Source organism: Frigoribacterium sp. Leaf186, assembly GCF_001423905.1.
Taxonomy (GTDB): Bacteria; Actinomycetota; Actinomycetes; order Actinomycetales; family Microbacteriaceae; genus Frigoribacterium.
In genome coordinates this window covers 213281-270951 of sequence record NZ_LMPQ01000010.1, presented here as the reverse complement: position 1 = coordinate 270951, position 57671 = coordinate 213281, and the positions used below count along the sequence as shown (strand labels likewise).

Genomic DNA, 57671 nt, shown 5'->3' with positions numbered 1-57671 from the left:
GCCGGCCAGCTCGGTCTCGGCCCGAAGGTGACCGGCGCGATCACCGGCCTGGCGAAGCTGCTCGACGACGTCCAGGCGACGGCTGCGACGGCACCCGTCCACGAGATCTTGACCACCCTGATCGAGGGCAGCGGCCTGGTCGAGGTGCTGCGAGCGTCGCGTGACCCGCAAGACGAGGCCCGTGCCGAGAACATCGACGAGCTCGTCGCGGTGACGAAAGAGTTCCAGAAGAACAACCCCGACGGCACGCTGCTCGACTTCCTCACCGAGGTCACGCTCGTCGCGGCCGCCGACGACCTCGACGACACGAGCGGCACCGTCTCGCTGATGACGCTGCACACCGCGAAGGGGCTCGAGTACGAGGCGGTCTTCCTCACCGGGGTCGAAGAAGACCTGCTGCCGCACCGCATGTCGGCCAGCGAGCCGGGCGGTCCGTCCGAAGAGCGTCGGTTGTTCTACGTGGGCATCACCCGCGCCCGCCAGCGGCTCTTCCTGTCGCTCGCGATGACGCGTGCGCAGTTCGGCGAGGTGAACGTGGCGATGCCGTCGCGCTACCTGCAAGAGATCCCGGTCGAGCTGATCGACTGGAAGCAGTCGCCCGGCATGGCCACGAGTCGCGGGGGCACGCAGCCGCGCGCCCTCAACGCGCGTCGTGAGGGTGGCGACGGCAACCGGGGTGCGACCCCGCGGGCCTCGGGCGGTTACGGCTCGGGCAGCTACGACCGGGCCACGGCGGCGGCGAAGACGAAGCCGAAGACCGAGTGGGCCAACCGGGTCACGGGCACCGTGCGCGACAACGGCGACATGGAGCTCGAGGCCGGCGACCGCATCTCACACGTCGACTTCGGCGAGGGTCGCGTCATGGCCGTCACCGGCATCGGAGCCCGCCGCATCGCCGAGGTGCTGTTCGACGGGGCCGGCCGCAAGAAGCTGCTGATCAAGGTCGCGCCGATCGAGAAGATCTAGCGCAGGCGGCTCGGCAGCCGCCCGGGCGCCCGTCAGCTCGGGCGCATCGGCGCGGCCGACGCCGCAGACCAGGGGCGGAGCCCGGGGTGGTGCCTGCCGTCACCTGTCGGGCCGTCGGCTCACGCCTCGCCGTGAGTCGGGGTGTCCGGTCGGCGACGGACGACGGTCACCGCGTGGTCGCCGATCGACAACAGCGATCCGACCCTCACGCGCACGGGGGAGTGCGCCTCGAGTTCGGTGACCTCACCCGTCGTCGACACCAGGGTCGTGCCGTTGCCCGAGCCCAGGTCGGTCACCCAGACGCCCCCGTCGGCACCGATCACGACCGAGACGTGGTGGCGCGACAGCGACCGTCCCGGGTCGTCGAGCGCCACGACGACGGCGCCGGCGGGCGGGGGCGGCGGCTGGTCCGTCCGGCGACCGACGACGACCGCCCGCGCCGTCACGGGCACGACGCTCTGGTCGGGGAGTCGCAGGCCGTAGTGCCTCGGGCGCAGCGCCGTGGCCTCGAGATCGGGTCCTCCCGGTGGCCTCTCGTCATGCGGCCTCTCGGCGCAGGGTGACGCCGGTGGTCGCGGAGGCGGTGGAGGCGGTGTCGCGCCTTCGACGGTCGGTGTGTGTCGCGCGGCAGCGGTCGAGGGCTCGACGGGCACCGTGCCGCGCGTCACAGGGGTCGTGTCGACCGGAACGCCCGTGTCGATCGTCGGCCAGGCGGACGGGACGAATCCCGAGGAGGCGCGGGGCGGGGGAGGAGCCGACGTCACGATGGTCGCGGGCGGCTGGAGGGGCAGGGTGGTGATGCGCGAGAGCAGCCCTGCGGCCCGCTGCTCACGAACCGTCTGGGCGGTGACCACCGGGGGCTCCGTCGGGCGTTGCTCGCGCCTCCTGCGCTCGTTCTTCTTTCGCCTCATGTCGACTCCGATCTGTGGACAACCGCCACGCAAACTATCAGGCATGACATATTGGGTTGTGATCGACCGACCGGTCGACGTCACGAACGAGAGGGAGCACCTCATGGCCAATGTCACCGTCACCTACGACGACCTGCGCACGCAGGCCACGCAACTGCGCAACGGGCAGCGCGCGATCGAAGACCAACTCGGGCAGATGAAGTCGCAGATCGACAACCTCGTCGGCTCGGGCTACGTCACCGACAAGTCGTCGAAGGCGTTCGACTCGACGTACACCGAGTTCACGACCGGGGCCTCGAAGACCGTCTCGGCGGTCGAGAGCATGGCGGCGTTCCTCGAGAACGCGGCCAGCACCCTCGAGGGGGCCGACCAGCAGCTCGCCAGCAGCCTGGGCTGACCGACCGGGGGGTCGAGGCGGGTCGTGCTGAGGCACGACGCGTCTCGGCCTCCCGACACGAGGGGAGGAACCTCATGGCTCGATCGAGCCTGAACATCGACGGGGCCGGTCTCGACGCGTTGCTCGGCGACCTCGACCGGGTCCGCACCGACTTCGAGACCGCCGACTCGTCGGCACAGCTCACGGCCGAGGCCTGCGGGCACGCGCGGCTCGCCGCGAAGGTCACCTCGTTCGCGACGAACTGGAACGACCGGCGGGCGCAGCTCGCAGGGCAGATCACCGAGCTCGGCGAGGCACTCTCGACGATCGACCGGACCTTCGCCGAGGTCGACGGCGAACTCGAGGGCACCCTCGTGGGTGGCGACCGGTGACGGCCGGCGTGCTCGCCGCGGTGGCGGCCGATTCGCTCGTGGGGGTCTCGGGTGATCCGGGGGTGGTGAACTCCATGGCTGACCACTACGAGTCGGTGGCGGCGTCGATCCGCGGTGCGGCCACCAGGCTGAGGTCGCTCGATGCGGGGTCGTCGTCGAGCGACGCCCTCGACGCGTTCCTGGCCAAGGCCCAGCAGGTGTCGGCGAGTCTGGGCAAGGCCGAGGGGCGTTACGGCGAGACGGGTTCGGCGCTGAAGACGTATGCGTCCGAGCTCTCACTCGCACAGGAGGCCGCCGCACCGGCCCTCGCGAACCACCGAGACGCCGTCGACGACCTCGCCGCAGCGGAGAGGCTGGTGGAGCGGTACGAACAGCTGGCGCTGGTGGCGACCGACGAGGTGACGAAGCAGGATCACCTCGACCAGGCCGCAGCCCAGCGGGCCAAGGCCGACGACGCTCGGGGCCGCGTCACCCTCTACGCGAGACGACTCGCCGACGCGCACGCATCCGTCGAGACCGCCGCGACGGCCGCCATCGCCAAGATCGACGACGCCACCGACGACGGCCTCGACGACACCGTCTGGGACGACCTCGGCGGCGCCTGGGACGCAGGCTTCGCCGCCTTCCAGACCTGGATGGAGGAGAACGACTCGTGGATCAGCGAGGTCCTGAATGCGCTGACGATCGTGGGTGGTGCACTGGCCGTGCTGGCGTTCCTCGTCCCTGGGCTTAACGTCGTCGCTGTCATCGTCACCGTCCTCGCATTCGCCATTACAGCTGCTCAAACGAGCGCGGGCACTGCCAGCGTCGGAGATCTCGTCATGGCCGCACTGTCTCTGGTCACTATGGGCATAGGTGGTGCGGCCGTCGCCTCTGCTCGAGCGGGTATCAAGGGCATCGCTGCAGGAAGGGCTGCAGGTCTCGTTGCTCGAGGTGGAATTGCGAAGGGCCCGGCCCACGCATGGGTCAGCCGGAGTTGGAACAGGGCGAAACCAGGGCTGGGTGACTGGACGCTCGTCAGGGCGCTTGGAGACAGTGACGTGGCGCAGATGTTGCATTTCATCCGATCCAGCAGACCGGGAGCCTTCGCGGATGACGCCGAGGCGGTAGCCCACGTCATGAGGCGACTGAACGTGGCCCGCGGCATCCAGGCCCTCGATCACGTCCTGACGGCCCAAGGTCTCGCAGAGGTGGGAATGCCCCGCTTCGCCGTCCGGCAGACGAGTGGTGCGACCTGGCGGACGCATGCAGGAGCACCCGTATGAGCTCCGGCCGCCGTGCCGCCCACCTCTCGCGTAAATCGCTGGCCTTGAGAGGCCTTCCGCTTTTTGCAGGCATTGCGGGAATCGCATCTCCCCTCTACATGCAGTTGTCCCGACTGGTTCTCGGAGCATTGGCGCTGCCCCGGGGAGGGGGGTTCAGAACGAATCCTGAGGGAGGCCTTCTCTTTCAAGCCGCCGACGGCTGGCCTCCGTTCATCTTGCCGTCCGGTGTCTTCTGGTTGGTGGCCGCGGCGATGCTGACTCTGATCGTCATCGTGCATCGACACAGGGATACGTCGCTCGACTTCGCCCTCCAGCCCTTCGTGCTGACGTTCTGGTGCGGGCTCGGGGCGTTCTACGCATGGCTCCATTCACACTTCTTCATCGAGGTCAGCGCATGGCCACGTGACGCTTTAGAGGCAGCCCTTGTGTTGTCGTGCGAATGTCTCGCTTTCTTTGTCCTGGGAGTCTTGCGATCTGTCAGATGGGCCGTTAAAAGGCGCCGACGGAAAGTTGCTTCCCAAGACGGCGGCCCTAGCCCGGCCGTGGCCGGCTCATCTCTGAGGGGGCGAATGTGAGAGCGCTCGAAGATTTTCAACGGGCAACAGGCAACGGCCTTCGGTCTGCGAGGGGAACGTTCGTGGTGAGGTCGGACACCCTCCTAGGGGTCGCGAGCAAGACTGACGCGACACTTCTCAATGGGTTCCGAGTGGCGGGGCTCGCACCCGCAGGGCTGGCCGTGATCTTGGTCCTCCTCGCGGCGTGGGACTCATTGACGAACAGGCCCGGTGTCACGGCGCCTACCCGCCTGTTCATCGAGAACAACGGCTTCGGCGTCGCCGTCGCTGTTGCCGTTCCGATGATGTTCGGGTTGTGCGGCGTGGTCTCCGTTCTCGTCACGTTCACCTGGGTGCGTCGTTGGCCAGTCCACGTCTTCTTCTTCAGCCCCTGGTTCGTGGCCATGATGTGGGTCTTCACGGCTGCATGGCCCATGTTCGCCTCGTCCGTCATCGACGGGGCTCCGTTCGTACCCTGGTCGGTCAGATTCTGGAGTCTGATCTACCTCTTCAGCGCTGGCTTGGCGATCGGGCTGGGCATCCGGCGGCGCGGTCGATCCGAGTCTTTCGGCTCGATCGCCGGAGGCATCCGCGACGACCCGAATCGAGGAAGAGCGGAGGTCTGGGATGGACGAGCGTGAGCCCCTGATGGCGTCCAGTTATGTCGCAGACGTGTGCGGAGCTGCCTTCGTCGGCTCTTACCCATCGACCATGACACCCGGCGTCCAGCACATCGACCAGACGAAGGAGTGGGGGAGAGGCTCGTGAGCGCGGGTCGTCGAGCCGCAGTCGGTTCGCCATGGTCATTCATGCTCACGGGGTTGCCTCTCTTTGCGGGAATCGCGGGTATTGCCGCGCCGCTGTATGTGCAGCTGTTGCGATTGACCTTGGGCCTGTTGTCGCTATCCGCCGGAGGTCACATGCGGACCAGACCAGGCGGTGGCTCGGTCTTCCAAGCAGGACCGAACTGGCCTCCGATAGTTCTGCCGTCAGCTGTCTTCTGGCTGCAGGCGGCGGCAATGCTCGTGCTCTTCTTTATCGTTAGGCGACGAATGACGGAGCCCCTAGATTTCGCCCTGCAGCCCTTTGTCTTGACTTTCTGGTGCGGGCTCGCGGCGTTTTACAGCTGGCTGTACTCACTGTGTTTCATCGAGTTCGCGGGATGGCCACGTGATTCGTTCGTAGTGGCACTTGTCTTGGCGGCGGAATGCCTCGCGTTCTTTGCGCTCGGTGTCTGGCGAGCCATCCTGTCGGTCATCGTGAAGCGTGAAAGCAAGAACCGATCACGTATCGCGGCTCCTAACTCGAGCATCCTCATTCGGCAGCCCGAGGACGTGTCATGACCGCCACGGTCTGGCGGACGGTCGTCGGTTCGCGAGGCACGTTTTGACGGCGCGCAGTCGTGCCAGAGAACAAAGGGGGGCTCGACGCGGATCGAACGACATGATCCTGGGCGCGCTTCTCTTGCTGTCCGCCCTGATCCCGTTCTGCACGGTCCAGGGGACTCGCATCACGCTGCAAGTGCAGGGCGGAGGGCGCGGTGACGCGCGTCGCTTGAACCCCGACGGTGGCCCCCTTTTCCACACGACGCACGATTGGCCGCCCTTTGTCGGTTCGTCTTTGCCCTTCTGGGTAGCGGCGGCATGTCTTGTCACGGCGGTGATCATCCTCTGGCGATCCCCGCGGGATGATGGCGTGCATCCGCTCGACGTTCCACTCGTGGCGTACATGGGGTTCGTCGGAGGCGTGTGGAGCATCTTGTTCGCGCTCCCGTTCCAGGGACTCGATGCCTGGCCGAGGGACTCGGCAGTGGCGGGCGCCATCGAGATCGTCTGCAGCATGCGGGTGGTCGTCGAGATGGTCCGTGGCCGACATCGGCGCCGGAAGGAACGGCGGATGCGCGAGGCGGCGCAGATCACCGACGGCATCATCGGTGAGGGGCCGGGCTGCGCTCAGTCGGCTGAGGCGGCATCTTTCCGGAGGGACGAGTCGTGAGTGCCGCGGGGTACGTGGGGCGGACGGCTGGGACGGTGGCGGCGTCGTATTCGATCGTCGTGCCTCCAGGGTTCGTCCGGGTGCCTGGGGGTCTCGACGCCCAAGAGGCAGCCGCGGTCGTCGCCGCCCAGCTCGGTGAGCCGCCGGCCTCCGAGACGGGGGCGGCGTCGCAGGACTGGCGGCTGCGGTTCGGGTCGGCGCTCGGTCGTGCGCTCGCCGCCGATGTGCATGGTCGGGTGCTCGACTCGTACCTCACCACGGGACCGCTGCCCGGCACCGACGTCGTCTGTTCCATCGTCGTCGCCACGATGCCCGTCACCCGGTCAGGACATGCCGATCTCGACCGGCTGTTGCTGCGGAGGGTCGCCACTCACGGTGCAGACCCGTTCGTTCTCGCGGGTGACCCGGCCGTCGTGTGGAACGACTCCGGCGTCGACACCGCGTCGGGCGGCGAGCGCGACGGACGGGACGGAGTCGGCGGCCTGGCCCCACTGCGGTGCCGAACCGTGCTGGCGCGGATCGCGGGCCACGACGACCGGCTGATCAGCCTCGTCCTCACCGTCGGGGTGGCAGCCCGTGCCGAGGCTGCTCCTGGCGACGTCGACGTCGACGTCGACGCGAGGGGCCGCATCGCCGACGCCCTCGTCGACGTCTTCGACGCCATGGTCAGCACCTTCCGCTGGCGCGACGCCGAGAGCCGCCTGGTCACCGACCGACCTCTCGCCTGAACTCCTTCCACCGCGACAGAGAAAGCAACCTCGCACCATGACCGACCGCGACTGCGACCAAGACCTCGACCTCCTCATCGGGCACGATCCCGACGTCTGGGTACCCCTGCCGGCCACCTGGCCACACGACGGGCACCGAGCGCCGCGCTCGTGGATCAAGGCCACCGTGCGCGCCGTGGCCGAGCGGTCCGAGGGGGCGACCCGCGCCTCCCGGTCCTGGCTCACCGAAGTGCTCTCGGCCCTGGCGCGCTGGTCGCCGGCCGACGAACGCCGGTACCTCTACCTGCCCGACATCGCCACGCCGCCGAGTCTGCTGCGGGTGCAGTACGGCTTCGCCCAGGGCGACCGCGACACCGCCCTGCGAGCCATGGTCCTCGAGAGCGATCTCGCCCCGATCGAGCCTCCCGTCGTCGAGGAGGTCGAGACGACCGACCTCGGTCGAGGCCCGCGGGGCGTCCGGTACTCGGCCGTGGAGGGCGACGACGGCCTCTTGGCCACCCTCGTCTACGCCTTCCGTGCCGAACCGTACGACGTCCGCATCAGCTGTCAGGTCGGCGGCCCCGAGGGCGTGCCCGCCATGCTCGCCGAGGTCGACCACTTCGTCAACGGCATCAGCGTGGTGCCTGCCGAATGAGACTCGCGCTCACCGTCCTGCACGTCCCCACGGGGCGCCGGGCCGATCGCTCCGTCGTCGTCGACCCCGAGACCACCGTCGGCGAGGTCGCGGCACACCTCGCCTCGACCCTCGGGTCGGCGTCCGACACCCCCGGCCCGACCCCGGGCAGCCTCTCGGTCGACGGCGTCCCGGTGGAGCCCGGTGCCCGCCTCCGTTCGGGCGTCCTGCTCGACGGTGCCGTGCTCGCACTCGGCGGCCCCGCACCCCACCACCGCCTCCCCGACGACCTGCCCACGATCCGCGTCATCGGGGGCCGAGGTGCCGGCACGATCCACGTCGTCGACGTCGGCATCGTTCACGTGGGCACCGGACCCGACGCGGGCGTCCGCCTGGACGACGACCGCGTGCCCCCGATCGTCGCGTCGATCGAGCTCGACGGTGCCGGACGCTTCTCGCTGACCCCGACCGCTTCGGCATTCGCGGAGCCCGACGACGACGCCCGCGGGCCGCTCGTCCTCGTCGATCGAGTGCCGGTCCGCGGCACCGCCGCCGTCGACGAGCACTGCGTGATCACCATCGGCGACACCCTCCTCGCCGTCGCCCCGGCGGGGCACCCGTCCGCGGCGATCACCGTGAGCGACGGGGGAGGCACCCTCGACCACGCGCGTCCCCCGCGCCTCCTGCCGGAGCCCCCGACCACGTCGTTCCGCTACCCCGCCGAGCCCCAGCAGGGCACGAAGCGGCCCCTGCCGATCGTGGCGGCCCTCGCGCCGATGCTGATGGCGGTGGTGATGGTCAGCGTGTTCGGGAACGTGGCATTCCTCGCCTTCGGGCTCATGTCGCCCGTCGTCATGATCGGCAACCACCTCTACGACAAACGCAACGGCAAGGTGTCCCACCGCCGGCGGCTCGCGGACCACCAGGCCACCAAGGAGGCGGTGGCGGCGGACGCCGAGAACGCCGTACGACAGCTGCAGCGTGAGTTGCGACACCTGAGCCCCGACGCCGCGACCGTGCTCGACATCGCCGTCCGGCGTCGATCGCGGCTGTGGGAGCGCCGCCGCGACGACCCCGACCACCTGCGCGTCAGGATCGGCACCGCTGACCTGCCCTCGGGCGTCACCATCGAGGACCCCGCCGAACTCGAGCACCGTCGGACGGTGGCCCGCCCTGCCGTCGACGTCCCCGTGACCGTCGACCTGGGTGACCACGGGGTCGTCGGCGTCGCCGGCAGGCCCGAGCACGCCCGCCCCCTGGTCGCCTGGATGCTCGCCCAACTCGCCGTCGCCCAGAGCCCCCGCGACGTGCGCTTCGTCGTCCTGACCGAACAGGCTGCGGCCGACCACTGGTCCTGGCTGGCCCATGTGCCCCACGCCCGACCCGACGACGGACGACCGGCTGCCGTGTGGTTGGGCACCGACGCCGAGACCGTCGCCCGGCGGATCGCCGAGCTCGGAGCCGAGATCGACGGCCGTCAGCGAGCGGCCCGTGAATCGGCGGGAGCGCTCCGCACGGCGACCGACGTCGTGCTCGTGGTCGACGGGGCGAGGCGACTGCGCACCCTGCCGGGGCTCGTCCGCGTCCTCCGGGACGGACCCTCCGTCGGCGTGCACGCCGTGTGCATCGACTCCGAACGTCGCTCGCTCCCCGAGGAGTGCGTCGCCGTCGTCACCTGTGGCACCACCCGGCACTCGCTCGAGGTGCACCGGACCGCCGACGTGCGCGAGGTCAAGGCCGACCTGCTGCCCGACGGCTGGTTCGAGGCCGTCGGACGAGCCGTGGCCCCGGTGGTCGACGTCGACGACGGTGGCGGTGCGGCCGGGCTCCCGACACGATCGCGCCTCCTCGACGTCCTGCAGCTCGAACCTCCCACGCCCGAGGCCGTCCTCGAGCGCTGGTCGCACACCGCCCCCACGACCGAGGTGGTGATCGGCGAGAGCCTCGACGGCCCGTTCTCGTTCGACCTGCGGCGGGACGGCCCGCACGGTCTCGTCGCCGGCACGACCGGGTCGGGCAAGTCGGAGCTGTTGCAGAGCATGGTCGCGTCGCTCGCCGCCGCGAACACGCCCGAGTCGATGACCTTCGTCCTCGTCGACTACAAGGGTGGGGCCGCCTTCCGGGACTTCGAGCCCCTGCCCCACACCGTCGGGATGGTCACCGACCTCGACACGCACCTGGTCGAGCGCGCCCTGCACTCGCTCGGGGCCGAGTTGCGTCGCCGGGAGCACCTGCTGGCCGACGTCGGCGCCAAGGACCTCGAGCACTACGTCGAGGGAGCACGCGGGCCGGCTGCGCGACCGCCGCTGCCGCGCCTCCTGATCGTCATCGACGAGTTCGCGAGCATGGTCCGCGAGCTGCCGGACTTCGTGACGGGCCTGGTGAACATCGCCCAACGGGGACGATCCCTCGGCATCCACCTCGTGCTCGCGACCCAGCGACCGACCGGCGTCGTGACCGGCGACATCCGGGCCAACACCAACCTGCGGATCGCCTTGCGGGTGACCGACGCGGGGGAGAGCACCGACGTCATCGACGCGGGGGACGCGGCCGGCATCGCCAAGTCGACGCCGGGGCGGGCCTTCGTGCGCCTGGGGGCCCGTGCGCTCGTGCCGTTCCAGGCAGGGCGCGTCGGCGGACGGCGTCCCGGCGTGGTCGCCGAGGTCGTGCCCGAGGTGTGGTCCGGTCCGCTCGCCTGGGAGGACCTCGGACGGGTCGCCGCCGAGCCGCCCCCGCGCACGTCGACCGAGTCGGTCGAACGCACCGACCTGGTCGAGCTCGTCGCCGCGCTCGCCGCGGCCAGCGACCGTCTCGGCATCGCCCGTCCGCATCGTCCCTGGCTCGACGCGTTGCCCGAACGGGTCGTCCTCGAGGACCTCGACGCGGCCGGGCTCGGCGACGACGAGGTCGCCCCCGACGGAGACCTGCCCGTCCTGCCCTTCGGACGCCAGGACTTCCCGGCGGAACAGCGTCAGGCCGCGGCCGTCCTCGACCTGCAGACCCTCGGGCACCTCTTCGTGGTGGGAGCCCCGCGCACCGGACGGTCGCAGGTGCTGCGGACCGTCGCGGCGGCGATAGCCGACCGGACGAGCTGCGCCGACGTCCACCTCTTCGGCATCGACTGCGGCGGCGGGGCCCTGCTGCCGCTCGAGACCATGCCCCACGTCGGAGCCGTCGCGCAACGGACCCAGCTCGACCGCGTGCGCCGCCTGCTGACCAAGCTCGTCGACGAGACCCACCGTCGACAGCAGGTGCTCGCCACGGGGGGCTACGCCGGCGTCGTCGAACAGCGCCGGGCCGTGCCCGAGGCCGACCGGCTGCCGCACCTCGTCGTCATGATCGACCGGTGGGAGGGCTTCACCGGAACCTTCGCCGAGATCGAGCACGGCGCACTGGTCGACCAGGTGGGGCTGGTGCTGCGGGAGGGCGCCGCGGCGGGGGTGCACGTGATCGTCACGGGTGACCGCCAGCTCGTCGCCGGACGGCTCGCCGCCCTCGTCGACGACAAGCTGCTGCTGCGGTTGACGGACCGGGCCGACTACGCCCTCGCCGGGTTGACCCCCCGGGCCCTGCCCGACGTCGTGCCCCCGGGGAGGGGGTTCACCGCCGAGAGCGCGGTCGAGACGCAGGTCGCGCTGATCGCGGACGACCCCACCGGGCAGGCCCAGGCCGAGTCCCTGCGCCGACGCGGGGTCGCGGCGGCCCACCGTGACCGCCACGTCCCCTCGGGGCGCAAGCCCTTCAGAGTCGACCAGCTGGCCGGTCCGATCACCTTCGACCAGGCCTGGTCCCGCCGCGTCGACGGGCACCCGTCCGGCCTCTTCGCCCTCGTCGGCGTCGGCGGTGACGACCTCGTGCCGATGGGCCCCGACCTCGCCGAGGGGCCGGGCAGCTTCGTCGTCACCGGGCCGCCGAAGAGCGGACGCAGCAGCGTCCTGGTCGCCATGGTGCGGTCGATCACCGCACAGGGCGTCGGGGTCGTCGTCGTGGCACCACGTCGCTCGCCGCTGCGTGAACTCGAGGGCGCACCGGGCGTCGTGGCGACGATCACGACCAGGGCCGTCGAGGCCTCGAGCCTCGCAGCGCTCTTCTCCGGAGAGGACGGGCAGGGCGGTCCCCGCGTGCTGGTCGTCGACGACGGCGAACAGCTCAAGGACTGCCCCGCCGCCGAGTGGCTGGTGGAGTTCGTGCGGTCGTGCCCCGACACCGGTCGTGCCCTCGTCGTGGCGGGCACGACCGGCGAGGTGTTGGCGGGGTGGGCCGGGTGGCAGGTCGACGTGCGGAACAACCGCTGCGGTGCCGTGCTGAGCCCGCAACTGCCGAACGAGGGAGAGCAGGTCGGCATCCGACTGACGAAGGCCGACCTCACGGATCGGGCGACGCCGGGGGTCGCGGTCGTGGACGACGGGACCGGGCAGGCGGTGAGGGTGCAGGTGCCGTTCGACCCGGTCGGTCGACCGCCGACCGCGTCGTGACGCCCGCACCCGGCGGCTCATCGCGCGTCACCGACCCCGAGGGCGGACGGACGGTCGCCCGGCCGTGCGATCGACGCGGCGTCGGAGGCGACGCCCGAGCGTCGGCGCCTCCTGACGTGGAGCACGCCCGCCGACGCCACCAGGACGACCCCGGTGCCGACGATGCCGAGGGCGACCAGCAACGCCTGCCCCCCGCCGTCGGACCCGGTGAAGGCGAGGCGCGCCGGGACGACGGGTGCTTCGGTCGGGGCCGACTGTCGGACGGTCGTCATCTCGCTCCAGTGCACCGTGGTGTCGGCGAAGGCCGGGACGACCTGACTGCCGTCTTCCGCGGCCGGTGATCCGGCGGACGAGAACACGAACACGTACGTTCCCGGCCGGTCGAGCGTGATGCACGGCGTGTCGTACGTGCCGTCGTCGCCGACGACCACGGCCTCGCGGGCCACGACGAGGCTCGGGTCGATCCGGTTTATCGGCCCGAGATCGCTTCCCGCCTCGGGGGCGTCGTCGAACGGCCCGACGAGCACCGACTCGACCTCGACGCCCCCGGGGACGTCGGGGTGGAGGTCGGCGACCGTGAGGGAATCGCTGACGCAGGTACCGGGGTCGACCTCGGCCTCCGACACCGTCGTCGAGACGGACGGAGCCCAGGGGACGAACGTGGTCTCGGTCGCCGTTCCGAAGGGTGATCGCCACGAACCGACCCGGTCACGGCCCGCCTCGACCGGGGTGTCGGCCGGGTCGACGGTCTCGACCCAGGTGTAGTACCCGCCGGACGGCAGGTCGCAACCGGGCGTCGAGTACGTCCCGGGGCCGTCGAGCACCTCGAGGGCGACCTCGCAGACGACCGGAGCGTCTCGGGGCCAGTCGTCGGATTCGACCACGGGAGCGAGGAAGGGCCCGAGCAGGCGACTGCGGACGGTCACCGGCACGGCCCGCCACGTGCCCGCGTCGTCGTAGCGACCCCACTCGGAGAGGAGCCCCTCGCCGGGGCGGACGTCGAGGGTGACCTGATCCGTCACCGTCGTGCCGGTCTCGGCGACCGTGTCGCTCGTCTGGGTCACCACCCTCGGCTGGAAGGGCAGGGGTGACAGCTGCTCGACGCTGGCAGCCTCGGAGGCCGAGGCCGCCACCCCGCCCGAGAACAGGATCATCTGCGACCCGGCAGGGCTGTTGCCCACGGTCGTGACCCTCCCGTAGGGCAGGTCGTCGAACCGGACCGTCGCCCTCACGGTCAGGCGCGCCTGGTCGCCGGTGGCCGTCACGGGCACCGATTCGGCGTTTCGGACGGAGGTCGTCGTGGACCCGTCCGCGAAGACGGCGCCGTCGAGCGTGACGGTGCCCTCGTGCGACGGTTCGAGCAGAGTGGGGCCGCCCGTCACCCGGTCGACCGTGAGGTCAGGGCGGACGAGCCCCGTTCCGTCGGCGGCGAGCTCGACGGTGATCGAGGCCACGACCGACTTCGACGCGGCGGACGACGCCTCGGCGAGCATCTGGTTCGCCCGTTCGAGCACGATCGGCCAGCGCTCGTTGGCGCGGCCCGCGTAGTAACGCTGCGTGTGGCCGTTCAGCCCGGTGATGGTCCAGACGGCGAGCTGACCCGCGGCCGCCGTGTCGGCGTCGGTCGTGCCGCCCCAGGTGCGGGCGATGTAGGCGAGGCGGGCGTGGTCGTCGGTCGAGACGCCGATGACGTCGCCGCCGGTGGTCGTGTCGTAGTGGTTGCCCACGGGCGAGGTCTTGCCGGCTTCGAGGCAGAACGCCTGGGTGCCGTCGTCGAGCCGGTAGGTGCCGAGCCACGAGACGCCGTCACCCCGCCACAGGTGCCCGACGCCGTGCCCGGTGCCGGTCACGGCGGCGGCCGGGGCTTGGTCGAGGAAGCCGGCGGCGACGGAGAACAAGAGGACGAGGGCGAGCGCGAGGCGTCGTCTGGGGGGCCGGAGGGCGTTCGTTGGTGATGTCATGCACCGACGATCGGGCAGCGGCCCCGGCTGCCGAGTCCGGCACCGCGCCTCCTGTGCACGGTTCTCGGCACGGCCGACCGGGGGAGGAGCCGTGACACGACGACGCCCCCGCCGCGAGGTGCGGCGGGGGCGTCGTCAGACGGTGGTGACCGAGGTCACTCGGTCTCGTCGAGGTCGATCTCGTCGCCCTCGAGGTCGTTCGAGGCGTACTCGGGCGAACCCTCGCGGGGTGCGCCGCCGGTGGGGCCGTCGTTGCCCTCGCCGACGCCGGGGAAGACCGTCTCGCCCGCGACCGCGTCGTTCGTCGCGATCTGCTCGGACTCGGCGAACCCGTCGGCCTGGTCGTACGGCTGGTCACCCGACGAGGCGGGGGTGTTGGTGTCGCTCATGGTGCGTCCTCTCGAAGGCGGTGCGGGGTGGTGGGTGGGCGGCTCAGGCCAGGCCGAGCTGCTGCTTCAGGCCGGCCTCGTCGGTGGCGCCCCAGCGCTCGACGAGCAGTCCGTCGTCGTCGAACCGACCCACCTGGATGCCGCGCACGGTGAACGACTTGCCGGTCGCCTCGGCACCCTGGAACGTGCCGGTGTGCGTGCCCGAGATCGTGAAGACCGCGGTGACGTTCTCGTCGTCGGCGACGAGCGTCTCGACCTGGAGGTCGGCGTCGGGGAAGGCCTCGAAGAACTCGGTCCAGAAGGCCTGGATGCCGGCGAGGCCGGCGGGTGCGTCGGGGGCCGGGTCGTGGTCGACGACGTCGGCGTGGAAGCCCTCGCCCAGGCGGTCGATCTCACGGGCGGTCAGGATCTCGCCGATGCGCTGCTGGGTGGCGACGTTCTGCTCTTTCGACATGCGTGTCTCCGTTTCTCGTTCTGTCGGGATGCCTCTCGTCTACTCCCCAGCCGCGGGCGAGCCCTCGATGCTCACAGCAGACGCGACGCTCGGCGTACCCCTCGGGTCGCCCGCTAGGCTGACCGCTGGCCCATTGTCTTCATGTCGAGATGGCTCGATGTCGAGACGGATCATGGTGAGACGACGCAGAGATGCGGATTGGAAGAACAGCGTGGATCTTTTCGAGTACCAGGCCAGAGACCTGTTCGAGCAGTACGGCGTGCCCGTGCTGCCGGGCATCGTGGCCGACACCCCCGAGGAGGCGCGGGCAGCGTCCGAGAAGTTGGGTGGCGTCACCGTCGTCAAGGCCCAGGTCAAGGTCGGCGGCCGCGGCAAGGCCGGCGGCGTCAAGGTGGCGAAGACCCCCGACGACGCCGAGGCCGCAGCGAAGGACATCCTCGGGCGCGACATCAAGGGTCACGTCGTCAAGCGCGTGATGATCGCGGGCGGTGCCCAGATCGCGCAGGAGTTCTACTTCTCCGTGCTGCTCGACCGGGCCAACCGCTCGTACCTGTCGCTCTGCAGCGTCGAGGGCGGCATGGAGATCGAGCAGCTCGCCGTCGAGAAGCCCGACGCCCTCGCGCGCGTCGAGGTCGACCCCCGCTCGGGCATCGACCTGGCCAAGGCCACCGAGATCGCGAAGGCCGGTGGGTTCCCCGACGAGCTGATCGAGAAGGTCGCCCCCGTGCTGGTCAAGCTCTACGCGGTGTACGAGGGCGAGGACGCCACGCTCGTCGAGGTCAACCCGCTCGTGCTCACCGAGCAGGGCGACATCGTCGCCCTCGACGGCAAGGTGTCGATCGACGAGAACGCCGAGTTCCGTCACCCCGGCCACGCCGAGCTCGAGGACGCCGACGCGGCCGACCCGCTCGAGGCCAAGGCCAAGGCTGCCGGGCTCAACTACGTGAAGCTCGACGGCGAGGTCGGCATCATCGGCAACGGCGCCGGGCTCGTCATGTCGACGCTCGACGTCGTCGCCTACGCCGGCGAGGCACACGGCGGCGTCAAGCCCGCGAACTTCCTCGACATCGGCGGCGGAGCGAGCGCCGAGGTCATGGCGGCCGGGCTCGACGTCATCTTGGGCGACGCCCAGGTCAAGAGCGTGTTCGTCAACGTCTTCGGTGGCATCACCGCCTGTGACGCGGTCGCCAACGGCATCGTCGCCGCCCTGGGCATCCTCGGCGACGCGGCCACCAAGCCGCTCGTCGTGCGCCTCGACGGCAACAACGTCGACGAGGGTCGACGCATCCTGGCGGAGGCGGCGCACCCGCTCGTCACCGTCGTCGCGACCATGGACGAGGCTGCCGACAAGGCCGCCGAGCTGGCTTCGAAGTAAGGACTGCACAGAACAATGTCGATCTTCCTCAACAAGGACAGCAAGGTCATCGTCCAGGGCATCACCGGCGGCGAGGGCACCAAGCACACCGCCCTGATGCTCAAGGCCGGCACGCAGGTCGTGGGTGGCGTCAACGCCCGCAAGGCCGGCACGACCGTCACCCACGGTGACGTCGAACTGCCCGTCTTCGGCACCGTCACCGAGGCCGTCGCCGAGACCGGCGCCGACGTCTCGATCGTCTTCGTGCCGCCGGCGTTCGCGAAGGACGCCGTCGTCGAGGCCATCGAGGCCGAGGTCCCCCTCGTCGTCGTCATCACCGAAGGCATCCCCGTGCAAGACAGCGCCGAGTTCTGGGCGCTCGCCAAGGCCAAGGGCGGCACGACGCGCATCATCGGCCCGAACTGCCCCGGCATCATCACGCCGGGCGAATCGCTGGTCGGCATCACGCCCGCCTCGATCTCGGGCTCCGGCCCCATCGGCCTCGTGTCGAAGTCGGGCACGCTGACCTACCAGATGATGTTCGAGCTGCGCGACCTCGGGTTCTCGACCGCCATCGGCATCGGCGGCGACCCGGTCATCGGCACCACCCACATCGACGCCCTCGAGGCGTTCGAGGCCGACCCCGACACCAAGGCGATCGTCATGATCGGCGAGATCGGCGGCGACGCCGAAGAGCGGGCCGCCGACTACATCAAGGCGCACGTCACCAAGCCGGTCGTCGGTTACGTCGCGGGCTTCACGGCCCCCGAGGGCAAGACGATGGGCCACGCCGGCGCGATCGTGTCCGGCTCGGCCGGCACCGCCCAGGCCAAGAAAGAGGCCCTCGAGGCGGCAGGGGTCAAGGTCGGCAAGACGCCGAGCGAGACCGCGGCGCTGCTCCGCGAGGTCTACGCCTCCCTCTAGGGGGCGACCCGCGCCTCCTCGACGGGCGTGTTCGCCGTGACCGGTCGTCTTCGGACGCCCGGTCACGGCGGACACGCCCGTCGTCGTCTGCGCGGCGACCGGGCGCCGTCGTGGGCGTGGCCGCCGGCGTCGTCGTCGCGGGCGGCGGGGCAGCAGGCCGGCCACGGTCGGCACCGGTACAGTCGCTCGCGATGAACCGCCCAGTCACCGCCCTCTTCGCCGCGCTCGAAGCCCTGCTCGTCGTGGGCGTCGGCGTCGGCATCCCCCTCGTCGTGCTGACCTCGCTCTGGGCGTTCCAGTACGGTTTGCAGATCGACTGGATCGTGTTCTGGCGGGCGGCCGTCGACTCGTGGCTCGTCGGCCACGGCGCCGACCTCACCCTGCAACTCAGTGCCGACGCCGCGGCCGCGACGGGCGTCACCGGGGCCGACGCCCCCATCGTCGTCTCGCTGGCGGCGATGGGCTTCGCGGCGCTCACCGTGCTGATGGGGGTCCGGGCCGGCCGGGCCGCGGGTGAGACGGCGCACCGCGTGACGGGCGTCCTCGTCACGATCGGCACCGTCGCCCTGCTCTCGCTCGCACTCACGGCCTCGGCCCAGCACGAGCTCGCCCGTCCCTCCCTCTGGCAGGGGACGCTGCTGCCGACGCTCGTCTACGCGGTGCCCGTCGTGGCCATGGCCGAGGTGACCCGGCGACGTCGCGGAGAACCCGCCGACCCGGTGACGGGTGCCGTGGTCGGTCTGCTGTCGCGACTGCCCGGGCAGGTGACCGGCATCGCCGCGGCCGCCCTGCGCCTCGGCGCGACCGCCGCCGCGGCCGTGCTCGCCGCCTCGGCACTCGTCGTCACGGTGCTGATCGTGACCAGCTACGCCGAGGTCATCACGCTCTACGAAGGGGCTCACGGAGGGTTCCTCGGGGGGCTCGCGTTGACCGTGGGCCAGCTCGCCCTGATCCCCGACGTCGTCGTCTGGGCGGCGTCGTGGCTCGTCGGCCCCGGCTTCGCCATCGGCACCGGGTCGTCGATCTCTCCGCTCGGCACCGTGGTCGGGCCGATGCCCGCGATCCCGCTGCTGGGAGCGCTGCCGACCGCCGACCTCACGTTCGGCTTCGTCGGCCTGCTGGTGCCGGTCGTCGCGGCCTACGTCTGCGCCACGGTGCTGAGGCCGCGGCTGCAGCGCATGCTCGCCGGTCACGGCGTCGACGACCTCCTGCACCGGATCGCGACCGCGGTCGTCGGCGGCCTCGTCGGGGGAGTGCTGCTCGGGCTGCTCGCCTGGGCCGCATCGGGGTCGGCCGGGCCCGGACGGCTGACCGAGGTCGGACCCGACCCGCTGCTGGTGGGCGGGTTCGCCGCGCTCGAGTTCACCGTCGCGGGAGCGCTCGCCATGGTCGTCTCGCCCTCGACCTTCGTGGGTGAACGGACCGAGCGGCCGACGTCGTCGACCGGTGAAGCCCCGACCCGTGACGCTCGGCGTGACGCCGAGCCCGCGACCGCGACCGCGACCGCGACCGCGACCGAGCGCGCGTCCGCGTCGAGGCCGGACGGCGACGACACCGAGCGCATCGAGGGGCTCACGCGCTGAGCGCCCTGCGCATGGACCGGGTCCGGGCAGCTGCGGCCGCCCCGCGGGCCGCTCGCCCGGCCCGCTAGGCTTGCCGGGTGCTGAACCTCGTGGTGCTCATCTCCGGTGGTGGCTCGAACCTCCGGGCGCTGCTCGAGGCGGCGAGCGACGCCGAGTACCCCGCCCGGGTCGTCGCCGTCGGGGCCGACCGCGAGGCCGACGGCTTCGAGCACGCCGAGCACTTCGGGGTGCCGACGTTCTCGGTCTCGTTCTCGAACTTCGCCGACCGAGCCGCCTGGGGCGACGAGCTGCTCGCGCAGATCCGGCAGTGGCAGCCCGACCTCGTGGTGCTCAGCGGGTTCATGCGACTGGTGCCCCCGCGGGTCGTCGCGGCCCTCGCCCCGAACCTCATCAACACGCATCCCGCGTACCTGCCCGAGTTCCCCGGGGCGCACGGCGTGCGTGACGCGCTCGCGGCCGGGGTCGAGCAGACCGGGGCCAGCGTCATCGTCGTCGACGAGGGGGTCGACAGCGGGCCGATCCTCGCGCAGCGCCGCATCCCCGTGCACCCCGGCGATGACGAGTCGTCGCTGCACGACCGCATCAAGGTCGTCGAGCGCGAACTGCTCGTGCAGACCGTGCTCGACATCGCCGACGGAACGATCTCTCTCGAACAGGAGCCCACCGCATGAGCGGCCACGTCATCGACCCCAGCCTCTACCGCGACCGTGACGCCGTGCCCGTGCGGCGGGCGCTGATCAGCGTCAGCGACAAGACCGGACTGCTCGACCTCGCGGCCGCCCTGTCGGCGGCCGACGTCGAGATCGTCTCGACCGGGTCGACCGCCCAGACCATCCGCGACGCCGGCCACGCCGTGACCGAGGTCAGCAGCGTCACCGGGTTCCCCGAGTCGCTCGACGGCCGCGTCAAGACCCTGCACCCCGCCGTGCACGCGGGCATCCTCGCCGACCTGCGGCTCGAGTCGCACGAGGCCCAGCTGGCCGAGCTCGACATCGCCGCCTTCGAGCTGGTCGTCGTCAACCTCTACCCGTTCGTCGAGACCGTGGCGTCGGGTGCCGACGTGCCGACCGTCATCGAGAACGTCGACATCGGCGGGCCGGCGATGGTGCGTGCCGCCGCGAAGAACCACGCCAACGTGGCGATCGTGGTGTCGCCGACGAACTACCCGCAGGTCGTCGAGGCACTCTCAATGGGTGGCACGACCCTGGCCCAGCGTCAGCGTCTCGCCGGCGAGGCCTTCGCCCACACGGCCGCGTACGACACGGCGGTCGCGCAGTACTTCGCCGCACACGTGGGCGTGCGCGACGAGGCCGACGCGTCCGCCTCGGCGACCGGCGCCTCCTCGTCCTCCGTCGACCCCGAGGAGGCGCGGGTCGGCTTCGACCCCCGGGTCGAGGTCTCGGGCGAGCTGAAGCACACCCTCCGCTACGGCGAGAACGCGCACCAGGCCGCCGCGATCTACGCGACGCCCGGGGCGCACGGCATCGCCCAGGCGACGCAGCTGCACGGCAAGGAGATGTCGTACAACAACTACGTCGACGCCGACGCCGCCCTCCGTGCCGCCTTCGACTTCGACGAGCCGGCCGTCGCGATCATCAAGCACGCGAACCCGTGCGGCATCGCCGTCGCCTCGCCCGACGCCGTCGACGCCGTCGCGGACGCGCACCAGCGGGCGCACGCCTGCGACCCCGTCTCGGCGTTCGGCGGCGTCATCGCGGCCAACCGCACCGTGACGCGCGCCATGGCCGAGACGGTCGCCGACATCTTCACCGAGGTCGTCATCGCCCCGGGGTTCGAGCCCGAGGCCGTCGAGGTGCTCAGCCGGAAGAAGAACGTCCGCCTGCTCACGCTGCCCGCCGGCTTCGCGCGTGAGGCCCGCGAGGTCAAGCAGATCTCGGGTGGCCTGCTGGTGCAGGACGCCGACGGCTTCGACGGCTTCACGTCGGCCGGGTGGACGCTCGTCGCGGGCGACGAGGCCGACGCCGCCACGCGCGCCGACCTCGAGTTCGCGTGGAAGGCCTCGCGGGCCGTCAAGTCGAACGCGATCCTGCTCGCCTCGGGCGGCGCGTCGGTGGGCGTCGGCATGGGCCAGGTCAACCGGGTCGACTCGTGCCACCTCGCGGTCGACCGCGCCGGTGCCCGCGCCGCCGGATCGGTCGCCGCGTCCGACGCTTTCTTCCCCTTCGCCGACGGGCTGCAGGTGCTGCTCGACGCCGGGGTGACCGCCGTGGTCCAGCCCGGCGGCTCCATCCGCGACGACGAGGTCGTGGCCGCGGCCCAGGCGGCCGGCGTGACCATGTACTTCACGGGCGAGCGCCACTTCTTCCACTGAACCGTCGAGGGCGGGCGGCCGGTGCGTCGGCGCCTCGGCGGTGCCTCCGCGGCCCTCGTCGAGGGCTCAGGAGGCGCGGCTCGGGTCGGCCACCGATCCGAACGATTCAGTCTTGCGGCGGAGTCGTCGACACGCATATCCTGTAAGGCTGCTTGCAGCCGGTCGACCCCGACCGCACGGACGGACGACGACACTCAGGAGGACATGATGACGACGACGACACTGACCACGGTGGGCACCGCCACCGACGGTGCTCGCGTGGGTCGCGCCTCCTCGGCGTCTCCGAGCCCGGCACCGATCAGCTAGACGAGACGGTCCGCCGCCCACGGCACCCCTCCCACACCCCCTCCCGGCGACCATCCCCGGGCGGGGCCGCGCGTCCTCCCCAGCGACCGCGACACCACTTCATCTCCACAACGGGTCACGGCTCTGCGCCGCCACCCGTGCCAGATCACGACACTTGGATCACCCATGTCTCAGCAGTCCCCGTCCACCCGTCCGCCCGACGGCGAGGTCCGTCCCTCGACGGTCCGGGCCCTCGCGCGCCTCCACCCCTACGCGCGCCTCGCCTACCCGCGGCTGGCCCTCGGCCTGGTCGCGTCGCTGATCGCCGCCGTCGTGGCGTTGCTCATCCCGCTCGTGCTGCAACTGCTGGTCGACGGCCCGCTGTCGAGCGGCGACCGGTCACAGGTCTGGCCCGCGTTCGGCGTCGTCCTCGCCCTGGGCGTCGTCGAGGCCCTGATGATCGGCACGCGTCGTCGCATGGTGCTCACGCCGAGCACCCGCGTCGAGGCGACCATGCGCAACTCGCTCTACTCCAAGCTGCAAGACCTGCCGGTGGCCTTCCACGACCGTTGGCAGAGCGGGCAGCTGCTCAGCCGGTCGGTCAGCGACCTGAGCCTGATCAGGCGGTGGCTGGCCTTCGGGCTGCTGCTGCTGATCGTCAACCTGGTCACGATCGTCGTCGGGTTCGTCGTGCTGTTCTGGTACAGCTGGGTGCTCGGCCTGATCTTCGTCGTGGCCTCGCTGCCGGTGTTCGTCGTCAGCTTCGCCTTCGAGAAGCGCTACTCGGTCGTCGCCCGTCGCAGTCAGGACCAGGTCGGCGACCTCGCGACCAGCGTGGAAGAGAGCGTGCACGGCATCCGCGTGCTCAAGGCCTTCGGCCGGGGCAAGCACTCGCTGCGCGAGTTCGTCAAGCAGGCCGAAGACCTGCGCGGCACCGAGATCGAGAAGGCCAAGGCCATCTCGAAGCTGTGGCTCTGGCTGCTGCTCGTGCCCGACGTCGCGTTCGCCCTCTGCCTGCTCGGCGGCATCGGGTTGGCCGCCGACGGCCAGCTGACCGTCGGCCAGCTGTTCGCGTTCTTCGCCACGGCGACCGTGCTGCGCTGGCCGGTCGAGTCGATCGGCTTCTTGCTGTCGATGACCTTCGACACCCGCACCGCCGTCGACCGCTACTTCGAGGTGATGGACACCGAGAACGCCGTGACCGACCCCGCCCGACCGAAGACGATCGCCGAGCCCCGGGGGCGGCTCGAGTTCGACGCCGTGCACTTCCGCTACCAGGACTCCCCGGCGCAGTACGACGACCTCGTCAACGGGGTCGACCTCGTGCTCGAGCCGGGCGAGACCATGGCTCTCGTGGGGCTCACGGGCTCGGGCAAGACGACGCTGCTCTCGCTCGTGTCGCGGCTCTACGACGTCACGGGTGGTCGGGTGCTGGTCGACGGGGTCGACGTGCGCGACCTCACGAGGGAAGAGCTGCGCCGGCACATCGGCATGGCCTTCGAGGACGCCACGCTGTTCAGCACGTCGGTGCGCGAGAACGTCATGCTCGGCAGGCCCGACCTGGTCGACGACCCGGCCGAGGCGGACCGTGTGATGCGCGAGGCGCTCGACATCGCCCAGGCCGACTTCGTCGAGCGCCTGCCCGACGGCGTCGACACACGCGTCGGCGAAGAGGGGCTCAGCCTGTCGGGCGGTCAGCGTCAACGACTCGCCCTCGCCCGCGCCATCGCGGCACGACCCGCCGTCCTCGTGCTCGACGACCCGCTGTCGGCGCTCGACGTCGACACCGAGGCGCGCGTCGAGGCCGGCCTCCGCCGAGTGCTGGCGTCGACGACGTCTCTGATCGTGGCCCACCGACCGTCGACGGTCACCCTGGCCGACCGGGTCGCGCTGCTCGAGAACGGGCGCGTCACCGCGGTCGGTCGGCACTCCGACCTGCTCGCGGCGAACGAGCACTACCGCTACGTCATCTCGTCGCTCGACGACGACACGAACACCCGAGAAGAGGTGCTGGCATGATCGACGCGACCCTCGAGGACGACCGTCCCGACCGCCCCACGACCGCCGGCCACGCGTCGGCGTCCGACCCCGCCGCGCCGGTCGAGCACGAGGCGCTCGACGGCCGCACCCCGGCCGAGAAACGCGCCGAGCAGGGCTCGACGACCGAGGGCGTCCGCGGCGAAGAACGCCAGGACTACACCAAGGCCGAGAGCAAGCGCCTGCGCCGGCGGTCGCTGCGGCTGCTCGGATCGCTCGTGCACCCGTTGCGGTGGCGACTGGCGCTGATGGGCGTCGTCGTGATCGTCAGCACGGCCTCGCAGGTCGCGGGGCCGGCGCTCATCGCGATCGGCATCGACCGGGCCCTGCCCGCGCTGATGGACCAGCAGGACTGGGTGCCGGCGATCATGGTCGTCGTGGTCTACCTGATCACGGGAGTCATCGGTGCCGTGCTCATGGCGCAGTACACCGTGCTCTCGGCCCGCATCAGCCAGGCCATCCTGATCGACCTGCGCAAACGGCTCTTCCTGCACACCCAGCGACTCAGCCTCGAGTTCCACGAGACCTACACGTCGGGCCGCATCATCTCGCGGCAGACCAGCGACCTCGACTCGATCCGCGAGTTGCTCGACTCGGGCATCAACCAGCTGGTCTCCGGCCTGCTCTACATGGTCTTCACGGCCATCGCGTTGGTGAGCCTCGACGCCCAGAGCGGGCTCGTGCTCGCGGTCGCGTTGGTGCCCCTGTTCGCCCTGACGCGCTGGTTCCAGGTGCGCTCGCAGACGTTGTTCCGCACGACCCGCGTCGCGAGCGCGCGGGTGATCGTGCACTTCGTCGAGACCATGACCGGCATGCGCGCCGTCCAGGCGTTCCGCAAGGAGAAGCGCAACGAGGTCGAGTACGCCGGCCACGTCGAGGAGTACCGCCAGGCGAACGCGAAGGTGTTCACCCTGTTCGGCACGTTCGACCCCGGCATCGTGCTGATCGGCAACGCGACCCTCGCGGTGGTCGTGCTCTGGGGCGGGTTCCGGGTCATCGACGGCTCGCTCGAGGTCGGTGCGCTGCTCGCGGTCGCGCTGTACGCGAAGCGGTTCTTCGACCCGGCCGAAGAGATGGCCATGTTCTACAACGGCTACCAGTCGGCGTCGGCCGCGCTCGAGAAGATCTCGGGCGTGCTCGAAGAGCAGCCGAGCGTGCCCGACCCGACGCGCCCGGTCGACCTGTGGGAGGCCAAGGGGCAGGTGCACTTCGACGACGTCGAGTTCGCCTACAACGCCGACACGGTCGTGCTGCCCGGGTTCGACCTGCACGTGCCGGCGGGGCAGACCATCGCCCTGGTCGGCTCGACCGGGGCGGGCAAGTCGACCCTCGCCAAGCTCATCTCTCGGTTCTACGACCCCACGCGGGGTGCGGTGACGCTCGACGGCGTCGACCTGCGCGACCTGCACCCGAAAGACCTGCGACGCGCCATCGTCATGGTCACGCAAGAGGCGTACCTCTTCTCGGGTTCGGTGGCCGACAACATCTCGCTGGGCAAGCCCGACGCGACGCGTGACGAGATCGTGCGGGCGGCGAAGGCGGTCGGGGCGCACGAGTTCATCGACGCCCTGCCCGACGGGTACGACACCGACGTGAACAAGCGCGGCGGGCGGGTGTCGGCCGGGCAACGCCAGTTGTTGTCGTTCGCGCGGGCGTTCATCGCGAACCCGAGCGTGCTGATCCTCGACGAGGCGACGGCGTCGCTCGACATCCCGTCCGAGCGCATGGTGCAAGAGGCGCTGCAGACCCTGCTCGCCGATCGCACGGCGGTGATCATCGCCCACCGGCTGTCGACGGTCGCGATCGCCGACCGGGTGCTCGTCATGGAGCACGGCAAGATCGTCGAGGACGGAACCCCCGACGACCTCATCGCGGGCACGGGCCGCTTCGCCCAGCTGCACGCGGCCTGGCGCGACTCGCTCGTGTGAGGCAGGCGGGCCGGGCCCCGACGGCGACGGCGACGGCGACGGCGACGGTGGCCCGGCCCCGCCCGCCGACCGGGCTCGGCTAGCCTGGCCCCGATGACCGACGCGACGACCTACCTGCACGCCTACGACGAGCAACTGCGCACCGACGCCGAGACGCCGAGCGCCGTCGCCGTCACCCGGCACGGCCCGCTGCGACTCGTGACCTTCGCCGGCGGTCGCGGCTTCGTCACCTACCGAGACCTCGGTGGAGCGGATGCGGACGCGATCCGCGAGCTGGTGGAGGTCGCCGTCGAGCACTTCCGTGCCGACGACGAGATCACCCGGGTCGAGTGGAAGACGCGGGGGCACGACGAGGCGCCCGGGCTGCACGACGCCCTCGTCTCCCACGGTTTCGAGCCCGGCGAACCGGAGTCGATCATGATCGGCCCGCTCAGCGCACTCGCCGGTCTCGGCGAGGTCCCCGACGGCGTGACCGTGCGTCGGGTCACGACCGAGGGGGACGTCCGCGCGATGAGCGCGATGGTCGACGAGGCCTTCGGCGAACGGGTCGACGCGCGCACGGCCGACGCCTTGCTCTCGCGGCTGGCCCGCGGCGACGGCATGGAGCTCTGGGTGGCCGAGGTCGACGGTCGGATGGTCAGCGGTGGCCGACTCGAGCCCGTGCCCGGCACCGACTTCGTCGGCATCTGGGGCGGTGCCACCCTCGAGGCCTTCCGCCACCGAGGCATCTACCGGGCGCTGACCGCGGCTCGAGCCCGTTCTGCTCTCGCCGGAGGCAAGACCCTGGTGCACAGCGACTCGACCGAGGGTTCGCGGCCGATCCTCGAGCGGTCCGGCCTGATCGCGGTGTCGACGACGACTCCGTACGACTGGGCGCGCTGAGTCAGGGGTCGCGTCACCCCGTGCCCGTGCCCGTGCCCACCCCGTGCCCGTGCCCACCCGGTGCCCGTGCCCACCCGGTGCCCGTGCCCACCCCGCGCCCGGTCAGGGGCGGTGGGAGGCGCGCTCGAGGTCGACGCGGAAGGCGCCCGTCCGGCTCCACAGCAGAGGGGTGCCCTCGACGCGGTACATCTCGAGGGCCCGCTGCTCGTGGTCGAGCGGGGCGTGGCCGGAGGCGCGGACCACCCGCCACCACGGGAGGTCGGCCCCGGCGTACGCCATCACCTGGCCGACGCCCCGCGACGCCCGCGACCCGAGGGCGGCCGCGACCGAGCCGTAGGTCATGACGTGGCCGGGCGGGATCGACTCGACGACGGCGACCACGCGCGACGCGAAGTCGTCGGGGGCCGGTGGCCCCCCGGCGTCGGGGCTCACGCCTCCGGTGACGCCAGCGTCAGCCCGGCGACCTGCTCGCCGTAGGGCGTCTCGCCGATGACCTCGAAGCCGATGTGGTGGAAGAACTCTTCGGGGCCGTCGTCGCCGGGCTCGTAGATGACGGTGACGCGGTCGAAGCCGCGGCTGCGGGCCTCGTCGGCGAGGGCGTGGACGGCGAAGCGCCCGATGCCCCGGCCCTGGGCGTCGGCCTCGACGTTGATGCGCCAGATGCAGCTGCGCAGGGCCTCGTCGTCGGCCTCGGCGTCGAAGTTGCCCATGATGAAGCCGACCACCGTGCCGTCGGCGTCGACGACGACCCGGGGCCACGCGGTCGTCGGGTTGACGTAGGCCTCGGCGATCGAGTGCGAGACGGGAGCGACGAACTGCTCTTGCCCCGGCTTGAGCGTGAGGTTGTTGGCCGCGACGACCGTGGCGGCGGACAGTTCTTCGAGGCGCAGACCAGACATGGCATCAGGGTATCGGCGTGCCCCCGAGGGCACCACCACCGGGCGGATGAGGGTCGCGGCGTGCGCACGGAGGCCCTCGGGTCGTGGAAGATGGCGAGAATGAACCGCGGGACGAACCTGCCGGCGATCGGCGGCTACAACCGATCCGTGGTGCTCGACGCGATCCGACGAGAGAGCGCCGGCCTCAGTCGCACCGAGATCGCCGGTCGGACGGGGCTCAGCCCCCAGGCCGTGACGAACGTCTCGCGACGCCTGCTCGAGGCGGGCCTCATCCGCGAGAGCGGCACCGTCATCAGCGGCCCGGGCAAGCCGCGCACGATGCTGCAGCTCGAGTCGCGCGGGAGGTTCGCCGTGGGGGTGCACATCGACCCCGCCGTGCTCACCTTCGTGCTGCTCGACCTCGTGGGGACGGTGGTGGCGCACGCCCGCGAGCTGACCCCGTCCGCGAGCGAGCCCGACGAGGTGGTCGCCCTGATGGCCCGGGCGATCGACGGTCTCGTGGTGACCAGCGGCGTCGACCGCGACCTGCTGCTCGGGGTCGGCATCGCCTCGCCCGGCCCGGTCGACATCGGCNCGCCCCGCCGATGATGCCGCACTGGCGGCACGTGCCGCTGCGTCGGGCGCTCAGCGAGGCGACCGGCCTGCCGGTCCTGCTCGAGAAGGACGTCACGGCCTGCGCGGTCGCCGAGACGTGGCTGAGCGAAGGAGGCGCGGGTCGGCGGACCGACTTCGCCTTCGTCTACTACGGCACCGGTTACGGCACCGGGCTCGTCCTCGGCGGTGACGTGGTGCGCGGGGCCAGCGCGAACGCGGGGGACTCGGGCCACGTCATGGTCGCCGACCACGGGCACCGCTGCACCTGCGGGCGCATCGGCTGCGTCGGAGAGCTCATCACGCCGCACGCCCTGGTGCGGGAGGCCGTCGACGGGGGAGTCCTCGTCGCCGGCGACGTGTCGGACGACGCGCTCGCCGAGGCGGCACGGCGCGGGGACGACGTCGACATGCGCCGCATCGACGAGGCGTTCGGCGCCCTCGTCGGCAAGGCGGACGCGGGCGACGCCGCGGCGTTGGCGGTGCTGCACGGCGCCGGTCGCCACCTGGCCAGGGCCCTCGTCACGATCGTCAACCTGCTCGACCTCGACGAGATCGTCTGCGGTGGGCCGTTCTGGGCGCCGCTGTCGCGGCACGTCCTCGAGGTGCTGCCGGCGGCCGTGCGCGACGACCCCGCGCTGATCCCGAAGCACCCGATCCGTGTCGTCGAGTCGTCGATCGGCATCGACGTCGCGGCCGTCGGGGCGGCCTGCCTCGTGCTCGACCAGACGTTCTCGCCGCGACCGTCCGCGCTGCTGATCCGCGCCTGAGGGGCCGACCCGCGCCTCCTGGTCCGTTACCGGAACGTTGCACGCCTCCTTCTTGACACGAGTTACTCCATACGATGTAGTAATCGCATCGCGGTCGGGCAGAGCTGCCCGGCGCCGACGCGGATGGAGCAAAGGAGCACCATGTCACGCACGTTCACCTCGGCCCGGGGGCGCAAGCGCGCACTGGCCGTCGCCGCCGCGGCAGTCGCCACGGCCCTGCTGGCCTCGGGTTGCGCGGGGGGTGCCGGCGACGGCGACTCCGACACCATCAAGGTCGCGTACCAGAAGTTCGGCACGTTCACGCAGATGGACGCCCACATGAAGGAGACGGCCAAGACCTTCGAGGCGGCCAACCCCGGCATGAAGGTCGAGTTCGTGCCCATCGCGGCGCAGAACGACGACTACTTCACCAAGCTCGCGCTGATGAACCGCTCGGCCGCCACCGCGCCCGACGTGATGTACGAGGACACCTTCAAGGTCAAGAGCGACGCGGCCGCCGGCTACCTGCTGCCGCTCGACGAGTACACCGCCGGGTGGGAGGACTGGGACAAGTTCTACGACAACGCCAAGGAGGCGGGCGTCGGCGAGGACGGCAAGACCTACGGCATCCCGATGGGCACCGACACGCGGGCGCTCTGGTACAACAAGGACCTCTTCGCCCAGGCGGGCCTGCCCGTGCCGTGGCAGCCCGAGACCTGGCAGGACGTGCTCGACGCGGCCGAGACGGTCAAGGCGAAGGTGCCGGACGTCGTGCCGCTCAACGTCTACTCGGGCAAGCCGCAGGGCGAGGGCGCCACCATGCAGGGCTTCGAGATGCTGCTCTACGGCACCCCCACCGGCACCCTGTACGACGACGAGACCGGCAAGTGGCTGACCGACTCGCAGGGCTTCGTCGACTCGCTCGGCTTCATCGAGGACGTCTACCAGGGCGGCGTCGGACCGAAACCCGAGGAGGCGCTCGACACCAACATCGCCACCATCGTCGGCGGGGAGTGGCTTCCGCAGGGCAAGCTCGCGATCGCCCTCGACGGTTCGTGGATGAGCGGCACGTGGCTCGAGACCGGTACCAACCCGTGGCCCGAGTGGAACGACGTGATGGGCCAGGCGCCCATGCCGACGCAGGACGGCGCGAAGCCGGGTGCGACGAGCATGTCGGGCGGCTGGACGCTCGCCGTGGGGTCGAAGTCGAAGAACCCCGACAAGGCGTTCGAGTTCATCGCCGACGCCCTCGACAAGGACGGCTCGCAGAGCTACGACATCGCCGCCAGCCAGATCGCCGTCCGCAGCGACGTCGCCGAGGACCCGGAGTACGTCGACAGCAACCCGACCTTCGAGTTCTTCTCGTCGATCGTTCCGGTGACGCACTTCCGCCCGGCGACGACCGACTACAGCCGCATCTCGAACGAGATCACCGTCGCGATGGAGGCCGTGATGACGGGCCAGCAGAGCCCGGAGGAGGCCGCCGCGGCCTTCGACGAGCAGCTGGTCGGCATCGTCGGTGAGGACCAGACGCAGAAGGCGGGGGACTAGCCGGATGGCGACCATCGCCCCCACCCCGGTCGGCCGCGAGAGCGGCCGGCCGGGGGCCCCCGGGCCCGGCCCCGGGCCCCACGGCGAGAAGCCGGGTCGCCGGGCCGGTGCCTCGAAGGCCCGTGCGCTGCGCACGGGTGCCCGCACCCTGCCGCTCGTCCCGGCCTTCGTGCTGCTCGCCCTCTTCTTGCTGGGGCCGGTCATCTCGAGCTTCTACGGCTCGTTCACCGACGCCTCGCTGACCGGCTACGCCGCGGGCGGGTCGGAGTTCATCGGGTTCCGCAACTACACCGAGCTCTTCGCCGACCCGGACTTCCCGAAGTCGGTGCTGCTGACGCTCGCCTTCGTCTTCTTCTCGGCCGTGGTCGGGCAGAACGTCGTCGGCCTCGGGCTGGCGTTGCTGATGCGGAACGGCCACAAGGTCGTCCGGTCGATCGTCGGCACCTTCGTCATCGCCGCCTGGGTGCTGCCCGAGATCGTGGCGGCCTTCGCGGCGTACGCGTTCTTCAACGACGCGGGCACGCTCAACACGGTCCTGTCGTGGTTCGGCATCACGGGCGCCAACTGGCTCTACGCGCTGCCCATGCTCTCGGTGATCCTCGCCAACATCTGGCGGGGCGCCGCGTTCTCGATGCTCGTCTACTCGGCGGCGGTGCAGGAGGTGCCGCCCGAGATCACCGAGTCGGCCGAGGTCGACGGCGCCACCGGTTGGCAGCGCCTGGTCTACATCACGCTGCCGGTGATCCGACGCAGCATCTCGACCAACCTCATGCTCACCACGTTGCAGACGCTGTCGGTGTTCACCCTCATCTACGTGATGACGGGTGGCGGGCCCGGCGTGAACAGCACGACGCTGCCGATCCTCGCCTACCAAGAGGCCTTCCAGTTCTCGCAGCTCGGCTTCGGCACCGCCATCGCCACGATCATGCTGCTCGTCGGCGCGGTCTTCTCGATCATCTACATCAGGGCCCTGAAACCGGAGGTCGACTGACCATGGCCATGACCTCACCCAGCGGCCGCAGCATGAAGGCCGTCTCGAACGTCGTGCTGATCGTCATCGCGATCTGCTTCGCCGTGCCGCTCGCCTGGCTGCTGCTCGCGTCGTTCGACCCCTCGGCCACCCTGTCGGCCAAGGTGCCGTCGCAGTTCACGCTCGACAACTTCACGGCCGTGCTCACGCCCGAGATCTCGTTCGTGCCGCTCGCCAACAGCCTGATCGTCTCGGGCGGTTGCGCGCTGGTGACCGTGGTGGTGGCGATCCTCGCCGCGTACCCGTTGTCGCGGTACCGGATGCGCATCAACAAGCCGTTCCTCTACGGCATCCTGTTCGGCACGGGCCTGCCCATCACCGCGATGATGGTGCCGGTCTACAGCCTGTTCGTCTCGCTGAACCTGATCGACTCGATCGGCGGCACGGTGTTCTTCCTGGCCGCGACCAGCCTGCCGATGGCGATCTGGATGGCGAAGAACTTCATGGACTCGGTGCCCATCTCGCTCGAGGAGGCCGCCTGGACCGACGGCGCCTCGATGTTCTCGACGTTGACGCGCATCGTCGTGCCGCTCATGCGGCCGGGCATCGCCGTGGTGTTCATCTTCGTGTTCATCCAGGCCTGGGGGAACTTCTTCGTGCCTTTCGTGCTGCTGCTCAGCCCCGACAAGCAGCCCGCGGCCGTCAGCATCTTCAACTTCTTCGGGCAGTACGGCTCGGTGGCCTACGGCCAGCTCGCCGCGTTCTCGATCGTCTACTCGGTGCCCGTCATCGCGCTGTACGTGCTCGTGTCGCGGACCCTCGGTGGGTCGAACGCGCTGGCCGGCGCCGTGAAGGGGTGACGCGCCTCCCCACCAGTCAGCCCGCAGCCCTCGCGATCCACAGAACGACCCGCCCCACCGCGCGCTCCGGCGCGCCCGTCAGGAGACTGATCCCATGCACGACAACACCGTCCTCGTCGAGGCCCGCATCGACCGCTTCGTCCGCGACCGCATCACGCCGGCGGTCTACCGCCGGGCCGTCCCGCTGACGATCTCGGCGTGGGAGGCGCCGGGCGAGCCGGTCCCGTTCGCCGAGGCCGTCTCGCACGAGTTCACGCCGTTCTCGGTCGGTTCGCCGTGGAGCCGCCCCTGGGGCACCACGTGGTTCCACGTGACCGGCACGGTGCCCGACGACTTCGGCACCGACCCCTCGACGGCACTCGAGCTGGTCGTCGACCTCGGCTTCAGCATCCGACAGCCCGGGTTCCAGGCCGAGGGCCTGGTCTGGCGGCCCGACGGCACGATCGTCAAGGCGATCGAGCCCTACAACGGGTACGTGCCGCTGACCTCGATCGGCGCGGGCGTCACACCGGGCAGCACGATCGACGTCTACGTCGAGGCGGCCTCGAACCCCGACATCGGCGGTGACGACTTCCACGGCGAGACGCTGCTGGGCGACCCCGAGACCGCCGGCGACGCGCCGATCTACGCCCTGCGGGGCATCACCCTCGCCGAGCGCGACGAGGTGGTCGCCGAACTCGACCGCGACGTGTGGACGCTCGTCGGGCTGATGCGCACCCTCGACCCCGCGACGCCGCGACGACACGAGATCCTGCGGGCCCTCGACCGCATGTGCGACGTCGTCGACCACGCCGACGTGGCCGCCTCCGCCGCGCTCGGGCGCGAGGCGCTCGCCGGGGTGCTCGCCTCGCCGGCGAACGCGAGCGCACACCGCGTCGTGGCGACCGGTCACGCCCACATCGACTCGGCCTGGCTCTGGCCCGTGCGCGAGACGCAGCGCAAGGTCGCGCGCACCTTCTCGAACGTGGTCGCCCTGATGGACGACGACCCCGACTTCGTGTTCGCCGCCTCGAGCGCCCAGCAGTACGCCTGGCTCAAAGAGCGGTACCCCGAGCTGTTCGAGCGAGTCAAGCAGAAGGTCGCCGAGGGCCGCTTCGTGCCCGTCGGCGGCATGTGGGTCGAGTCCGACACGAACATGCCCGGCGGCGAGGCGCTCGCGCGTCAGTTCGTCGCCGGCAAGGGGTTCTTCCTCCGTGAGTTCGGCGTCGACGCCGACGAGGTCTGGCTGCCCGACTCGTTCGGCTACACGGGCGCGATGCCGCAGATCGCCCGGGCCGCGGGGGCGAGCTCGTTCTTCACCCAGAAGGAGTCGTGGAACGAGACGAACCGCATGCCCCACCACACCTTCCTCTGGGAGGGCATCGACGGCAGCCGCGTGTTCACGCACTTCCCGCCGGTCGACACGTACAACTCCGACCTCTCGGCCGCAGAACTGGCGCACGCCGAGAGCGGCTACGCCGAGAAGGGGTTCTCGAACGTCTCGATCGTGCCGTTCGGCTGGGGTGACGGCGGTGGCGGGCCGACCCGCGAGATGATGGCGGCCGCGCGCCGGGCCGCCGACCTCGAGGGCTCGCCGCGCGTGACCGTCGGCACCCCCGCCTCCTTCTTCTCCCAGGCGCGGGCCGAGCTCTCCGACCCGGCGGTCTGGTCGGGCGAGATGTACCTCGAGTTCCACCGCGGCACCTACACGTCGCAGGCGCGCACGAAGCAGGGCAACCGGCGCAGCGAGCACCTGCTGCGTGAGGCCGAGTTGTGGAGCGCGACGGCCGCCGCGCGCGGGCTGGTCGACTACCCCTACGACGAGCTCGAGCAGATCTGGCACGTCGTGCTGCTGCAGCAGTTCCACGACATCCTGCCCGGCTCGTCCATCGCCTGGGTGCACCACGAGGCCGAGCGGCACTACGCGCGCGTCGCCGAACAGCTCGAGGCGATCATCGGGTCGGCTCAGCGCGCACTCGCGGGGTCGGGCTCGGCGACGACGACCTTCAACGCCGGGCCCGTCACGGCCGCGGGCGTCGAGGCGTCGTCGGGTTCCGCCGAAGGCCTCGCCCAGGAGGCGGGGGTCGGGTCGGTCTCGCCGGTCCCCGACGGCGACGGCTGGGTGCTCGACAACGGGCTCGTCCGCGCGGCGTTCGACGGTGACGGCCTGGTCGTCTCGTTGGTCGACGCCTCGTCCCGGCGCGACCTCGTCGCCCCGGGCGAGAGGCTCGGCCTGCTGCAGCTCTTCCGCGACACCCCCAACCAGTGGGACGCGTGGGACGTCGACCAGGCCTACAAGAACGTGCGCACCGACCTGGTCGAGGCCGAGTCGGTGGTCGCCGACGGCGGCGCGCTCGTCGTGACCCGTCGCGTCGGCGGGTCGACGATCGTGCAACGCTGGTGGCTCGACGACGGCGAGGCCGAGCTGCACGTGCAGACCGACGTCGACTGGCACGAGCGACAGAAGCTGCTGAAGCTGGCGTTCCCCCTCGACGTGCACGCCGACCGAGCGGCCTCCGAGGTGCAGTTCGGGCACGTGCAGCGCCCGACCCACCAGAACACCTCGTGGGACTTCGCCCGGTTCGAGACGGTGGCCCACCGCTGGGTGCACGTGGCCGAGCCCGGCTTCGGCGTGGCCGTCGCGAACGACGCCACCTACGGGCACGACGTCACCCGCAGCACCCGCGACGCGGCCGACGGGGGTGACGGCGGCACCACGACGCTCGTCCGGCAGTCGCTGCTGCGGGCACCGACCTTCCCCGACCCGTACGCCGACCAGGGCCGGCACGTGCTCCGCTCGTCGGTGCGGGTCGCACCCGACGTGCTCGAGGCCGCGACCGCGGGCTATCGGCTCAACCTGCCCGTGCGACGGGTCGAGGGGGCGTCGGGTGCCCGGGTGGCTCCGCTCGTGACGTCGTCGTCGCCCGCGGTGCTGGTCGAGGCGGTCAAGCTCGCCGAAGACCGCTCGGGCGACCTGATCGTCCGGCTCTACGAGGCCCGGGGGGCCCGGGCGTCGAGCACCGTCACGGTCGACGACGACAGCGGGTTCGGCGAGGCGTGGCGCACCGACCTGATCGAGCGCGAGCTCGCCGAGGGCACGGCCGGGGCCGGACGCTGGGCGACGGGCTCGGCGATCGACCTCACCCTGCGCCCGTTCGAGATCGTGACGCTGCGGGTGGCCCGGGCGTAGCGCCGGCGAGTGCCCGCCAGCGGGTACCGCACCACGAGGTGGTCACAGCGCCAGGTTTTCTCCTGGCGCTGTGACCATTTTGTGGCGCGGTGGCGCCGGGGGCACGGCGGCGTGGCGGCGTGGCGGCGCGGGGGCGCGACTGTGCGGCGGGTGCGGGTGCGGGTGCGCTCGTCAGAGCGCGGCGGCGACCGCGGCGCCGGGCCCGCGGGCTCCGACCGTCGCCGCGCCGACGGCGGCCACGGGGAACCCCGGCGGCAGCAGCTCGATGCGCGACGAGAGCTCGAGCGACGCCAGGAAGGGCGACCCGGCCGCCCAGCGGTCGAGCACGCCGGCGACGTCGTCGAGCAGGGGGCGACCGAGGTTGCTGAGACCGCCGCCGATCACGACGGAGTCGACGTCGGTCGTCAGGACGAGGAGGCGCACCGCGGCCGCCACGCCCGCCGCGAGGTCGGCACGCACGCGGACGGCCTCGGGGTCGCCCGCGTCCGCCGCCGCGAACAGCGCCACGGCCGGGTACGCCCCCTCGGTGGGCCAGTGGCGGGAGACCGCGGCCCCGGCCGCCACGGTCTCGAGGCACCCGCGCTGACCGCAGGGACAGGCCTCTCCCGCGGGGTCCACGGGCACGTGGCCGATCTCACCCGAGACCCCCCGTGACCCCCTCCAGAGCTCGCCGTCGACGACGAGGCCCGCGGCGAGGCCGGTGCCGAGGTTCAGGTAGCCCACCGAGCCCGACAGCGACATGGCGAGGTAGGCGCCGAGTGCAGCGGCGTTCACGTCGTTCTCGACCCGCACGGGCACCCCGAGCCGGGCCGCCATCGTGGGCCCCACCGCCACGTCGTCGAAGCCGATGTTCACCGCGTGCCGGACGCGACCCGTCGCGCCGTCGACCAGGCCGGGGATGCCGATGCCGACGGACTCGAAGGCGGTGACCTCGACGCCTGCTCGGCCGGCCAGCGAGGTCACGGCCGCGATCGCGTTGGCCAGCACGGCGTCCGGGCCGAACCCCGTCGGCAGCCGGAGGCGGTGGACGGGTGCCCCGGACGCGTCCACGACGACGGCGTCGATCTTGGTGCCGCCGATGTCGAGACCGACCCTCACGGCCGTCCCGTCGGCTCGGCTGCGGAGGGGCCCGCCGGGGCACGGCCGAGCGCGCCGGAGGCCGCGACGACGGACGCGGTGGCGGGCGTGGACATGTTTGTTAGTAAAGCTTACGAACCATGCCTCGGCAAGGGCTCGGACTGATCGACGGCCGATGTTTCGGGTGTTGACCGTCGGTGTTTCGTGTGCGTAAACTCGCCGCCACGCACCTTGACACGTGTTTGTAAGGCTCATTTACTAACGGCACGCCACCATGGCGTCGCCACCCCGGCACCGCTGCCGACGGGCCTGCAGACCGGGCCACAGGTCGGCGACGATGCCGAGACGAGAGGACGCGCCCGTGACCAGCACGACGATCACCAGGCAGCAGCAACCGCCCGTCCGCGCGCACAACCGGTCGCTCGTCCTGCAGGCGCTCTACCGCGACGGCTCGATGAGCCGGGCGGACCTCGCCCGTCGCTCGGGGTTGACCCGCCCGACGGTCTCGGCCCTCGTCGCCGAGCTGATCGACGGCGGCATCGCCCGCGAGCTCGGGGTCCGGGACGACTCCCGGGTCGGCAAGCCGGCGACGCTCGTCGGCATCGAGTCGGACGCCTTCCACATCGTCACGGTCGACCTGTCGAGCGCGGAGCGCTTCGTGGGGGCCGTCGTCGACCTGCGGGGCGGCGTCGTCGAGCGCGCGAGCGTGGACCTCGACGGCGCCGTCGGTGAGGCCGCGGTCGCCCTGGTCGAACGTCTCGTCGACGACCTCGGCGCGCTGACGACCCGCCCGGTGCTCGGCGTCGGCGTCGCGACACCGGGCATCGTCGACCACGACGGGGTCGTCCGCACCGCCGTCCACCTCGGCTGGTACGACCTGCCCCTGCGGGCGCGCCTGTCCGACCACGTCGGGCTGCCGGTCCACGTCGGCAACGACTCGAACGCCGCCGCCGTGGGCATCCGCACCTTCGGCGAGACGACCGTGCAGGCCGCGACCGCGCACCCCGCGACCGGGCACCCCGCGACCGCCACCACGCACCCCCCGACCGCGCACCCCGCGACCGTACGCGCCGCGACGGGCCAGAGCCTCATGGTCGTCACCATCGACCACGGCGTCGGCGTCGGGCTGGTCGTCGCCGGTGCCCTCGTCGAGGGCGACCAGTTCTCGGCCGGCGAGATCGGGCACGTGACGGTCGACGAGAACGGCGATGTGTGCGCGTGCGGGCGACGCGGGTGCCTCGAGGAGGTGCTGGCCGCTCCGCAGCTCAGGGCGCGCCTCCGTCAGCACGACGAGGGATCGCGAGGTGCCGTGCTGCACGACGCCGGTCGAGCCCTCGGGCTCGTCCTCGCGCCCATCGTCAGCGCGCTGAACATCGACGAGGTCGTGCTGTCGGGCCCCGCCGACCTGGTCGAGGGCGCCCTGCTGCGGGCGGCCCGCGAGACCGTCCGGCAGCGGACCCTGTCGGCGGTCAGCAACGGCCTGACGATGCGCATCGCGGGCAGCGGCACCGACCTCGCCCTGCGGGGGGCGGCGTCGTTCGTGCTGCAGGCCGAACTGGGGCTGACGTGAGCCCCACCACAGACCTCGGGGGCCCACCCCCGGAGGCGGCGAGGGCCTTCGCCCGTGCCGCATTCCCGACCCGACGCTTGTGCGAGCGCGGGCCGGGACCACAGCGATGCGGCATCCCCGCTTCGAGAACGAGGAGATGAAATTGCGAATCCAACGCTACACGGCGGTCGGGGCCCTGGGCCTGGCCGCGGCACTCGCCCTGACCGCCTGCTCGAGCTCGGGCACGGGCGGCAGCTCGTCCGACTCGCCGCAGGCCGTCCCCACGACCAAGGGCGACGGGAAGAGCCTGACCGTCTGGGTCATGACGGGTGACTACACGCCCGAGACCATCGACGCGATCAACGAGGAGTTCACGAAGCAGACCGGCGCCGAGGTCGACGTCCAGATCCAGCAGTGGGACGGCATCACCACGAAGATCAGCACGGCGCTCGCGACGAGCACGCCGCCCGACGTGCTCGACCTCGGCAACACGCAGGTCGCCAGCTACGCCGCGAACGGCGCGCTGCTCGACCTGACGTCGTACCGCGACGACCTCGAGCAGGGCCAGACCTGGCTGACCGGTCTCGAAGAACCCGCCACCGTCGACGACTCGCTGTACGCCGTGCCGGGCTTCGCCGGTGCCCGCGCCGTCATCTACAACAAGACGATGTGGGCCCAGGCCGGCATCACCGAGGCCCCGACCACCTACGACGAGCTCACGGCCGACCTCGACGCGGTGAAGGCCGCGAACACGGCCTCCGACTTCTCGGCCTTCTACCTGCCCGGCCAGTACTGGTACGCGGGCATGCAGTTCGTCTGGGACGCCGGCGGCGAGATCGCCACGTCGAGTGACGGCACCTGGACCGCCGGCCTCGAGAGCGAGGAGGCGCAGCAGGGTCTCGAGGACTTCACGGAGTTCCAGAACGCCTACTCGACGCCCGCCTCGCAGACGCTCGACACCGACGCGCCCGACCAGACGCAGGTCTTCGCCGACGGCAAGACCGCGACGATCCTGCACACCAACGGCTCGATCGACCTGATCAAGAAGGCCAACCCCGCGCTGACCGACGACGACTTCGGCACCTTCCCGATGCCCGGCAAGTCGGGCGAGACGCAGCCGGTCATGCTGGGCGGCTCGGACTGGGGCATCGCGGCGAAGAGCCAGAACTCCGACCTCGCCCTGCAGTGGACCAAGATCGCCACCAGCCCCGACATCCAGAGCGAGTGGGTCGTCGGCAACGACGGCTGGATCCCGAACAGCGAAGAGGGCATCGAGGCGGCCGGCAGCGTCGTGACGCCGATCCAGAAGGGCTTCTTCGACGCCGCCCTGAACTCGAAGGCCACCCCGGCCAGTGCGAACTGGGCGGCCCTCGAGGGCGACAAGAGCATCAACCAGCTCTTCTCCTCGGTCGTCTCGGGCTCCAAGTCGGCCGAGGCCGCGGCGAAGTCCTTCGACGAGGCCACCGACGAGGCACTGAACGACTGACGACGAGGCGCCGGGCGACCGGCACCGCCGGGCGACCGGCACCGCCGGGCAACCGGCACCGACCACCGGCAGCACCCCGGGGGCGCCGCGCGACCACCTGATCGCGCGGCGCTCCCGCCCCCTCGACCCGCCCCTCCTGGACTCGAACCGAAAGAGGAACCGTGGCCCTCTCGATCGCTCCCGGTCTCACCGAGACCCCGCCCGGCGCTGCGCCCGACCAGAAGGGCCGCAGGCGCCCGAAGAACGAGCGGAAGGCTCCGGTGCGGCCGGGGAAGAAGCGCCAGCTCGCCCCGCTCTGGCTGCTCTCGCCGGCCGGCATCGTGCTGCTGGCCGTGACCGTCGCACCCATCGTGTTCTTGGTCTTCACGTCGTTCACCGACTACGACCAGCGCTCGCTCTTCACCGGCGCCTACGACTCGGTCGGCGTGCAGCAGTACGCGACCCTGCTGACCGACACCGACTTCTGGTGGTCGCTCGGCCGCACGCTCGTGTTCACGGCCGCGATGGTCGGCGGCAGCGTGCTGATCGGCACCGGCGTCTCGCACCTGCTGACCCGACTCGGCACCCCGATGCGGTACGCCGTGACCGTCGTGCTGATCCTCGCCTGGGCTATGCCGAACGTGGCGTCGTCGATCGTCTGGAAGTGGCTGTTCCAGCCCGGCTACGGCGTCGCGAACTGGCTGCTCACCCAGACCGGCCTGGTCGGCGACATGACCAACGTCGACTGGTCGAACGACGCGGCCCTCGCCTACACGAGCATCTGGATGCTCATCGTGTGGCAGGCCGTGCCCTTCATCGCACTGACCATGTACGCCGCCGAGACGCAGATCCCGCTCGAGTACAAAGAGGCCGCGCGGCTCGACGGCGCGAGCGAGTGGCGCGTCTACCGGACGGTCACCCTGGTCTTCCTCAAGCCGACTCTGCTGCTGATCACCATCTTGTCGATCATCTGGGACTTCAACGCCTTCAACCAGATCTGGCTCGTCTCGGCCGGCGGCCCCGACGACGCGACCTCGACCCTCGGCGTCTTCACCTACGTCACCGCGTTCGTCGGCTTCGACATCGGGCAGGGCGCCGCCATCTCGGTGGTCACCACGCTGCTGCTCGTCGTGCTGACCGCGTTCTACGTCCGCAACCTCGTCCGATCCGGAGAAGACCTGTGACCACGACCGCACCCGCCGGCGTCGGCACCACGACGACCGAGACCGTCGCCCGCGACGAGAAGAGCACGGAGGCGCGCTCGGGCCACGGCACCGTCCGCCCGTCGGCCGCGCGCCCGACCCGCCGCCGCCGGAAGCCCCGCTGGGTCAGCAACGCGATCGCGGTCGTCTTCAGCCTCGTCTGGCTGTTCCCCGTCTACTGGATGGTGAACACGGCGTTCAAGCCACGGCCCGAGGTGATGACGGCGACCCCGCTGTTCTGGCCGCAGAACCCCACGTTCGACAACTTCGTCGTCGCCGTGACGCAGTCGGACTTCTTCACGAACCTGCGCAACAGCGTCATCGTCGTCGCGGGCGCCGTGATCTTCTCGATCGTGCTCGGCCTGTTCGCCTCGGCCGCCCTGTCGCGGTTCCGGTTCCGGGGGCGGCGCACGATCATGGTGTTCATCCTGATCGTGCAGATGCTGCCGGCGACGGCCCTGCTGATCCCGCAGTTCCTGATCTTCAACAGCCTGGGGCTGCTCGGCACCTACGGCGGGCTCATCCTGGCGTACGTCGCGTCGACGCTGCCGTTCTCGATCTGGGTGATGCGCGGGTTCTTCCTGGCGATCCCGGTCGAAGTCGAAGAGGCCGCCCAGCTCGACGGTGCGAGCACCTGGCAGGTGCTGACGCGCATCATGTTCCCGCTCGTGCTGCCCGGCATGATCGCGACGAGCATCTTCGCCTTCATCGCCGCCTGGAACGACTACCTCGTGGCCTACACGTTCATGAAGGACCAGTCGATGTACACGCTGCCGGTCTGGCTGGCCTCGTTCAGCACGCCGACGAGCGGCACAGACTTCGGCGGGCAGATGGCGGCCTCGGTGCTGTTCTCGTTGCCGGTCGTCGTCTTCTTCATGATCATCCAACGCAACCTGGTGACCGGCATGTCCGCCGGCGCCGTGAAGGGCTGACCCCGTGACGCACACACCCTCGACCACCTCGACGCCCGCTCGCCCCGGCACCACGACGCCCGAGACCGCACCCGTCGCTATCGTGCCGCGTCCGGCCCGGCTGACCCGCGCCTCCGGGGCGTTCCGACTCGACTCGGCCACGCGCGTCTCGGCGCCCGACGAGCTGGCCGGCGTCGTCGCCTGGCTGCAGCAGGCGCTGCGTCCGGCGACCGGGCTGCCCCTGCGCGAGGGCAGCGCCGACGGCACCGGCATCTCGTTCGACCTGGACGCCTCGCTCGGGGCCGAGGCCTACCGGCTGGAGGCGCGACCCGCCGGGGTGCGCATCACCGGCGGCGACGCGGCCGGGGCGTTCCACGGCGCCCAGGTGCTGCGTCAGCTGCTGCCCGCGTCCGTGTACCGGTCGGCCCTCGTGCCGGGCGTCGACTGGGTGGTGCCCGCCGTCGACGTCGAGGACCGACCGCGGTTCGGCTGGCGGGGGACGCACCTCGACGTCGCGCGGCACTTCCTGCCGAAGCACGACGTGCTGCGCTTCGTCGACCTGATGGCGCTGCACCGGCTGAACACGCTGCACTGGCATCTCACCGAGGACCAGGGTTGGCGCATCGAGATCGCGAAGTACCCGCGGCTGACCTCGGTGGGCGCCTGGCGCGGCTCGTCGCAGGTCGGGGCGGGGCCGGACGCGACCCAGGACGGTCGGCCGCACGGCGGCTTCTACACGCAGGACGACATCCGCGAGGTCGTGGCCTACGCCGCGGCACGCCACATCACGGTCGTGCCCGAGGTCGACGTGCCGGGCCACTCGATGGCCGCGATCACGGCCTACCCGCACCTGGGCGTCGGGGCCGTCGAGGTCGACGGCACGCCGGTCGAGTCGCCGCGGCAGATCGCCGTCGGGACGGAGTGGGGCATCTTCGAGGACGTGCTCAACACCGAGCAGTCGACGGTCGACTTCTACACCGACGTGCTCGACGAGGTGATGGAGCTGTTCCCGGGCACCTGGATCGGCATCGGCGGCGACGAGTGCCCCAAGGCGCAGTGGCAGGCCGACCCGCGCACCCAGCAGCTGATGCGCGAGCGCGGGCTCGCCGACGAAGAAGAGCTGCAGGCCTGGTTCATCGGTCGGCTCGACGCGCACCTCGCGGCGGCCGGGCGACGCACCTTCGGCTGGGACGAGATCCTCGAGGGGAACGCCGCGATGTCGCCCGGCGCGACGGTGGCGTCGTGGCGCGGCATGACCGGCGCGATCACGGCGGCCCGGCGCGGCTACGACGTCGTCGCCTGCCCCGACGACCAGGTGTACCTCGACTACCGGCAGTCGGACGGGTCGGACGAGCCGATCCCCGTGTCGATCCCGCTGACCCTCGCCGACGTGTACGCCTTCGAGCCGGTGCCCGAGGCGCTCGACGAGGCCGAGGCCCGGCACGTGCTGGGCGGCCAGGCCAACATCTGGACCGAGCACATGGACTCGCCCCGCACGGTCGACTTCTTCGCGTTCCCGAGGCTGTGCGCCGTCGCCGAGGCGCTCTGGACCACCGAGCCGCGCGACTTCGACGACTTCTCCACACGGCTCGCCGTGCACCTCTCACGCCTCGACTCGATCGGCGTCGAGTACCGGCACGAGTCCGGCCCGCTACCGTGGCAGCAGCGTCCGGGCGTGCCCGGCCGCCCGGCCTCGCGAGAAGAGCGCGAGGCGTACATCGAGTCGGTCGTGGCCAACATCCGCGCCGAGGCCTGAGAGGCGCGAGCCTCGAGGCGCGAGGCGGAGGAGGCGCGGGCTGCGTCACGACGCAGGTGCCGCCTCCGCCTCGGCCTGCGCATCCGTCACGACCGGGGAGGAGCCCCATGGAGATCATCATCGTCCGCGACGCCGACGAGGTCGGCCGCGTCGCCGCCCGCAAGATCGCGTCGGTCGTCGAACGCGATCCCGAGGCCGTGCTGGGCCTCGCGACCGGATCGTCGCCCACCGGCATCTACGCGTCGCTCGTCGCGCGGGTCGAGGCCGGAGAGCTCGACTTCGGTCGTGCCTCGGGGTTCGCGCTCGACGAGTACGTCGGCATCCCGCTCGAGCACCCCGAGAGCTACGCGTCGGTGATCCACCGCGACGTCGTCGTGCCGCTGGGCATGGACGCCTCGAAGGTGCGCGTGCCCGACGGCCGGGCGGCCGACGTCGAGGCCGCGGTCGTCGACTACGAGCGCGCCATCGCCGACGCGGGCGGCATCGACGTCCAGATCCTCGGCATCGGTGCGAACGGGCACATCGGCTTCAACGAGCCCACGTCGTCGTTCGCGTCGCGCACCCGCATCAAGACCCTGGCCCCGCAGACCCGGGCCGACAACGCCCGCTTCTTCGACGACCCCTCGCAGGTGCCGACGCACTGCCTCACGCAGGGGCTCGGCACGATCCTCGACGCGCACGAGGTCGTCCTCGTGGCCCAGGGGTCGGCCAAGGCCGCGGCGGTCGCCGGCATGGTCGAGGGGCCGCTCAGCGCGATGTGCCCGGGCAGCGCGCTGCAGCTGCACCGGCACGCCACGATCGTCGTCGACGAAGCCGCCGCAGCCCTGCTGCAGCTCGCCGACTACTACCGCTACACCTACGAGAACAAGCCCGAGTGGCAGCGCTTCGAGTAGCCCGCCCGTGAGGGCGCCCTGCAATCGTGCGCTGGTGACGGTCGCGGCGACGTGACGACGCTGGTGCTCGTGGGCGGCACGGTCTGGGACGGCTCCGGAGGCGCGGGTCGCGTCGCCGACGTCGTCGTGCGCGACGGGGTGGTCTCGGCCGTCGGCCCCGGGGCGGCGGCGTCCGTCGGTGGCGGGCACCGCGCCTCCTCGTCCGGGGCCGGTGGGGCGATCGGGGCCGCCGGGGCCGCCAGCGGGGTCGAGGTGATCGACGCGACGGGGCTCGACGTGCTGCCCGGCTTCGTCGACGTGCACGCGCACGACGACGCGGCGTTGTTCCGCCCGGGCGGGGTCGAGCCGAAGACCGGGCAGGGCGTCACGACCACGATCGTCGGCAACTGCGGCCAAGGCGTGGCGCCGTCGCCGGTCGACCCCGGCGACCGCTCGCTCGCGGACTACTCGAGGCCGGTGCTGGGGGAGTTCCCCCGCCGGACCTGGCCGACCTTCGCCGACTACGTGCGGACGCTGGCCGAGGGCGACGCGGACGGGCGGTTCGGCCTGCACGCGGCGACGCTCGTGCCGCACGCGCCCCTGCGGGCGGCCGTCGTCGGGTTCGAGCGCCGGCCGGCCGACCGCGCCGAGCGGTCACGCATCGCGGCGTCGGTCGGCGAGGCGCTCGACGCGGGCGCCCTCGGCGTCTCGCTCGGCCTGATGTACGCGCCCGGCGACGCCGCCGACCGGCCCGAGCTCGTCGCACTGGCGCGCGAGTGCGCGGCGCGCGGCAAGCTGCTCGTCGCCCACGTCCGCAACGAGGCCGACGGGTTGCGCGCCTCCGTCGACGAACTGGCGTCGCTCGGGCGCGAGACCGGGGCGGCCGTGCACGTCAGCCACCTCAAGGTGACGGGTCCGCGCAACGTCGGGGGCATGCCCGCGGTCGTCGAGCACCTCGACGCCCTGCGCCACGACGGGGTCGACGTCAGCGCCGACGTCTACCCCTACGACGCGGGCAGCACGACCGTGGCGTCGCTCTTCCCGCCGGCGACCGCCGACCGCGGGGTCGAGAGCCTGCTCGAGGCGCTGCGGCCCGGCACGCGCTCGCGACGACAGGTGCTCGACGGGCTGCTCGAGCCGTGGACCGGCTCGACGCTCGAGAACCAGTACGCCGCGATCGGGCCGTCGCGCATCTCGCTGGCCGGGTTCACCCGGCCCGAGCACGAGCCGTTCGAGGGGCGATCGTTGTCCGACGTCGCGGCGGTGGTCGGCGCCGACCCGCGCGAGGTGCTCGCCGACCTCGTCCTCGCCGAGCGCGGGTCGCTGACCGTCATCGTCTTCCACACCGACCTCGAGGGCATGCGGACGGCGCTCGCCTGGCCGCACACCCTGGTCGGCTCGGACGGCCTTCCACGCGAGACCGGCACCGTGCACCCGAGGCTGTTCGGCACCTTCTCGCGCGTGCTCGACACGTACGCCGGTGCGGGGACGCAGGCCGTGCTGTCGCGGGGCGAGGCGATCGCTCGGATGTCGACCCGCGCCTCCTCGCGGTTCGGGCTGGGCGCCGGCCGGCCGGGCGGGGTCGACGGCGGGGTGGGCGGCGGCGGTGGCTTCGAGCCCGGTGGCGGGGCGGAGGGTCGCGCCGTCGGTCGCGGAGGAGGCGCGCTCGGCGTCGCTCCCGGGGCCGTCGCCGACCTGCAGCTGATCGACCCTCGGGCCTACGTCGACCGGGCCACCTACACGACGCCCCGGCTCGGCCCGTCGGGGCTGGTCGGCCTCTGGGCTGCCGGTCGCCGCCTCCGCTGACCCCGCCCTGCAGAGCCGGCCCCGCGGACCCCGCCCCGAGCACCAGGCCGGCGCACGTCGGCCTGCCCGGTTCGGCCGCCCCCTGGTCCGGTCGACCCTCCCCGCGACGCCCTACCGCCCGGCCGTCCAGGTCGTCGATCGGGTTCTCCCGGCCCCGCCCCGGCCGGACGGTGTTCGCTTCGATGAACGACAGGAGGCGCGATGAAGGTTCTGGTGCTGGGTGCGACCGGAGGCACGGGCTCGCACGTGCTGCGCGTCGCGCTGTCGGCGGGGCACGACGTGACGGTGCTCGTCCGCGACGCCTCGGCGCTCGACGTGACCGACGGCGTGCGGGTGCTCACGGGCGACGCGACCTCGCCGGACGACGTCAGGGCGGCCGTCACCGGGCAGGACGCGGTGCTCAACGCGATCGGTTCGCGCAACATCCGGCACCCGGTCGAGGTCGAGGTCGGACGGGCCCTGCTGCCGGCGATGCGCGAGGCAGGGGTCGACCGGCTGGTGGTCTGCTCGGCGTTCGGCGTCGGCGACAGCCAGGACGACGCGAACACGCTGCAGAAGGTGTTCTTCCACACCGTGCTCGGCAAGGTCTACGCCGCGAAGGAGGTCGCCGACGCCGAGGTGCGCGAGAGCGGCCTCGACTGGACCCTCGTCTACCCGACGCGGCTCACCGACGACCCGGCGACCGGGTCGCTCGCCACGGGGGAGAAGCTTCCCGAGGGGCGCGGCATCCACGTCACCCGGGCCGACGTCGCTCGTTTCATGCTGGCACAGCTGACCGACGCGACGTGGTCGCGGAAGACCGTGGTGGTGACGGGCACGGCGGACTGAGCCCGCGCCTCCTGCGGTCTCGGCGTGCCTCAGCTGAGGACGGCGAGTGCGTCGATCTCGACGAGCATGGCCTCGTTCGGCAGCTCGACGAAGACCGTCGTGCGGGTGGGGAACACGCCGCTCGGCACGTTCTGCAGCAGGTAGGTCTCGTAGGCGGCGTTCATCTCGGCGAAGTCGTCTCGCGTCGTGAGGAAGACCCGCAGCGACACGACGTCGTCGAACGTGCCGCCGGCGCCCTCGACGACGGCCTTGACGTTGTCGAGCGTGCGGACGGTCTGCGACGTGAGGTCGCCCGCGTGCAGGTACTCGCCCGTGCCGGGGTCTTGCGGCCCCTGACCCGAGACGCTGAGGAACCCGTTCTTGAGCACGCCCTGCGAGAAGGTCGAGATGGGGGTCGGTGCGCCGCCGGTGCGGACTTCGGTCTTCTCGCTCACGGGTCTGCTCTTCTCTGCTCTGTCGTGGTGGTGCTCGATGGTGGATGCGCCCCCCGGGTGATGTGTCGCGTGTCGGGGGTGCCTGCCAAGCTACCGTCAGGCACCGACTCACGGCCTGAGCGCTCCACCCCTCCACCCGCCCGTCGGAAGGCACCATGACCACCTCGCCCCTGGCACCGTCGACCCCGGCCCACCCGTCGACCAGCAAGGTCGGCTTCGGTCGCGAACCGCGTCCCGTGCCGCTGATCGACCTCGCGACCCCGCTGCTGACCCTCGACCTCGACGCCCTCGCCCACAACGTCGACACCATGGCCGCCTGGTGTCGGGAGGCCGGCGTCGACCTGGCGCCGCACGGCAAGACGACGATGGCGCCCGAGATCTGGCGGCAGCAGCTCGACGCCGGGGCGTGGGGCATCACGCTCGCGACGGCCTTCCAGGTCGCCGTGGCGCGCGAGGCCGGGGTGCCGACCGTCGTCATGGCGGGCACCGCCTTCGCCCCCGCGACCCTGGCGGCGCTCGCCGCCCCCGGGGCCGACGTGCTGATGTGGGTCGACTCGGTCGAGACGGTGCGGTTGGTCGACGCCGGCCTGGCTCGGGGCGAGGCCGAGCGGCCGTTGGCCGTGCTGGTCGAGTTCGGGTCGCCGCTCGGGCGGACGGGCGCTCGCTCCGTGCGCGAGGCGCTGCTCGTGGCCGAGGCCGTGGCGGCCGCTCCGCACCTCGTGCTGGCCGGGGTCGCCGGTTACGAGGGCGCCCTCACGCACGACGTCGACGACGCGGGCCTCGCCGTGGTCGACGACTACCTCAGGGGTCTGCTCGACGTGCTCGACGGCATCGGGGCGCCGGCGTTCGACGACTGGCTGGCCTCCGGCCACGACGTCGTGCTCACCGCGGGCGGCAGCGTCTACTTCGACCGCGTCGTCGCCGTGCTCGGCGGCCGGCACGACCCCTCGGGGCTGCAGGGCCCGCGCACGCGGGTCGTCCTGAGGTCGGGCTCGTACGTCGCCCACGACCACGACCTCTACCGACGGCTGACGCCCTCCGCGCGCGGCACGACGGCCGACGGCCCAGGAGGCGCGGGTGGCGTCGACCCCGACGTCACGGTGGTCGTCGGCGACGGTTCGGCCGGGGCGCAGGCCGATCGCGAGATGGGCGGGCCGACCGACGGCGAGCTGACCGGGCTCGACGGCCTCGTCGAGGGATTCGGGGCCGGGCGCTCGGGCGGGGTGCCCGCCGGGCCCGGGCCTCGGCGGACCGGGCTCGCGGCCGGGCCTGCGTTCCGACCGGCCCTCGAGCTGTGGGCGTCGGTGGTGTCGCGTCCCGAGCCCGGCCTGGCCTTGTTGAACGTCGGCCGTCGCGACACCTCCGACGACGAGGGGTTCCCGGTGGCGCTCGAGGCGTGGCGTCCTCAGGCGGCCGATCGGCGCCTCCCGGGGGTGCTCGACGGGTCGCACGTGTCGGCGCTCAACGACCAGCACGCCTTCTTGCGGCTCGACCCGTCGTCCGGCCTGCAGGTCGGCGACCTGGTGCGGCTCGGCGTCTCGCACCCCTGCACCACGATCGACAAGTGGACCGAGATCGCCACGGTGCGGGGCGCGGCCGACCGCCGTGGGGTGCCGCCCGTGGTCGAGGGCGGCATCACCACGCGGTTCTGACGGACGCCGACGGTTCTGACGGTCGCCGGCGGTTCTGGCGGACGCCGGCGGTTCGTGCGGACCCCTGCGGTTCGGGCCGCAGGGGCCGGGCGGCCTACGAGCCCGAGCCCTCTTCGATGCCGGGCGTCGCGGCGTCCGTGGGCGTCGGGGCGTCCGTGGGAGGGGTCGGTGCGTCGGTCGGCGGGGTCGGGCGGTCGGAGTCGTCTCCGCCGTCCGCGTCCTTCTCGGGTCCGCCCTTGCCGGCGGGGCCGTGGCCGTGCCCGGGGCCCTTCGGGCCACCGTCCGCAGGGCCGTCGGCCGGAGCGCCGTCGGCGGGGTCGGGCAGGGCTTCGCCGTCGGGGCCGGTGCCGGGGGTCGGCAGGGCCTTGCCGTCGGGGCCGGTGCCGGGGGTCGGCAGCGCCTTGCCGTCAGGCCCCGTGCCGGGGTCGGGCAGGGCTTCGCCGTCGGGGCCGGTGCCCGGGGTCGGCAACGTCTTGCCGTCGGGACCGGTGCCCTCGGCGGGACCGCTGCCGTCGGCCTCGTCACCGGGGGTCGGCGGGGTCGGTGCGTCCGTCGGTGCCTCGGTGGCGCCGTCGGACGGGTCGGTGGTGTCGTCCTGGCCGGGGGTCGCGGTCGACGAGGCGCTGACGGTCGAACCGTCGGCGTTCGAGACGGCGACGGCCGCGCTCGTGCCGACCAGCGCGAGGCCGGCCGCCGCGATGCCGATGCCGACGAGCAGGCCCTTCTTCGGGCGGCGGCGCGTGCTCGACTCGGCGCGGAACGCACTGCCCTCGGTGGGCAGTTCGCGGGTGCGCTGGTCGTCCGCGACGATCGGTCGGGTCGGGGCGGTCGGCTGACCGGGTGCCGCGGCGGGCAGCTCGGTCGTCGCGCGGGCGTCCTCGTCCTCGTCCTCGCGGCGGAGGCGCTCGGCCCATGCGTCGTCCTGCGAGGGGGCGTTGTCGTCGAAACGGTCGTCGTCGCGGCCGCCGGGGGTGATGTCCTTCGCCATGGTGTCTCCAGATCTCGGTGCCGGGCCAGCCGCGGTGCGGCTGGCGGTCGGGTCGTTCCCGCCGGCAAGCACCACTCTCGGAAGCGAATCTGAAGCGGGGCTTAAGTCGTGCCGTCCACCACGACGCCGCGGGCCACCGTGCGTTCCCCCTCGAGCAGCGTCACCGGGTCACCGGGTGCGACGAGATCGCCGAGGTCGACCTGCGCCCAGAAGCGGAGCTCGACCCGGTCGCGGCCGTCCCCGTTCCCTGCTCGTGAGCAGATCGCCCCCAGCAGGACTCCGTCGAGGGTCGCCTCGCCGGCAGAGAAGTCGGGGTGGCCGGAGCCGAGCCAGACCAAGGGCCGATAGCTGAGGTCGGGGCGGAGGCGACTTCGGACGTCCGACGGCTCGAGCCCCCACGTGACGTCGGCCAGGACAGGCGGTGGAGACACGCGCCTACCGGTGGGCGGAGCGGGAACGGGGCGCGGGTCGGACACCGAGGCGCCCCGGAGGACGAGGGACAGACGCGACGCCACCTCGTGGACCACCGCCTCGTCGAGTCCGGGCACGTCGGCTGCCGGCCGACCGGCCGGTGGCCCCGCCTTGGCCACGCGCCGGACCGCGTCCGCGACGAAGTGGAGCTGATCGACCCGGACGGCGAACCACGGGTCCGGAGCCGCTCCGACCCCGACCGGGTGGTCCTGCTCGAGGGCCCAGGCCGTCCAGCCGATGCGTCGCACCCCCACCGAACCGACACCAGGAGGACCCGGCGCGGGCGCATTCCTCGCGGCCCGATCCGCTCGGCGCGCCCAGGCGAGTGCCGTCGACGACGACACGCGGAAGAGTCCGTCCCGGTCGTCCGTGAAGGGGCTGACGACGACGGCCCGCAGGGCGCTCGACATCGTCACCAGATCTGCGGCCGTAAGTGCGACGACGACCTCGCGTTCGTCGCTGGTCGCGTCCTCGCCGCGATCCTGGGCGAGCAACAGGTCGAGGGTCTCGTCGACGTCGACCCGCCGCAGGACCGGGACGAACGGGGGCTCCCGGAGGTGCCTCACCGGCCGGGCCGTGGGGCTCGTCGGCATCGCGGTCGTCGCCGTCGGCGGGCCGTCCCGCTCGGCGACGACCGTCAGGAAGAACCAGAGCGAGACCAGGAACGCTCCGAAGCTGACCGCCCCGACGACTCCCGATGCCGCCGGCCAGGCGGCCGACACCAGGCCTCCGGCGCCGAACGCCCCGAGGGAGACGGCCGCCGTCACACCACCGGCGATCAGTTGGCGCCTTCGACGTTCCCTCGACATGAGGTGACCCTAGGGGAAACGGGCGGCTGCGAAGCGTCGACCCCGCCTGTCACCGTCCCGGGCTGCTACCGTCACGACATGTCCGAGCGACGCGTCCTGGCACCCGAACCGCCCGACGACGGCCAGACCGTGAAGGGACCGGCGTCGTACTTCCCGAGCATCGAGCGCACCTCCGGTCGGCCGATGCAGGACTGGCTCGACCTGGTCGACGCACGCCTCGACGAGCACGCGCACATGCAGGTCGTGGCGTGGCTGAAGTCCGAGCACGGTCTGGGGCACGGGCACGCCAACGCGATCGTCGCGTACGTGCGCCACGCCCGCGGCTGACGCGAGGACCCGGGTGACTAGCACTGCTGATTTGTATCGCCGCGGCGGGACCGCACATCGTCCTTCCAGTCACCGCCTGGCCGTAATGAGAACCTCTCAGACAATTCTTAGGGCAGCCGCCTTGCAGAAAAGATCGACGCCGCCAGGATTTTCCATTAGTGGCCGCCCGAGAAGCGCATGAAGACGACGCCAACTCGCGCCGTCCGCAATTCACCCGGACCTGTCCACTCTTCACCCGTTTGAAGTGAGCATGAGGGGTCGTCATGTCGTTCCGTTCCTCATACTCTTTGGCAATTCCATGTCGGCGCTGCAGTCATTTCGGTGACAGCTGGGTCAGGCGACTACATCTGTCTCGGAGGCGACGTGTCAGCGTCAAAAAAGCAACCCGTACCTGTGGGCTCATTTCCTTTTACCTACGACGAGTTTGCAGAGTGGTACGACTCGTTATCTAAGAGTCGCTTACAGCCCGCGAGGGACACATTTACACGTGTCCTCAACGAGATCTTGGATCAAGAACTCAGTGACGTCGACCGATTGAGAATCCGAGTCTCACACTCGCGTATTAAGGACGCAACCAGGCTCTGGAACAAAATGCTGAACGAGCGATATGTGCATGACATCAGTAAGCTCGAAGACATCCTCAGCGTGATTGACGATCTCGTTGGTGTGCGAGTCACGTGCAACAATCTCGTGGACGTCCGCACATTCAAGAATATCATTGTCGCACTTGAATATGTCGACGTAGACGAAATGCCTGCCGGGCTTTGTATAGATCCCAAAAGTGAGAAGAACCATGCGAAGGACTCTGGATATCGGGCGTACCACATCAACTTGCATACGCTGATCCAAGCTAGGAATGGTTGGAGTCCGGCCCGAGGCGAGTTGCAAGTGAGGACTCTGCTGCAAGATAGCTGGGGTGAACTAACACACGAGGACACATACAAACCCGGTAGCCACATGCCACAGTTGGTGACGAAGTTTGCCAAGCGTATGGCGGACCTCTTGGCTACCGTCGATGACTTGGCCCAGGATCTCCGGAATGAGCTTGATGAGCTTGCGCAGAGAGATGCTACGGGTGAACCGGACGAGCGAGTCGCGTCGGACAGCCACGATGACGTGAAGCCAACGGCGGTCGAGGATGTACGGGAAGCGCTCGTAGCCGAAGCGCGAAAAGTGGTAGGGGCGCTTACAAAGCCTGCCTCGCTTGCCCAAGTCGCCTGGCAAGTCCAGGCCAATTTTGGTCGGGAGGTGACTGCAAACTGGGGTGGGTTCGGGACTTTCAAAGAACTCATTCGGGCTGCAGTTCCGGACGTTTCCATTGTCGACATTCCACCTGGAAGGGTGTTGCCGGCGAACTTCCCTTCAACTCTTGTGGCGTCGGAGCGAGAAGCAGCTGCAAGCTCGGGGACCCCGCCCGAAGGTGTGCCGCTCGTTGTAAATACTTTGAGGCAGCATGATTCGGGCGTTCCCCTTCTGAGTTCGGAAAAAATGTCTAAAACACTCGACTTTGTTGTCGACGCTTTGTCCCCGGCTGTGTGGGTAGAGCTGGGACTTGAGGACGGCATCCTCGGAATCAGCCAAATAAATCAGCTTGCGAAGCGTGTGCGAGACGAAGTCTCAGGGCAAGACTTCGTCCCATCTCGAAGCAACCTCGATTACATCTTTAAATCTTTGTACTTTTCGCAGAATCTTCGACCTGGTCTAGACAAAAGCGCCATAGGTCGCATACTTGCTGACTGGTTCTTCGCCAGGGCCTTGAAGTACGGCCTAGTTCAAGACCCCGTAAGTGAACGCGACGAGCTGAACGACTGGTTGGAGGAGGCCACGAGATAGCGAGCCCCTAGCTGCTGAGATACGACGTCGTCGATCGCGCCCATGTCTGTCTCCTGTAGGCAATAGCCCGTTTTGGGCGAGGTAGCGTTCGATCTCGGAGTTGCCGCACAGCCCGTCCATAGCCTCCGCCCACCCGCCGCACCTACCGTGCGTGGATGCTCAGCCCCGCCCGTGTCCTCGTGATCGACGACGACGAGACCATCCGCACCGCCGTCGTCACCGCGTTCGGTGCCGAGGGCTTCGCCGTGCGCGGCCTGGCCGACGGCTCCGACCTGCCCGAGCAGCTCAAGGCGTTCGTGCCCGACCTCGTGGTGCTCGACTGGATGCTGCCCGGCGCGAGCGGCATCCGCCTGGCGAGCACGATCCGCACCTCCTCCGACGCCGCCGTCGTCATGCTGACGGCGCGCGACGAGGTCGACGACCGGCTGCGCGGCTTCTCGGAGGGCGTCGACGACTACGTGGTCAAGCCCTTCGCCGTGGCCGAGCTCATCGCGCGCGTCACGGCCGTGCTGCGCCGTCGAGGTCGCATCCCGTCCGTGATCGAGGTCGGTGACCTCGTGGTCGACCCCGAGGCGGCCCGCATCACGCGCGGCGGCGAACCGCTCGACCTCACCGCGACCGAGTTCCGCCTGCTGGGGTTCCTCGCCGAGAGCCGCGGACGCACCGTCTCGAAGACGCAGATCCTCACCCAGGTCTGGGGCTACGACGTCTACGACCCCAACCTCGTCGAGGTGCACCTCAGCGCCCTCCGCCGCAAGATGGAGACCCACGGCCCCCGCCTGATCCACACCGTCCGCGGTCTCGGCTACCGGATGAGCGCGTGACCCGGCCGCGCCGCGCCTCCTTGACGACGGGCGAGCCGACGCGCCCGCACGACGCCCCCACGCGCCCCCGAGGAGGCGCGGGTCGGGCCCCCGACGACACCGCACCCGGCCTGCGCACCGGCTCGTTGCGCGTCCGCACGGTCGTCGCCGTGCTGCTGCTGCTCGCCGTCCTGCTGGCAGCGCTCGCCGTGACGGTCGAGCTCACCCTCGGCCAGCGCCTCCGGGCCCAGGTCGTCGACCGGCTGTCGGACCGGGCCGCGGCCGCCGCCGCCCTGGTCGGCACGGTCGACGGCGACGAGCTCGCCGACCGCCTGTCGGCCCAGGGGCTGTCGGTCGTCATCCGCGACGCGAACGGCGACGCGATCGTCGCCGGTCCGAGCCCCGAGCAGCTGCGCGAGGGCCCACCCGCACTCGGCGAGGGAGGCCCCGGTCCCGCCGGCCCGGCCTCCGGCCTCACCGACGGACCAGGAGGCGCGGGCACCGACGCCGACGGCAACACCGGTTCCGGCTCCTCGTCAGACGGCTCCTCGGCGACCGGTGACTCGGCGACCGGTGACTCGTCGACGGGGGCCGCCCCCGGGGACGCAGCCGGCGCCTCCTCGTCGGACTCGGTCACGGTCAGCTCGTCCGAGGCCAGGAGCGACGACGAGGTGACCACCCTCGTCTCGCAGCTCAGCGACGGCTCGACGATCACGCTGACCACCGACTCGCGGTCGGTCGGCGAGACCCTGGTGCAGCTGCGCTGGGTGATGATCGGCGCCTCCGCGGCGTTCCTGCTGATCGCGGCGATCGGCCTGGCCCTCGTGGTCCGGGCGACGCTGCGACCGCTCGACCGGATGACCGGCGTGGCACGGTCCATCGCGCACGGGGACCGCGGCCGGCGCCTGCGCCCCGCCCGACGCGACACCGAGATCGGCCGCGTCGCCGTCGCGTTCGACGAGATGCTCGACGGCGTCGAGGGGGCCGAGCGGGCCGCACTCGACGCCGAGACGCGGGTGCGGGCCTTCGTGTCGGACGCCGCCCACGAACTGCGCACCCCCGTGGCGGGGATGCGCGCCGCGGCCGACACCCTCGTACGGTCGCCCGGCACGGCCGACGAACGCGAGCGCCTCGCGACGCACGTGGTGCGCGAGGCCGAGCGCGCCTCCCGGCTGATCGACGACATGCTGCTGATGGCGCGCGTCGACCAGGGCATCTCGCTCGACGTCGCACCCGTCGACCTCGGGGCGTCGCTGCTCGCCGACGTCGAACGCCAGCGCCTGCGACGGCCGTCGCTCGACCTGCGCGTGGTGCTGCCCGACGGGCCGGTCGTGGTCGCCGCCGACGCGGGGCGCGTCTCGCAGGTCGTCGGCAACCTCGTCGACAACGCGGCCCGCGCGACGGGTGGCACGGGGCAGGTGACGCTGTGGCTCGACGCGTCCCGGGCCGACGAGGTCTCGGTGCTGGTCTCGGACGACGGCCCGGGCGTGCCCGAGGGCGACCGCGAGCGGGTGTTCGACCGGCTGGTGCGACTCGACGAGGCCCGACGGTCCGGGGACGGAGGCGCGGGCCTGGGCCTGCCCATCGCCCGCGGTCTCGCCCGCGCCCACGGCGGCGACCTGGTCTGCGAGGCCCCCGGGTTCGGACGGCCCGGCGCGGTGTTCCGGCTGACGCTGCCCGTCGCGGTGCCCGCGGTGCGGGCCGGGTCGGAGGACGCTGCCGTGGCTCGCGCCTCGTCGCCCACGGCGGCGCCCGGGCCCGCGCCCGCGCCCGCGCCCGCGCCCGCGCCCGCGCTGCGTCGCACCGTCAGGTGAACGTCGCACCGCCTCCATCGGCGGTGCGACGTTCAGTCGGCGGTGCGACGGCGTGCTGGTCGCCCGGGACGCAGGTCGAGCGTGTACGACGCGCGAGGGGACCCGGGGCCGAGGTCGCACCACGCTCGCGTCATCGAACCACGCCCGTGATGGTTCGACGACGCGACGGTGGTGCGACCTCAGCCGCCCGACGACCGGGTAGGGGGCTCAGGGCAGGGTGATCGCCCCGGCGGGCAGGGTGGGCACGTCGCCCGGCCATGGCCCGAGGGTCTGCGTGGCGTCCTCGACCTCGATGCGCGGTGAGGCAGGGCCGCCGTTCGAGTCTTAGAGCGGGAGCCCCGCGTCGACCCCGACCTGGTACCAGTTGGTGGACGAGAGGGGATCGAGGAATCCGACTCCGATCGACGAGTTCGGTCGACGGTCGTCGACGGACCACGCCGTGTCGAACAGGTACCTCATGACCGCCTCCTGATCGGTGACGGTGGCCGTCGACGGGAGTGACACGAAGACCCGGGTGGCCGTCGTCGCCTGGAACCCGTTGTAGGACTTCGACAACTGGATGTCGACATCGGCGAACCCGAGAGCTTCGAGTGCCGCCGTGGCGTCATCGCGTGACTGGCCACCACGCTCCGACGGTCCAGACGCGCAACCCGACAGGAGCACGAGGAGAACGAGAGAACCACTCAAGGTCTTCATCCGCTGTGATCGACGTCTCATCACCACCGAAGACCCTTTCGTGGGTGAGCTGACCTGCTCGATCCATCAGGCGCGCTCACGGCTGCGTGATGATCCCGGGGGGAGCGTCCGGGACGTCGCCCGGCCACGGGCCGAACGCCGTGGTCAGGTCGTCCGTCGACGCGGAGAAACGTGAACCGTCGAGCATGTCGAGGGGTGTGAAGCCGGCAGTCGTCGCGGCGTCCTTCCAGTCGACGGTCTCAGCGGGCGATCCTCGGAAACCGACGGAGACGACGTCACTCGGTTGACGCGGCCCCACGCTCCACGCCACCCCCAGGACGAACGTCACGAGATCTGAGGCATCTTGGGCGACACGGCCGTCGGTGAGCGTCATCTCGACCGCCACCCTGCTGCGGCGGTCGAGACCTTCGTAGCTCTGCGATGCGTCGACCACGGCCGAGTCCACGCCGTCGACGGTGGACAAGGTCAGTTCTGCGTCGTCAGCGGTCACGTTCGACGACGCGGGTGAACCGCAGGACGTGAGGAGCAGCCCGAAGGCGACAGCGGCGGCTCCTCCCGAGGCGATGCGCCGGCGACCGCTCACGGCAGGGTGATCGCCCCGGCGGGCAGGACGGGCACGTCGCCCGGCCACGGGCCGAAGGTGCTCGTCGCGTCGTCGACGCTCAGGGTGGGGTTCGTCGCTGACGTCCGGTCGGAGAGGGGGAGTCCGTCGGCGTTGCCGACGGCCACCCAGTCGATGTCTTCAAGGGCGCCCTTGAACCCCGCCGTGATGGAGCTGTCGGGTTCGACGTCGGACACGGACCAGGCCGTCCGAAGCAGGTAGTCGAGGACCGCGGCCTGATCGTTGATGACGGCGCCCTCGGGCAGGCCCACGAAGAGGTCGGTCGATTTCGTGCTCTGGAAGCCGTTCTGCGAGTCGGTGAGTAGTAACTCGACGTCCGTGAATCCTGTGCTGTCGAGATCGCCCAAGGCTGATGCTCGGCTCTGACCACCGTCCGGCACCTCGGCCGTCGTCGTGCAACCGGCGAGGACCGCCGCCACTCCGATCGACAGCGTGATCAACCGCAGCGACCTCACTCGACGACGAGTGACGTCACGGTCGCCGCGTGACGAAGAAGTCTTCACTGGTACCTCCTAGGAACCTGCTGATGTCAGGATCGGCATTGGCGGGTGATGCGGATGCCA

50 protein-coding genes and 1 pseudogene (2 of these 51 running past the window's edge) are annotated in these 57671 nt (G+C 71.3%); 37 read left to right on the top strand and 14 right to left on the bottom strand.

Annotated elements, in window-relative coordinates:
* Positions 1-966, top strand: partial view of an ATP-dependent helicase gene (locus tag ASG05_RS07990; RefSeq protein ID WP_056259626.1) — the end only. It extends 1455 nt beyond the left edge of the window; the window shows 966 of its 2421 coding nt (coding positions 1456-2421); its start codon lies beyond the left edge, outside the window; it ends in the stop codon at positions 964-966.
* Between the two features lie 119 nt (positions 967-1085).
* Here ASG05_RS07990 and ASG05_RS16595 read toward each other — a convergent pair whose 3' ends face one another.
* Positions 1086-1412 carry an FHA domain-containing protein gene (locus ASG05_RS16595; protein WP_162240641.1) on the bottom strand — a complete coding sequence of 109 codons (327 nt, stop codon included), beginning with the start codon at positions 1410-1412 and terminating at the stop codon, positions 1086-1088.
* Between the two features lie 568 nt (positions 1413-1980).
* Between ASG05_RS16595 and ASG05_RS07980 the strand changes: the two genes are divergently transcribed.
* From ASG05_RS07980 to ASG05_RS07940, 9 genes are all read left to right on the top strand, one after another.
* On the top strand, positions 1981-2274 hold the full coding sequence (locus ASG05_RS07980; protein WP_056260739.1) for a WXG100 family type VII secretion target: 294 nt from the start codon (positions 1981-1983) through the stop codon (positions 2272-2274).
* 74 nt (positions 2275-2348) lie between these two features.
* Positions 2349-2645 carry a hypothetical protein gene (locus ASG05_RS07975; protein WP_056259624.1) on the top strand — a complete coding sequence of 99 codons (297 nt, stop codon included), beginning with the start codon at positions 2349-2351 and terminating at the stop codon, positions 2643-2645.
* Positions 2642-3910, top strand: a complete 1269-nt coding sequence (locus tag ASG05_RS07970) for a putative T7SS-secreted protein (protein WP_056259623.1) — start codon at positions 2642-2644, stop codon at positions 3908-3910. Before ASG05_RS07975 ends, ASG05_RS07970 begins: the two co-directional genes overlap by 4 nt.
* A 736-nt stretch (positions 3911-4646) precedes the next feature.
* Complete coding sequence (locus ASG05_RS07965) at positions 4647-5105, top strand: hypothetical protein (RefSeq protein ID WP_157490135.1); 459 nt, start codon at positions 4647-4649, stop codon at positions 5103-5105.
* A 168-nt stretch (positions 5106-5273) separates the two neighbouring features.
* The gene (locus ASG05_RS16290) at positions 5274-5807 is read left to right on the top strand and encodes a hypothetical protein (RefSeq protein WP_157490134.1); all 534 of its coding nucleotides are present in this window, start codon (positions 5274-5276) and stop codon (positions 5805-5807) included.
* Between the two features lie 100 nt (positions 5808-5907).
* A complete protein-coding gene (locus tag ASG05_RS07955) occupies positions 5908-6459 on the top strand; it encodes a hypothetical protein (RefSeq protein WP_056259618.1) in 552 nt (183 codons plus the stop codon).
* 80 nt (positions 6460-6539) lie between these two features.
* Positions 6540-7187, top strand: coding sequence for a hypothetical protein (locus tag ASG05_RS07950; protein WP_056259617.1), 648 nt, complete (start codon positions 6540-6542; stop codon positions 7185-7187).
* A 37-nt stretch (positions 7188-7224) separates the two neighbouring features.
* Positions 7225-7821 (top strand): hypothetical protein, encoded by a 597-nt coding sequence (locus tag ASG05_RS07945; RefSeq protein ID WP_056259615.1) that lies wholly within the window; start codon positions 7225-7227, stop codon positions 7819-7821.
* Positions 7818-12275 carry an FtsK/SpoIIIE domain-containing protein gene (locus ASG05_RS07940; RefSeq protein ID WP_082486554.1) on the top strand — a complete coding sequence of 1486 codons (4458 nt, stop codon included), beginning with the start codon at positions 7818-7820 and terminating at the stop codon, positions 12273-12275. The genes ASG05_RS07945 and ASG05_RS07940 overlap by 4 nt, the downstream gene beginning before the upstream one ends.
* A gap of 17 nt (positions 12276-12292) precedes the next feature.
* Here ASG05_RS07940 and ASG05_RS07935 read toward each other — a convergent pair whose 3' ends face one another.
* From ASG05_RS07935 to ASG05_RS07925, 3 genes are all read right to left on the bottom strand, one after another.
* A complete protein-coding gene (locus tag ASG05_RS07935) occupies positions 12293-14236 on the bottom strand; it encodes a thioester domain-containing protein (protein ID WP_157490133.1) in 1944 nt (647 codons plus the stop codon).
* 155 nt (positions 14237-14391) lie between these two features.
* Positions 14392-14625: a hypothetical protein gene (locus ASG05_RS07930; protein ID WP_056259611.1), complete on the bottom strand. Its 234-nt coding sequence runs from the start codon at positions 14623-14625 to the stop codon at positions 14392-14394.
* Positions 14626-14668: 43 nt separating this feature from the next.
* A complete protein-coding gene (locus tag ASG05_RS07925) occupies positions 14669-15079 on the bottom strand; it encodes an ester cyclase (RefSeq protein WP_056259609.1) in 411 nt (136 codons plus the stop codon).
* Positions 15080-15290: 211 nt separating this feature from the next.
* On the opposite strand from ASG05_RS07925, the gene sucC reads away from it, so the two are divergent.
* The 8 genes from sucC to ASG05_RS07885 all read left to right on the top strand — a co-directional run bounded on the left by sucC (position 15291) and on the right by ASG05_RS07885 (position 26404).
* Positions 15291-16454 carry an ADP-forming succinate--CoA ligase subunit beta gene (gene sucC / locus ASG05_RS07920; protein WP_056259607.1) on the top strand — a complete coding sequence of 388 codons (1164 nt, stop codon included), beginning with the start codon at positions 15291-15293 and terminating at the stop codon, positions 16452-16454.
* A gap of 15 nt (positions 16455-16469) precedes the next feature.
* A complete protein-coding gene (gene sucD / locus ASG05_RS07915) occupies positions 16470-17357 on the top strand; it encodes a succinate--CoA ligase subunit alpha (RefSeq protein ID WP_043594275.1) in 888 nt (295 codons plus the stop codon).
* Between the two features lie 191 nt (positions 17358-17548).
* Positions 17549-18940 carry a DUF6350 family protein gene (locus ASG05_RS07910; RefSeq protein WP_200936786.1) on the top strand — a complete coding sequence of 464 codons (1392 nt, stop codon included), beginning with the start codon at positions 17549-17551 and terminating at the stop codon, positions 18938-18940.
* 77 nt (positions 18941-19017) lie between these two features.
* Positions 19018-19611: a phosphoribosylglycinamide formyltransferase gene (gene purN, locus ASG05_RS07905; protein WP_056259606.1), complete on the top strand. Its 594-nt coding sequence runs from the start codon at positions 19018-19020 to the stop codon at positions 19609-19611.
* On the top strand, positions 19608-21272 hold the full coding sequence (gene purH, locus ASG05_RS07900) for a bifunctional phosphoribosylaminoimidazolecarboxamide formyltransferase/IMP cyclohydrolase (protein WP_056259604.1): 1665 nt from the start codon (positions 19608-19610) through the stop codon (positions 21270-21272). The genes purN and purH overlap by 4 nt, the downstream gene beginning before the upstream one ends.
* A 471-nt stretch (positions 21273-21743) precedes the next feature.
* Positions 21744-23576, top strand: a complete 1833-nt coding sequence (locus ASG05_RS07895) for an ABC transporter ATP-binding protein (protein ID WP_056259602.1) — start codon at positions 21744-21746, stop codon at positions 23574-23576.
* Entirely contained in the window at positions 23573-25522 is a 1950-nt protein-coding gene (locus tag ASG05_RS07890) for an ABC transporter ATP-binding protein (RefSeq protein ID WP_082486553.1), read from the top strand. The genes ASG05_RS07895 and ASG05_RS07890 overlap by 4 nt, the downstream gene beginning before the upstream one ends.
* Positions 25523-25615: 93 nt before the next feature.
* Entirely contained in the window at positions 25616-26404 is a 789-nt protein-coding gene (locus ASG05_RS07885) for a GNAT family N-acetyltransferase (RefSeq protein WP_056259600.1), read from the top strand.
* A gap of 102 nt (positions 26405-26506) precedes the next feature.
* Here the strand turns inward: ASG05_RS07885 and ASG05_RS07880 are convergent, their stop codons facing one another.
* Together ASG05_RS07880 and ASG05_RS07875 are read right to left on the bottom strand one after the other, a co-directional pair.
* Positions 26507-26836, bottom strand: coding sequence for an MGMT family protein (locus tag ASG05_RS07880; protein WP_056259598.1), 330 nt, complete (start codon positions 26834-26836; stop codon positions 26507-26509).
* A complete protein-coding gene (locus ASG05_RS07875; protein WP_056259597.1) occupies positions 26833-27303 on the bottom strand; it encodes a GNAT family N-acetyltransferase in 471 nt (156 codons plus the stop codon). The genes ASG05_RS07880 and ASG05_RS07875 overlap by 4 nt, the downstream gene beginning before the upstream one ends.
* Before the next feature lie 90 nt (positions 27304-27393).
* Here ASG05_RS07875 and ASG05_RS16850 point away from each other — a divergent pair.
* The 6 genes and pseudogenes from ASG05_RS16850 to ASG05_RS07850 all read left to right on the top strand — a co-directional run.
* Positions 27394-27876, top strand: a pseudogene (locus ASG05_RS16850) (winged helix-turn-helix transcriptional regulator); the annotation flags it as partial.
* Between the two features lie 11 nt (positions 27877-27887).
* Positions 27888-28664: an ROK family protein gene (locus ASG05_RS16845; RefSeq protein WP_369814054.1), complete on the top strand. Its 777-nt coding sequence runs from the start codon at positions 27888-27890 to the stop codon at positions 28662-28664.
* Between the two features lie 141 nt (positions 28665-28805).
* Positions 28806-30194 carry an extracellular solute-binding protein gene (locus ASG05_RS07865; protein ID WP_056259595.1) on the top strand — a complete coding sequence of 463 codons (1389 nt, stop codon included), beginning with the start codon at positions 28806-28808 and terminating at the stop codon, positions 30192-30194.
* Positions 30195-30198: 4 nt separating this feature from the next.
* Entirely contained in the window at positions 30199-31185 is a 987-nt protein-coding gene (locus ASG05_RS07860) for a carbohydrate ABC transporter permease (RefSeq protein WP_056259594.1), read from the top strand.
* Between the two features lie 2 nt (positions 31186-31187).
* Positions 31188-32024, top strand: coding sequence for a carbohydrate ABC transporter permease (locus tag ASG05_RS07855; protein WP_056259591.1), 837 nt, complete (start codon positions 31188-31190; stop codon positions 32022-32024).
* Positions 32025-32118: 94 nt separating this feature from the next.
* The gene (locus tag ASG05_RS07850; RefSeq protein WP_056259588.1) at positions 32119-35193 is read left to right on the top strand and encodes a glycoside hydrolase family 38 C-terminal domain-containing protein; all 3075 of its coding nucleotides are present in this window, start codon (positions 32119-32121) and stop codon (positions 35191-35193) included.
* Between the two features lie 171 nt (positions 35194-35364).
* On the opposite strand, the gene ASG05_RS07845 is transcribed toward ASG05_RS07850, so the two are convergent.
* Positions 35365-36291, bottom strand: a complete 927-nt coding sequence (locus tag ASG05_RS07845) for an ROK family protein (protein ID WP_056259586.1) — start codon at positions 36289-36291, stop codon at positions 35365-35367.
* Positions 36292-36631: 340 nt separating this feature from the next.
* On the opposite strand from ASG05_RS07845, the gene ASG05_RS07840 reads away from it, so the two are divergent.
* The 8 genes from ASG05_RS07840 (at position 36632) to ASG05_RS07805 (ending at position 46659) form a co-directional block, all read left to right on the top strand.
* Positions 36632-37840: an ROK family transcriptional regulator gene (locus ASG05_RS07840; protein WP_056259585.1), complete on the top strand. Its 1209-nt coding sequence runs from the start codon at positions 36632-36634 to the stop codon at positions 37838-37840.
* 142 nt (positions 37841-37982) lie between these two features.
* Complete coding sequence (locus tag ASG05_RS07835) at positions 37983-39305, top strand: sugar ABC transporter substrate-binding protein (protein ID WP_157490131.1); 1323 nt, start codon at positions 37983-37985, stop codon at positions 39303-39305.
* 161 nt (positions 39306-39466) lie between these two features.
* Complete coding sequence (locus ASG05_RS07830) at positions 39467-40468, top strand: carbohydrate ABC transporter permease (RefSeq protein WP_200936784.1); 1002 nt, start codon at positions 39467-39469, stop codon at positions 40466-40468.
* Entirely contained in the window at positions 40465-41418 is a 954-nt protein-coding gene (locus ASG05_RS07825; RefSeq protein ID WP_200936782.1) for a carbohydrate ABC transporter permease, read from the top strand. Before ASG05_RS07830 ends, ASG05_RS07825 begins: the two co-directional genes overlap by 4 nt.
* Before the next feature lie 4 nt (positions 41419-41422).
* On the top strand, positions 41423-43153 hold the full coding sequence (locus ASG05_RS07820; RefSeq protein ID WP_200936780.1) for a beta-N-acetylhexosaminidase: 1731 nt from the start codon (positions 41423-41425) through the stop codon (positions 43151-43153).
* A 107-nt stretch (positions 43154-43260) separates the two neighbouring features.
* On the top strand, positions 43261-44046 hold the full coding sequence (nagB, locus tag ASG05_RS07815; protein ID WP_056259584.1) for a glucosamine-6-phosphate deaminase: 786 nt from the start codon (positions 43261-43263) through the stop codon (positions 44044-44046).
* A 51-nt stretch (positions 44047-44097) separates the two neighbouring features.
* Positions 44098-45831: an amidohydrolase family protein gene (locus tag ASG05_RS07810; RefSeq protein WP_056259582.1), complete on the top strand. Its 1734-nt coding sequence runs from the start codon at positions 44098-44100 to the stop codon at positions 45829-45831.
* A gap of 201 nt (positions 45832-46032) precedes the next feature.
* Positions 46033-46659 (top strand): NAD(P)-dependent oxidoreductase, encoded by a 627-nt coding sequence (locus ASG05_RS07805; RefSeq protein ID WP_056259580.1) that lies wholly within the window; start codon positions 46033-46035, stop codon positions 46657-46659.
* A 29-nt stretch (positions 46660-46688) separates the two neighbouring features.
* On the opposite strand, the gene ASG05_RS07800 is transcribed toward ASG05_RS07805, so the two are convergent.
* Positions 46689-47093 carry a RidA family protein gene (locus tag ASG05_RS07800; RefSeq protein ID WP_056259578.1) on the bottom strand — a complete coding sequence of 135 codons (405 nt, stop codon included), beginning with the start codon at positions 47091-47093 and terminating at the stop codon, positions 46689-46691.
* A gap of 155 nt (positions 47094-47248) precedes the next feature.
* Between ASG05_RS07800 and ASG05_RS07795 the strand changes: the two genes are divergently transcribed.
* Positions 47249-48745, top strand: a complete 1497-nt coding sequence (locus ASG05_RS07795; RefSeq protein WP_056259576.1) for an alanine racemase — start codon at positions 47249-47251, stop codon at positions 48743-48745.
* A 94-nt stretch (positions 48746-48839) separates the two neighbouring features.
* On the opposite strand, the gene ASG05_RS07790 is transcribed toward ASG05_RS07795, so the two are convergent.
* A complete protein-coding gene (locus tag ASG05_RS07790) occupies positions 48840-49733 on the bottom strand; it encodes a hypothetical protein (RefSeq protein ID WP_056259574.1) in 894 nt (297 codons plus the stop codon).
* Between the two features lie 101 nt (positions 49734-49834).
* A complete protein-coding gene (locus tag ASG05_RS07785) occupies positions 49835-51013 on the bottom strand; it encodes a hypothetical protein (RefSeq protein WP_157490129.1) in 1179 nt (392 codons plus the stop codon).
* A 78-nt stretch (positions 51014-51091) separates the two neighbouring features.
* Between ASG05_RS07785 and ASG05_RS07780 the strand changes: the two genes are divergently transcribed.
* From ASG05_RS07780 to ASG05_RS07765, 4 genes are all read left to right on the top strand, one after another.
* Positions 51092-51340, top strand: a complete 249-nt coding sequence (locus ASG05_RS07780; protein ID WP_056259570.1) for a DUF4287 domain-containing protein — start codon at positions 51092-51094, stop codon at positions 51338-51340.
* A 321-nt stretch (positions 51341-51661) separates the two neighbouring features.
* A complete protein-coding gene (locus ASG05_RS15835; protein ID WP_369814048.1) occupies positions 51662-53173 on the top strand; it encodes a GTP pyrophosphokinase family protein in 1512 nt (503 codons plus the stop codon).
* A gap of 155 nt (positions 53174-53328) precedes the next feature.
* A complete protein-coding gene (locus ASG05_RS07770; RefSeq protein WP_056259564.1) occupies positions 53329-53997 on the top strand; it encodes a response regulator transcription factor in 669 nt (222 codons plus the stop codon).
* Complete coding sequence (locus ASG05_RS07765; protein ID WP_235491438.1) at positions 53994-55790, top strand: HAMP domain-containing sensor histidine kinase; 1797 nt, start codon at positions 53994-53996, stop codon at positions 55788-55790. The genes ASG05_RS07770 and ASG05_RS07765 overlap by 4 nt, the downstream gene beginning before the upstream one ends.
* Before the next feature lie 324 nt (positions 55791-56114).
* Here the strand turns inward: ASG05_RS07765 and ASG05_RS16590 are convergent, their stop codons facing one another.
* The 4 genes from ASG05_RS16590 to ASG05_RS07745 form a co-directional block, all read right to left on the bottom strand.
* Complete coding sequence (locus tag ASG05_RS16590) at positions 56115-56345, bottom strand: hypothetical protein (RefSeq protein WP_056259563.1); 231 nt, start codon at positions 56343-56345, stop codon at positions 56115-56117.
* Between the two features lie 217 nt (positions 56346-56562).
* Positions 56563-56949: a hypothetical protein gene (locus ASG05_RS07755; RefSeq protein ID WP_157490128.1), complete on the bottom strand. Its 387-nt coding sequence runs from the start codon at positions 56947-56949 to the stop codon at positions 56563-56565.
* Between the two features lie 116 nt (positions 56950-57065).
* A complete protein-coding gene (locus tag ASG05_RS07750; RefSeq protein ID WP_157490127.1) occupies positions 57066-57455 on the bottom strand; it encodes a hypothetical protein in 390 nt (129 codons plus the stop codon).
* Positions 57456-57579: 124 nt separating this feature from the next.
* Positions 57580-57671, bottom strand: partial view of a hypothetical protein gene (locus ASG05_RS07745; RefSeq protein WP_056259557.1) — the 3' portion only. It continues 1609 nt past the right edge of the window; the window shows 92 of its 1701 coding nt (coding positions 1610-1701); the start codon falls outside the window, past its right edge; its stop codon occupies positions 57580-57582.

What these genes read in the sequence shown, in the direction of transcription:
- ASG05_RS07780 (WP_056259570.1), top strand. Translation starts at nt 51,092, where the DNA reads ATGTCCGAGCGACGCGTCCTGGCACCCGAACCGCCCGACGACGGCCAG.
- ASG05_RS07930 (WP_056259611.1), bottom strand. Translation starts at nt 14,625, where the DNA reads ATGAGCGACACCAACACCCCCGCCTCGTCGGGTGACCAGCCGTACGAC.
- ASG05_RS16290 (WP_157490134.1), top strand. Translation starts at nt 5,274, where the DNA reads ATGCTCACGGGGTTGCCTCTCTTTGCGGGAATCGCGGGTATTGCCGCG.
- ASG05_RS07925 (WP_056259609.1), bottom strand. Translation starts at nt 15,079, where the DNA reads ATGTCGAAAGAGCAGAACGTCGCCACCCAGCAGCGCATCGGCGAGATC.
- sucD (WP_043594275.1), top strand. Translation starts at nt 16,470, where the DNA reads ATGTCGATCTTCCTCAACAAGGACAGCAAGGTCATCGTCCAGGGCATC.
- ASG05_RS07895 (WP_056259602.1), top strand. Translation starts at nt 21,744, where the DNA reads ATGTCTCAGCAGTCCCCGTCCACCCGTCCGCCCGACGGCGAGGTCCGT.
- ASG05_RS07875 (WP_056259597.1), bottom strand. Translation starts at nt 27,303, where the DNA reads ATGTCTGGTCTGCGCCTCGAAGAACTGTCCGCCGCCACGGTCGTCGCG.
- purH (WP_056259604.1), top strand. Translation starts at nt 19,608, where the DNA reads ATGAGCGGCCACGTCATCGACCCCAGCCTCTACCGCGACCGTGACGCC.
- ASG05_RS07855 (WP_056259591.1), top strand. Translation starts at nt 31,188, where the DNA reads ATGGCCATGACCTCACCCAGCGGCCGCAGCATGAAGGCCGTCTCGAAC.
- ASG05_RS07980 (WP_056260739.1), top strand. Translation starts at nt 1,981, where the DNA reads ATGGCCAATGTCACCGTCACCTACGACGACCTGCGCACGCAGGCCACG.
- ASG05_RS07770 (WP_056259564.1), top strand. Translation starts at nt 53,329, where the DNA reads ATGCTCAGCCCCGCCCGTGTCCTCGTGATCGACGACGACGAGACCATC.
- ASG05_RS07805 (WP_056259580.1), top strand. Translation starts at nt 46,033, where the DNA reads ATGAAGGTTCTGGTGCTGGGTGCGACCGGAGGCACGGGCTCGCACGTG.
- ASG05_RS07975 (WP_056259624.1), top strand. Translation starts at nt 2,349, where the DNA reads ATGGCTCGATCGAGCCTGAACATCGACGGGGCCGGTCTCGACGCGTTG.
- ASG05_RS07850 (WP_056259588.1), top strand. Translation starts at nt 32,119, where the DNA reads ATGCACGACAACACCGTCCTCGTCGAGGCCCGCATCGACCGCTTCGTC.
- ASG05_RS07885 (WP_056259600.1), top strand. Translation starts at nt 25,616, where the DNA reads ATGACCGACGCGACGACCTACCTGCACGCCTACGACGAGCAACTGCGC.
- ASG05_RS07955 (WP_056259618.1), top strand. Translation starts at nt 5,908, where the DNA reads ATGATCCTGGGCGCGCTTCTCTTGCTGTCCGCCCTGATCCCGTTCTGC.
- ASG05_RS07785 (WP_157490129.1), bottom strand. Translation starts at nt 51,013, where the DNA reads ATGTCGAGGGAACGTCGAAGGCGCCAACTGATCGCCGGTGGTGTGACG.
- ASG05_RS07935 (WP_157490133.1), bottom strand. Translation starts at nt 14,236, where the DNA reads ATGACATCACCAACGAACGCCCTCCGGCCCCCCAGACGACGCCTCGCG.
- ASG05_RS16845 (WP_369814054.1), top strand. Translation starts at nt 27,888, where the DNA reads ATGATGCCGCACTGGCGGCACGTGCCGCTGCGTCGGGCGCTCAGCGAG.
- ASG05_RS07945 (WP_056259615.1), top strand. Translation starts at nt 7,225, where the DNA reads ATGACCGACCGCGACTGCGACCAAGACCTCGACCTCCTCATCGGGCAC.
- ASG05_RS07910 (WP_200936786.1), top strand. Translation starts at nt 17,549, where the DNA reads ATGAACCGCCCAGTCACCGCCCTCTTCGCCGCGCTCGAAGCCCTGCTC.
- ASG05_RS07940 (WP_082486554.1), top strand. Translation starts at nt 7,818, where the DNA reads ATGAGACTCGCGCTCACCGTCCTGCACGTCCCCACGGGGCGCCGGGCC.
- ASG05_RS07865 (WP_056259595.1), top strand. Translation starts at nt 28,806, where the DNA reads ATGTCACGCACGTTCACCTCGGCCCGGGGGCGCAAGCGCGCACTGGCC.
- ASG05_RS07795 (WP_056259576.1), top strand. Translation starts at nt 47,249, where the DNA reads ATGACCACCTCGCCCCTGGCACCGTCGACCCCGGCCCACCCGTCGACC.
- ASG05_RS07790 (WP_056259574.1), bottom strand. Translation starts at nt 49,733, where the DNA reads ATGGCGAAGGACATCACCCCCGGCGGCCGCGACGACGACCGTTTCGAC.
- ASG05_RS07860 (WP_056259594.1), top strand. Translation starts at nt 30,199, where the DNA reads ATGGCGACCATCGCCCCCACCCCGGTCGGCCGCGAGAGCGGCCGGCCG.
- nagB (WP_056259584.1), top strand. Translation starts at nt 43,261, where the DNA reads ATGGAGATCATCATCGTCCGCGACGCCGACGAGGTCGGCCGCGTCGCC.
- ASG05_RS07890 (WP_082486553.1), top strand. Translation starts at nt 23,573, where the DNA reads ATGATCGACGCGACCCTCGAGGACGACCGTCCCGACCGCCCCACGACC.